This is a genomic window from Clostridium sp. TW13, from assembly GCF_024345225.1.
Classification (GTDB): domain Bacteria; phylum Bacillota; class Clostridia; order Clostridiales; family Clostridiaceae; genus Inconstantimicrobium; species Inconstantimicrobium mannanitabidum.
Genome location: NZ_BROD01000001.1, coordinates 2,595,214 through 2,652,884, shown reverse-complemented (window position 1 = coordinate 2,652,884; position 57,671 = coordinate 2,595,214). Strand labels below are relative to the sequence as shown.

The 57,671-nt window shown below is 30.5% G+C and carries 44 protein-coding genes and 3 other annotated features (2 of these 47 only partly in view); of the genes, 40 read left to right on the top strand and 4 right to left on the bottom strand.

Annotated elements, in window-relative coordinates; translation table 11 throughout:
* The 7 genes from OCU47_RS12740 to OCU47_RS12710 form a co-directional block, all read left to right on the top strand.
* Positions 1-141: the final stretch of a YhgE/Pip family protein gene (locus OCU47_RS12740; protein WP_261828979.1), read on the top strand. The gene continues 2,181 nt to the left of window position 1, outside the view; 141 of the gene's 2,322 nt are visible here — the last part of the coding sequence; its start codon lies off the left edge, out of view; the stop codon is at positions 139-141.
* 296 nt (positions 142-437) lie between these two features.
* Entirely contained in the window at positions 438-872 is a 435-nt protein-coding gene (locus OCU47_RS12735; protein ID WP_261828978.1) for a J domain-containing protein, read from the top strand.
* 447 nt (positions 873-1,319) lie between these two features.
* Positions 1,320-2,690 carry a sucrose-specific PTS transporter subunit IIBC gene (locus OCU47_RS12730; protein ID WP_261828977.1) on the top strand — a complete coding sequence of 457 codons (1,371 nt, stop codon included), beginning with the start codon at positions 1,320-1,322 and terminating at the stop codon, positions 2,688-2,690.
* Between the two features lie 215 nt (positions 2,691-2,905).
* A complete protein-coding gene (locus tag OCU47_RS12725) occupies positions 2,906-3,907 on the top strand; it encodes a LacI family DNA-binding transcriptional regulator (protein ID WP_261828976.1) in 1,002 nt (333 codons plus the stop codon).
* A 14-nt stretch (positions 3,908-3,921) separates the two neighbouring features.
* A complete protein-coding gene (locus tag OCU47_RS12720; protein WP_261828975.1) occupies positions 3,922-4,896 on the top strand; it encodes a PfkB family carbohydrate kinase in 975 nt (324 codons plus the stop codon).
* A gap of 1 nt (position 4,897) precedes the next feature.
* A complete protein-coding gene (locus OCU47_RS12715; protein ID WP_261828974.1) occupies positions 4,898-6,334 on the top strand; it encodes a glycoside hydrolase family 32 protein in 1,437 nt (478 codons plus the stop codon).
* 434 nt (positions 6,335-6,768) lie between these two features.
* Positions 6,769-8,607: an APC family permease gene (locus tag OCU47_RS12710; protein WP_261828973.1), complete on the top strand. Its 1,839-nt coding sequence runs from the start codon at positions 6,769-6,771 to the stop codon at positions 8,605-8,607.
* A 219-nt stretch (positions 8,608-8,826) separates the two neighbouring features.
* Here OCU47_RS12710 and OCU47_RS12705 read toward each other — a convergent pair whose 3' ends face one another.
* A complete protein-coding gene (locus OCU47_RS12705) occupies positions 8,827-10,182 on the bottom strand; it encodes a GH1 family beta-glucosidase (RefSeq protein ID WP_261828972.1) in 1,356 nt (451 codons plus the stop codon).
* 471 nt (positions 10,183-10,653) lie between these two features.
* Here OCU47_RS12705 and OCU47_RS12700 point away from each other — a divergent pair, with 471 nt between their 5' ends.
* From OCU47_RS12700 to OCU47_RS12680, 5 genes are all read left to right on the top strand, one after another.
* Entirely contained in the window at positions 10,654-11,700 is a 1,047-nt protein-coding gene (locus OCU47_RS12700) for an aldose epimerase family protein (protein WP_261828971.1), read from the top strand.
* Between the two features lie 309 nt (positions 11,701-12,009).
* Complete coding sequence (locus tag OCU47_RS12695; RefSeq protein ID WP_261828970.1) at positions 12,010-13,320, top strand: sensor histidine kinase; 1,311 nt, start codon at positions 12,010-12,012, stop codon at positions 13,318-13,320.
* A gap of 146 nt (positions 13,321-13,466) precedes the next feature.
* Positions 13,467-14,264: a rhomboid family intramembrane serine protease gene (locus OCU47_RS12690; RefSeq protein WP_261828969.1), complete on the top strand. Its 798-nt coding sequence runs from the start codon at positions 13,467-13,469 to the stop codon at positions 14,262-14,264.
* A gap of 104 nt (positions 14,265-14,368) precedes the next feature.
* Positions 14,369-14,558: a binding site (T-box leader), on the top strand.
* 77 nt (positions 14,559-14,635) lie between these two features.
* The gene (gene leuA, locus OCU47_RS12685; protein WP_261828968.1) at positions 14,636-16,303 is read left to right on the top strand and encodes a 2-isopropylmalate synthase; all 1,668 of its coding nucleotides are present in this window, start codon (positions 14,636-14,638) and stop codon (positions 16,301-16,303) included.
* Between the two features lie 90 nt (positions 16,304-16,393).
* The gene (locus OCU47_RS12680; protein ID WP_261828967.1) at positions 16,394-18,058 is read left to right on the top strand and encodes a ribonuclease J; all 1,665 of its coding nucleotides are present in this window, start codon (positions 16,394-16,396) and stop codon (positions 18,056-18,058) included.
* Positions 18,059-18,165: 107 nt separating this feature from the next.
* Here OCU47_RS12680 and OCU47_RS12675 read toward each other — a convergent pair whose 3' ends face one another.
* Complete coding sequence (locus OCU47_RS12675; RefSeq protein WP_261828966.1) at positions 18,166-19,047, bottom strand: LysR family transcriptional regulator; 882 nt, start codon at positions 19,045-19,047, stop codon at positions 18,166-18,168.
* A gap of 478 nt (positions 19,048-19,525) precedes the next feature.
* Here OCU47_RS12675 and OCU47_RS12670 point away from each other — a divergent pair, with 478 nt between their 5' ends.
* From OCU47_RS12670 to OCU47_RS12650, 5 genes are all read left to right on the top strand, one after another.
* Entirely contained in the window at positions 19,526-21,265 is a 1,740-nt protein-coding gene (locus OCU47_RS12670; protein ID WP_261828965.1) for an ABC transporter ATP-binding protein, read from the top strand.
* Positions 21,265-23,007: an ABC transporter ATP-binding protein gene (locus OCU47_RS12665; RefSeq protein ID WP_261828964.1), complete on the top strand. Its 1,743-nt coding sequence runs from the start codon at positions 21,265-21,267 to the stop codon at positions 23,005-23,007. The genes OCU47_RS12670 and OCU47_RS12665 overlap by 1 nt, the downstream gene beginning before the upstream one ends.
* A 102-nt stretch (positions 23,008-23,109) precedes the next feature.
* On the top strand, positions 23,110-23,265 hold the full coding sequence (locus OCU47_RS12660; RefSeq protein WP_261828963.1) for a zinc-ribbon domain-containing protein: 156 nt from the start codon (positions 23,110-23,112) through the stop codon (positions 23,263-23,265).
* A gap of 122 nt (positions 23,266-23,387) precedes the next feature.
* Positions 23,388-23,631: a binding site (T-box leader), on the top strand.
* Between the two features lie 56 nt (positions 23,632-23,687).
* The gene (locus OCU47_RS12655) at positions 23,688-24,167 is read left to right on the top strand and encodes an Lrp/AsnC family transcriptional regulator (protein WP_261828962.1); all 480 of its coding nucleotides are present in this window, start codon (positions 23,688-23,690) and stop codon (positions 24,165-24,167) included.
* Positions 24,164-25,342, top strand: coding sequence for an aminotransferase class I/II-fold pyridoxal phosphate-dependent enzyme (locus OCU47_RS12650; protein WP_261828961.1), 1,179 nt, complete (start codon positions 24,164-24,166; stop codon positions 25,340-25,342). The genes OCU47_RS12655 and OCU47_RS12650 overlap by 4 nt, the downstream gene beginning before the upstream one ends.
* A 168-nt stretch (positions 25,343-25,510) precedes the next feature.
* On the opposite strand, the gene OCU47_RS12645 is transcribed toward OCU47_RS12650, so the two are convergent.
* The gene (locus OCU47_RS12645) at positions 25,511-26,230 is read right to left on the bottom strand and encodes an HAD family hydrolase (RefSeq protein ID WP_261828960.1); all 720 of its coding nucleotides are present in this window, start codon (positions 26,228-26,230) and stop codon (positions 25,511-25,513) included.
* A gap of 627 nt (positions 26,231-26,857) precedes the next feature.
* On the opposite strand from OCU47_RS12645, the gene OCU47_RS12640 reads away from it, so the two are divergent.
* The 15 genes from OCU47_RS12640 to OCU47_RS12570 all read left to right on the top strand — a co-directional run bounded on the left by OCU47_RS12640 (position 26,858) and on the right by OCU47_RS12570 (position 47,090).
* Positions 26,858-28,078: a sugar ABC transporter substrate-binding protein gene (locus OCU47_RS12640; RefSeq protein ID WP_261828959.1), complete on the top strand. Its 1,221-nt coding sequence runs from the start codon at positions 26,858-26,860 to the stop codon at positions 28,076-28,078.
* Between the two features lie 59 nt (positions 28,079-28,137).
* Positions 28,138-29,058 carry a carbohydrate ABC transporter permease gene (locus tag OCU47_RS12635; protein WP_261828958.1) on the top strand — a complete coding sequence of 307 codons (921 nt, stop codon included), beginning with the start codon at positions 28,138-28,140 and terminating at the stop codon, positions 29,056-29,058.
* A 1-nt stretch (position 29,059) separates the two neighbouring features.
* Positions 29,060-29,971 (top strand): sugar ABC transporter permease, encoded by a 912-nt coding sequence (locus OCU47_RS12630; protein ID WP_261828957.1) that lies wholly within the window; start codon positions 29,060-29,062, stop codon positions 29,969-29,971.
* Positions 29,972-30,175: 204 nt separating this feature from the next.
* A complete protein-coding gene (locus OCU47_RS12625; protein ID WP_261828956.1) occupies positions 30,176-31,189 on the top strand; it encodes a LacI family DNA-binding transcriptional regulator in 1,014 nt (337 codons plus the stop codon).
* 26 nt (positions 31,190-31,215) lie between these two features.
* Entirely contained in the window at positions 31,216-32,703 is a 1,488-nt protein-coding gene (gene malQ, locus OCU47_RS12620) for a 4-alpha-glucanotransferase (protein WP_261828955.1), read from the top strand.
* Positions 32,704-32,707: 4 nt separating this feature from the next.
* Positions 32,708-35,062, top strand: a complete 2,355-nt coding sequence (locus OCU47_RS12615; RefSeq protein WP_261828954.1) for a glycogen/starch/alpha-glucan phosphorylase — start codon at positions 32,708-32,710, stop codon at positions 35,060-35,062.
* Positions 35,063-35,146: 84 nt separating this feature from the next.
* Complete coding sequence (locus tag OCU47_RS12610; protein WP_261828953.1) at positions 35,147-37,156, top strand: amylo-alpha-1,6-glucosidase; 2,010 nt, start codon at positions 35,147-35,149, stop codon at positions 37,154-37,156.
* A gap of 45 nt (positions 37,157-37,201) precedes the next feature.
* Complete coding sequence (gene pulA / locus OCU47_RS12605) at positions 37,202-39,178, top strand: type I pullulanase (RefSeq protein ID WP_261828952.1); 1,977 nt, start codon at positions 37,202-37,204, stop codon at positions 39,176-39,178.
* A 133-nt stretch (positions 39,179-39,311) separates the two neighbouring features.
* Positions 39,312-40,307 (top strand): ABC transporter ATP-binding protein, encoded by a 996-nt coding sequence (locus tag OCU47_RS12600; protein ID WP_261828951.1) that lies wholly within the window; start codon positions 39,312-39,314, stop codon positions 40,305-40,307.
* 3 nt (positions 40,308-40,310) lie between these two features.
* Entirely contained in the window at positions 40,311-41,132 is an 822-nt protein-coding gene (locus tag OCU47_RS12595) for an ABC transporter permease (protein WP_261828950.1), read from the top strand.
* Between the two features lie 5 nt (positions 41,133-41,137).
* On the top strand, positions 41,138-41,929 hold the full coding sequence (locus OCU47_RS12590; protein ID WP_261828949.1) for an ABC transporter permease: 792 nt from the start codon (positions 41,138-41,140) through the stop codon (positions 41,927-41,929).
* A gap of 11 nt (positions 41,930-41,940) precedes the next feature.
* Positions 41,941-43,734 (top strand): alpha-amylase family glycosyl hydrolase, encoded by a 1,794-nt coding sequence (locus OCU47_RS12585; protein ID WP_261828948.1) that lies wholly within the window; start codon positions 41,941-41,943, stop codon positions 43,732-43,734.
* Positions 43,735-43,961: 227 nt separating this feature from the next.
* Positions 43,962-44,208 (top strand) — a binding site (T-box leader).
* A gap of 154 nt (positions 44,209-44,362) precedes the next feature.
* Positions 44,363-44,992, top strand: a complete 630-nt coding sequence (locus tag OCU47_RS12580) for a class I SAM-dependent methyltransferase (protein ID WP_261828947.1) — start codon at positions 44,363-44,365, stop codon at positions 44,990-44,992.
* 29 nt (positions 44,993-45,021) lie between these two features.
* Positions 45,022-46,182: a trans-sulfuration enzyme family protein gene (locus tag OCU47_RS12575; protein ID WP_261828946.1), complete on the top strand. Its 1,161-nt coding sequence runs from the start codon at positions 45,022-45,024 to the stop codon at positions 46,180-46,182.
* Entirely contained in the window at positions 46,179-47,090 is a 912-nt protein-coding gene (locus OCU47_RS12570) for a PLP-dependent cysteine synthase family protein (RefSeq protein WP_261828945.1), read from the top strand. The genes OCU47_RS12575 and OCU47_RS12570 overlap by 4 nt, the downstream gene beginning before the upstream one ends.
* A 138-nt stretch (positions 47,091-47,228) precedes the next feature.
* Here the strand turns inward: OCU47_RS12570 and alr are convergent, their stop codons facing one another.
* Positions 47,229-48,392: an alanine racemase gene (gene alr / locus OCU47_RS12565; protein ID WP_261828944.1), complete on the bottom strand. Its 1,164-nt coding sequence runs from the start codon at positions 48,390-48,392 to the stop codon at positions 47,229-47,231.
* 220 nt (positions 48,393-48,612) lie between these two features.
* Between alr and OCU47_RS12560 the strand changes: the two genes are divergently transcribed.
* The 8 genes from OCU47_RS12560 to OCU47_RS12525 all read left to right on the top strand — a co-directional run.
* Positions 48,613-49,923: an ABC transporter substrate-binding protein gene (locus tag OCU47_RS12560; protein ID WP_261828943.1), complete on the top strand. Its 1,311-nt coding sequence runs from the start codon at positions 48,613-48,615 to the stop codon at positions 49,921-49,923.
* The gene (locus OCU47_RS12555) at positions 49,920-51,713 is read left to right on the top strand and encodes a sensor histidine kinase (RefSeq protein ID WP_261828942.1); all 1,794 of its coding nucleotides are present in this window, start codon (positions 49,920-49,922) and stop codon (positions 51,711-51,713) included. The genes OCU47_RS12560 and OCU47_RS12555 overlap by 4 nt, the downstream gene beginning before the upstream one ends.
* Before the next feature lie 2 nt (positions 51,714-51,715).
* The gene (locus OCU47_RS12550; RefSeq protein WP_261828941.1) at positions 51,716-52,984 is read left to right on the top strand and encodes a response regulator; all 1,269 of its coding nucleotides are present in this window, start codon (positions 51,716-51,718) and stop codon (positions 52,982-52,984) included.
* A gap of 142 nt (positions 52,985-53,126) precedes the next feature.
* Positions 53,127-54,464 carry an ABC transporter substrate-binding protein gene (locus OCU47_RS12545; RefSeq protein WP_261828940.1) on the top strand — a complete coding sequence of 446 codons (1,338 nt, stop codon included), beginning with the start codon at positions 53,127-53,129 and terminating at the stop codon, positions 54,462-54,464.
* Positions 54,465-54,560: 96 nt separating this feature from the next.
* On the top strand, positions 54,561-55,454 hold the full coding sequence (locus OCU47_RS12540) for a carbohydrate ABC transporter permease (protein ID WP_261828939.1): 894 nt from the start codon (positions 54,561-54,563) through the stop codon (positions 55,452-55,454).
* 12 nt (positions 55,455-55,466) lie between these two features.
* Positions 55,467-56,342, top strand: a complete 876-nt coding sequence (locus OCU47_RS12535) for a carbohydrate ABC transporter permease (RefSeq protein WP_261828938.1) — start codon at positions 55,467-55,469, stop codon at positions 56,340-56,342.
* A gap of 300 nt (positions 56,343-56,642) precedes the next feature.
* Positions 56,643-56,870, top strand: coding sequence for a TIGR04540 family protein (locus OCU47_RS12530; protein WP_261828937.1), 228 nt, complete (start codon positions 56,643-56,645; stop codon positions 56,868-56,870).
* Between the two features lie 111 nt (positions 56,871-56,981).
* Positions 56,982-57,671 carry the 5' end (the start) of a GTP-binding protein gene (locus tag OCU47_RS12525; protein ID WP_261828936.1) on the top strand. 1,266 nt of this gene lie beyond the right edge of the window, so the window shows 690 of its 1,956 coding nt (coding positions 1-690); its start codon is at positions 56,982-56,984; its stop codon lies beyond the right edge, outside the window.

The window sequence follows — 57,671 nt, the reverse complement described above, 5'->3', positions numbered from 1 at the left end:
AATCAGTCAGTATTAAATCATAACATGTTTGTAATGTTGATTTTTATTGTAGTATTTTTACTAGGGGGATTTTTGATAAGAGAGTTAATTAATTTAAGTAAAAACGGTAGACAGGCTATTATAAATTCTAAGGTTGCATAAATTAGAACTTTCATAGTTTAAAATGGTAATAAGCAGTAGCTTTTAATTATAGCAACTGCTTATTTTTTTGCTAATCTGCTAAACAAGTCTAACCTAAATAGTTTTATTCGATCCATTGTTCATGTTAATGCTATTTAACTTATTTGATGTTTAGCTGAAGTAGAGTGTAGAAATCAAAAATAGATTGTGAATTTTAATTCTTAATATATGTTAAGCAAAGTTATATATTGACTACATAAAAAACAATAGTAAGTGCATAAGATTAAATGAAGTTAATGTAGGGGGATTATTAAATTATGGGTGAATTGAAACACAAATTAAGACAGTTAAAGAAGCTTGAAGCACATATTAGATTTCAAAATATACATTTTAATCAATGTCAAAAATATATATGGAATGAATACTTTTCAACAAAGGACAACAATGATAGTTCAGTAAAATATAATATGAACAGTTTAAGGAAAATGAATCATGAAAAGTTAAAAGAAGTGTTTGAAGAATATTTTTATCAGGTTTATTTTCAATATTATAAAGAGAATGGGATGATATCAGAGGGAATGTATGATATTTCACTTCTATCAAGTTTGGGTCTTCCTGCCAACTCTTCTATTGATACTATAAGAAGCAAGTTTAGAGAATTAGCAAAGAAGTATCATCCAGACATTGGTGGAGATAGTAGTCAATTTATACAACTTGTAGAGAATTATAAAAAATTAATAGGTGAAGATTGAATATATGATTATACTAACTTACTAAATAATATGGTTGCAGATTTATGGTGTGTGAAAATTTAAATTAAGGTTATAGAAAACTTTGAAAAGGCAGATAAGAATTTTTCTAAAGATTTATGAAAGCATTAAGAATAGAATAATTAGGGTAATAAAATGGTGGTTATAATTGGCTACCATTTTATTACTACAAAATCCATAATTTATGAAATTATTTTGGAAAAAAATAAAATGAAAAAGTTTTAAAATATATATTGCAAAGAAAAATACCTCGTGATATAATCCAATCATAAGATATGTGAAATCGATTTTTTGAGTATCACATATCAAATTTTTAAAAGGATGTGGAATCGATTTTCTATGCATCAAATTGTAGTGTAGGGGGAAAATATTTTTGTTTGATGTTTGTGTAAACGATTGGAACAGATAAAAAAAGAGGGAGGAATTTTTATGAATTACGAAAAATTAGGAACGGACATTGTGAAATTAATTGGTGGACAAGAAAACATCCAAAGTATAGCACATTGTGCTACAAGATTAAGACTAATTTTAAATGATGACACGAAAATTGATAAAGCTGGATTAGAAGCTTTAGACGGGGTTAAGGGAGCATTTTTCAACTCAGGACAATTTCAAATAATCATTGGCCAAGGAGCAGTAAATAAAGTTTATGATTCAATATTAAATAAGAACGAAATCAAAGCTACAAGCTTAAGTGAACAAAAGAAGGAAGCAGAAAAGAATCTAAATTGGTTCCAAAAGTTTGCTAGAGTTCTTTCAAATATTTTCGTACCAATTATACCTGTTATAGTTGCAAGTGGATTGTTAATGGGAACAATGGGGATGTTAAGTAACTTCCATGTTGTAGATTCAAAAAGCGGAATATATATATTATTAGATATGTTCTCTAATGCAGCCTTTGTATTCTTACCAGTTATAGTAGCATTTAGTGCAGCTAAAGAATTTGGAGCGAATCCATATCTAGCAGCAGCATTAGGAGCAATAATGATTCATCCTAACTTACAAAATGCGTGGACAATGGGTGAAGGAATAAAGAATACTATAGATGTATTCGGATTGAAGGTAGCAATGGTTGGATACCAAGGAACAGTTTTACCAATATTATTAGCAGTATTGGTTATGGGATTCCTTGAAAAGAGAATAAGAAAGATCGTACCAGATGCTTTAGATATATTATTAACACCATTTTTAACATTAATAATTTCAGCAATATTTACATTCTTTGTAATAGGACCAGTAGGAAGATTAATAGGTGATGGAATTTCTTTTGGACTTCAACATTTATATAACTCTGTAGGAGTTTTTGCAGGTATCTTATTTGGTGGAACTTATTCAGCAATAGTTATAACAGGAATGCACCACAGTTTCCATGCAGTTGAAGCAGGACTTTTAGCAAATAAAGCGATAGGAATAAACTTCTTATTACCAATTTGGTCTATGTGTAATGTAGCACAAGGTGGAGCATCATTAGCAGTATACTTCAAGACAAAGAACGCTAAGTTAAAATCAGTAGCAGCACCAGCATCATTCTCATGCTTACTTGGTATTACAGAAGCAGCTATTTTCGGAGTTAACTTAAAGTTAGTTAAACCATTTATAGCAGCAGCTATTGGTGGAGCTGTAGGTGGAGGATTTGTAGTATTTATGAAGGTTGGTATGACTGGAATAGGTGTTACAGGAATTCCAGGATTAGCATTAATACCAGCTCATTCAATGGTAGCGTATATAGCAGGATTACTACTAGCCTTTGGAGTAGCTTTTGCAACAACTTTAGTTTTAGGATTTAAAGATGAAGAATAATTTATTATAAATATAAATAAATTCCTTGAGGAGACAAAGCGACAGAAATGATGGATTATACTTATATTTTTCATACATTTTATTTAGCTAAAAATCTCAAGGAATTTATTTTGATATAAAAATAAAGATATTTATCTGAATTTTTATAGTTGATTGTACATAGGCGCTAGGACAGATATAATATATAAGTATAATAATGAAATAGGTGATTAACTATGAAAATAAAAGATATTGCAGATTTAGCAGGCGTAGCGCCATCAACAGTGTCAAGAGTAATTAATAATTCAGGATATGTAAGTGAAGATTTAAGAAAAAAAATAGAGTTAGTAATAGAGCAGACAGGATATATTCCTAATAATATAGCTAAATCTCTAAAAACTAAGAGAACAAATACCATAGGTGTGATAATTCCTCAAGTTAGGTCTGAGACTGTAAGTAAAGTGGTAGATGGAATAACTCAGGAATGTAATAATAGAGATTATGATTTAATTCTAGCAAATACTAACCTATCTATTGAAGAAGAATTAAGTTATTTAAAAATATTACAGACTAAACAATTAGATGGCATTATATTCATGTGTACTGAGATTACAGAGAGACATAAAGATATTTTAGAAAAGGTAAATATTCCTATAGTAATAATAGGACAAGAAATTCAAGGATTTCAATGCATAATTCATGATGATTTTTCAGCAGCTAAAAAGTTAACAAATTTACTAATTGATAATAATCATAAAGATATAGCATTTATAAATGTAGATAAAGAAGATATAGCTGTAAAGTATGAAAGATATTATGGATTTATGGAGGCTATGAAAGAACATAACTTAAAAATAAGTGAGAAATGGATAGAATACGGAGATTTTTCCATAGAATCTGGAGTAAATGCTATGGAGAAGATTTGGAATAAATCACAAACTAGAAAACCTACAGCAGTTTTTTCAGTAAATGATAATATGGCCTTGGGAGCAATAAGTTATCTAAAGAACATAGGTGTAAATGTACCAGAGCAATGTTCTATAGTAGGTATAGGAAATAATAAACTATCTAGATTTATAGAACCAGCCCTTACTACTGTAGAGTACTATCAAGAAGAAGTGGGAAAAGTTGCAGCAATATGTTTGCTTAATAAAATAGAAGAAACAGATGATATAAACACAAATCAATACATATCTTATGATATTGTAGAAAGAAATAGTGTGAAAAAATTAATTTGAGGTGAATTGTAAGGATGAAAAATGTTGTATATTCAATAGGAGAAGCATTAATAGATTTTATACCATCAGAGAAAGGAAAAGCATTAAAGGAAGTTGTTTCTTTTGAAAGAGTGGCAGGAGGAGCACCAGCAAATGTAGCAGCAGCAGTTTCAAAATTAGGAGGAAAATCAGCATTTATATCTCAACTGGGAAAAGATGCTTTTGGAGATTATATAGTAGAGCAATTGACAACAGCAGGAGTTGATTGTACAAACGTACTGAGAACTTCAAAAGCTAATACAGGGTTAGCTTTCGTTTCATTAAAAGAAGATGGAAATAGAGATTTTTCATTTTATAGAAATCCAAGTGCTGATATGCTTTTATCAGAAGAGGACCTAACAGAACAATCTTTTAAGGATTGTCATACTCTTCATTTTTGTTCCGTTGATTTAATTGAAGCACCAGTTAAATATGCTCATAAGAAAGCAATTGAGCTTGCAAAACAAAAGGGTGCTATTATTAGTTTTGATCCAAATGTGAGACTTCCATTATGGGATAGTGAGGATTCTTGTAGAAAGGCTATAAGAGAATTTTTACCTCTAGCAAACATAGCTAAAATATCGGATGAAGAGTTAGAATTTATTACTGGGTATTCTGATATTGAAAAAGCTAAAAAAGTTATATTTTCAGGTGAATGTAAAATCTTTATATATACTAAAGGTGGAAATGGAGCAGAACTCCACACTAAAGATTTAAGTGTTTCTGTGGCAGGAGTAAAGGTAAATGCAATAGATACTACAGGTGCAGGAGATTCATTTATAGGGGCATTCCTATATAGTTTATTATCTGATAATGTAGTTTTAGATGATTTAGACAAGTTGTCTGAAGAAAAGTTAATAAGTTACTTACAATTCGCTAATTATTATGCTTGTAATACTACAACGAAAAAAGGAGCTATAGGCTCTATGGCAACTAAAGAAGAGATAGATAAATATATAGGGGGACTTTAATATGAACCCATTAGCTACTCATTTAAGCAGCTTAATTAAAGAGTTTGAAGAAGATAATATCTGCAAAGTAAATAAAGATCCTTTGAGGCTAAATTATCACATTATGGCTCCTGTAGGGTGGATTAATGATCCTAATGGATTATGTGAATTTAAAGGTAAGTATCATGTGTTTTATCAGTACTCACCTTCAGAACCACAAGGTGGTCTTAAGTATTGGGCACACTGCACTACAGCAGACTTTATAAATTGGACACAAGAAGAGATTGCTTTATATCCAGACAGCATATATGATTGCCATGGAGTGTACTCAGGATCTGCTTTAATTGATGAAGATAGGATGTATTTATATTATACAGGTAATGTAAAACATGATGGAGATTATGATTACATAAATTCAGGTAGAGAACAAAATACATTGGTTATATCTTCAGAGGATGGATATAATTTTTCAAGCAAGCAGATAATACTTAGAAATTCAGATTACCCTGAAAACATGAGCAATCATGTTAGAGATCCCAAGGTATGGCGTGAAGGCGATTCATACTATATGGTTTTAGGAGCAAGGGATAAGAATAGTGAAGGTGAAGTACTTCTTTATAATTCAAAGAATAAAATTAACTGGCAATATTTAAACTCTATAAAAACTAAAGAAAAGTTAGGATATATGTGGGAATGCCCAGATATAATTAAGTTTGAAGATAAAACAATAATAATGCTTTCGCCTCAAGGCTTAGAGGCTGAAGGAATCTTATATAATAATGTATATCAAACAGGATATATGTTTATTGAAGGCGATATAAAATCAGAATATAGTCTAAGTGAGTTTGTTGAAATTGATAGAGGCTTTGACTTTTATGCACCTCAAAGTTTTAAAGATTCAAAAGGCAGAAGAATAATGATAGGTTGGATGGGATTACCTGATATACCTTATAAAAATCCAACTACAGAAAATGGTTGGCAGCATGCCCTTACTATGCCTAGAGAACTAAAAGTTATAAATGGAAAGGTTCACCAAGTTCCGTTAGTTGAATTTGAGAAATTAAGATCATCAGTTTATCAATTCGATGTTAATAATGATGAAGCAATTCAGTGTAATACAAGAAGTTTTGAAGCAATAATAGAGTTTAGTGAAAAAATAGAACATTTAAAAATTTCATTAAGAAAAGATGTACATCTTAGCTATTCAGAAGGAACATTTACTATGTCATTAGGTGAAAGTGGTTTTGGAAGGGACAGTAGAAGTGTAAACATTGATTCTTTGCAAAGTGTAAGAATTTTTAGTGATGAATCTTGTTTAGAGGTATTTTTGAATAATGGTGAAGAAGTATTCACTACAAGAGTATATGATGACAAAGAGGATACTATATTGACAGTAAACCAATGTAATGCAAAAGCAACTGGAAAAGTATATTCATTAAATAAATTTTCAATAAAATAAGTTAAATATAAGGTTTAATTATGTCTTTTAAAATATATGGGCATAATTAAACTTTTTATTTTGTATAGGAATAAATATATTAAATTGATAAAGGCAGAAGAACTAATGAAAATTAAGATATTACATATAATTAGATTGTTAATTTTCTATCCGTAAGTTGAAAAAATAAGTTAATAAAATCCTTAAATTAATATAAAAATCATAATAAAAAAATATAATATTATCTTAGAAAAATGGAGAAATAAAGGGAAAAAAGTCTGTAAAAACATTTGTAAACGAATTTATAAGTGAAACGGAGAATTTACTTTAAATTTATAAAAATATATAATTTGTACATAATTTTTAAAATGAAAAATCCCAGCATAATTTAAAAAATGTATACTAGGTAGAATGACTAAGGGGTTAGTTACTTAGATATAAAGTGGAGGAGTAAAATGTTTAGAAAAATTCAATCATTATTGCTAGGAAAAACTCTTAAAACAACAGATCTACATGGGGAAAAATTTAGTGTATTGTGGGGGTTACCTGTATTATCAAGTGATGCTATATCTTCAGTAGCTTATGCCAGTGAAGAAATTCTTTTAGTTTTGATACCAATACTAGGTCTTGCAGCATATAAACCAATGCTATATGTAGCAATAGCTATTACAGTGTTGTTGTTAATCCTTGTATTCTCATATAGACAGACCATAGACAATTATCCTCATGGTGGAGGATCGTATATAGTAGCCAGTGAAAATCTTGGAAAAGGTGCAGGATTGGTAGCAGCAGCTTCGCTAACAATAGATTATATGTTAACTGTTGCTGTAAGTACCTGTGCGGGAACAGCTGCGATAACATCTGCATTTCCAGCACTATTACAACATAGAACCATAATAACAGTAGCGGTTATAGGAATTCTGGCTATAGGTAACCTTAGAGGAATGAAGGATTCAGCAAAGTTATTTGGAATCCCAACATATTTATTTATGTTTTGTATAATAGCAATGATAGTAACAGGAATATTTAAAGTCGTAGTATTAGGGGAGACTCCAGCACAAGCTCCAACATTAAAGCAAACAGGTGAGAGTTTAGGATTAGTTTTGTTTTTAAAGGCTTTTGCAGCAGGATGTACAGCATTGACAGGAGTTGAAGCTGTTAGTGATGGTATACCAAACTTTAGAGATCCAGCACAAAAGAATGCAAAGAGAGTTTTAGGATTACTTGCAGTGATTGTTTTTATAATATTCGGTGGGGTATCATTCTTGGCTACAATGTATAAAGTTTCACCTAGACCTGACATTACTGTAACAGCTCAAATTGCTACACAAATATTTGGTAGTGGCAGTATAATGTTTTACGCAGTACAAGCAACAACAGCTATAATTTTGATAATGGCAGCTAATACTGCTTTTGCAGATTTACCTTTATTATTATCAATATTAGCTAAAGATGGATATGTTCCAAGACAATTTGCATCTAGAGGAAAGAGATTAGGGTTCTCTAATGGTATAGTTATGTTATTCCTTGTAGCATCAACCTTAGTAATAGCAGTTGGAGCAGATACTCACTTATTGTTACCGTTGTATGCAGTAGGTGTATTTATGTCATTTACTCTTTCACAGTTTGGTATGTTTATGAAATGGTATAAGAGTAAGGAAGGAAAGTGGAAACATAAAGCAGCTATTAATGGATTTGGAGCTTTAGTTACAGCAGTAACTTGTGTAATTATAGGATCCACTAAGTTTATTCATGGAGCTTGGATTATATTTCTTTTAATACCTTTCTTTGTTTTAGTAATGACCAGAGTAAGAAGACATTATAATAAGGTAAGAGATAATTTAAAGATAGATACTGATGTATCACAATTGATTAAAAAGTGTAAAGTTTCTAACCACATTATTGTTCCTATACAAACATTAAATAAGTCTTTTATAAAGAGTTTAAATTATGCTTTAGCTATAGGTGATACTATAGAAGTATATCATGTAAGTACTAATGATGAGGATACTGCTAAGCTACAGGAAAAATATAATAAGTTAGGCGTAGATATACCACTAGTAATTGATCATGCACCATATAGAAATGTGAATGAAACTTTATTAAAGTATATTGATAAGAAACAATCTGAGTTTGATAGTAATGAGACTATAACTATAGTAATGCCTCAATTCGTTATACGTAAGTGGTGGCATCAAACTTTACACAATCAAACATCATTATTCTTAAGAACTGCAATAATGAAGAGAAGAAATATAAACATAGTAACAATACCATATATAATAAATGAATAATATGATTAAATTTATGTTGTTTATCCGATAGCTAGCATCCGTAACACTCCAACTTCTTTAAGTTGGAGATAACGGCTGCACGCTCCTGGATAAGTTCAGCTAAGATTCAGATGGGGATCAAACCCCACCTGAATCAAGTTTCACTTGATACAATAATGCAAAAAGTCCTACAATTTGTTTAATAAAAATTGTAGGACTTTTTATCTTATATTAATAGTACTATTCTAATATTTTACCTTGGGTTTCTATAACTTGTTTGAACCAATATCCTGAATCCTTAATTGTTCTTTTTTCAGTTTCAAAATCTACATGAATAAGTCCAAATCTTTCATTGTAGCCTTCAGCCCATTCAAAGTTATCCATTAAAGACCAAGCAAAATATCCTCTGCCATCTACGCCATCCTTAATAGCTCTGTTGAATTCATTGATGTATCTGTGCATAAGGTCTATTCTTTGAGGATCATGAACTTTACCATCTAAGTTTACCCAGTCAACATTTGATAATCCATTTTCAGTTATTATAATTGGTTTCTTATATCTTTCATAGAAGAACTTTGGACCCCAGTATAATCCTCGTGGAGTAAGTTCCCATTTGTTTGCAGTTAAATCAGCTCCAACTTTTTGTGCAGTAAATTCTGGTTCACCATTTAGTCCAGAATTTACATAAGGTGAACTATATATATTACAGCCAAAGAAGTCTAAATCTTGATTAATTATTTTCATATCATTGGCACCTATTTTAGGTAAATACTTTTCAAATAATTTCAATCCATCCTCAGGATACTCTCCCAAGAACATAGGATCCATAAACCAAGCTGAATTCCAAATTCGAGTATCATTTACTGCAAAAGTAGCCTTTCTGGCAGCTTCTATATCTGCTGGGGTTTCTGTTTTTGGAATATAACATATACCAACAGGAGCAGCTCCAACGAAACTCTTTAATTTTGAAAACTCTCTTATAGTAGCAACTGATTTTCCATGAGCTAAAAGAGAATTATGAGTACATTGAAGAACATCTCTTACACCTAACTTTAAACCAGGTGCATGAGTACCATCGCAATGTCCAAGATTTATGTAACATTGAGGTTCATTTTGTGTAAACCAGTATTGAACTCTATCAGATAGTCTATCAACTACAACCTTTGTGTATTCTGCAAACCACTCAGGACTATCATTGTTTAACCAGCCACCTTTTTTATATAGTTCATAAGGGTAGTCCCAGTGAAAAAGAGTCACGTAAGGTGTTATTCCTTTTTCTAATAGCTCGTCCACAAGTCTGTCATAAAAGTCTAATCCTTTTTCGTTTACTTTACCAATACCATCTGGCATAACTCTTGGCCATGTTATAGAGAATCTGTAAGCTTGTAAGCCTAATTCTTTCATTAAGGCAACATCTTCTTTATATCTATGGTAATGTTCGCAAGCGATATTTCCGTTATGATTACCTTTTATAACACCTGGAACTTCGCAAAAAGTGTCCCAAACAGATAATCCTTTACCATCTTCAAAAGGAGCTCCTTCTATTTGATAAGATGATGTAGCTGAACCCCAAATAAAATCTTTGTTAAAGCTCATATTAATACCTCCTAAAGTATATGTAAAATTTTCTTGGTAAACCTATACAGTATAATTATACTATAATATAATAAAAAAGTTTGTGTAAAGAATTAATATTATTTTACAATATTTCAGATTTTATATAAAAACCAGTTAAGTTAAGGTAAATAGATTGGCATATAGAATAGAAAATATCCGTCCCATATTTGGACTTGTTATTTAGCCTCAGATGTCTTATTATAATTATGATGCCATGTAATCGTAAACTGTATAAAGTATAATATAGTAGATTTAAATAAGAAAATACTTATTATAAAAAGAATGATTTTATAATTTTTAATGTTTGCATTATATCATTAGTACAAGCTTAACTTTCTTAAAATCTTATTAAGAATGTATAATAAATGCAGTTGCATATGAATAAGAAATAAATGAATTATTATACGGTTAGTGTAAGAATTTTAAATAATATAACTAGGAGGAATTAAGATGAAGTGGAGTAAAGAATTTTTATATGAAGTCGAAGGCAAAGAAGTATTTGCATATAGGTTAATCAATTCAAATAATAGTTTTATAGAAGTATTAAATTGGGGTTGCACGATGACTAAAATTGTTGTCCCTGACAAAGATGGTAATTTAGAAAATGTAATTCTTGCATGTAAAGATATGAAAATGTATATTAAAAATCCTTCTTATATGGGAGCGTTACTAGGACGTACTGCAGGAAGAATTTGTGAAGGAAAAATAACAGTTGATGGTGTTGACTATCAGCTAAATTTAAATTATGGAGTACATCAAGGTCAAGGAGGAACTATAGGCTTTTATAAGAAAGTTTGGGATACTGAGGTTGTAGAGAAGGATAACGCGCTTTCACTTGTATGCAAGTATTTTAGTGTAGATGGAGAAGAAAATTACCCGGGAAATGTCCCAGTACAGGTTACTTTTACATTTAATGAAGAAAATGAATTAACTATTGATTATGAAGCAACCACAGATAAAACAACTTTAATAAATCTATCACAACATAATTATTTTAATTTAAGTGGAAATATAAAGAGACCAATAACTGATGAATTTTTAAAGATAGATGCAGATTCTATTATGGAACTAGATGAAACAGCAGCAACCACAGGAAATAAAATAGATGTGACAGGTACTCCATTTGATTTTAGAACAGGAAAAATAATTGAAAAAGATATAGCTTGTGAAAATGAACAAATAAGAATTGCTAATGGTTATGATCATACTTGGAATTTAAATAAGAAATCAAAACCAGACATATATTTAGAAGATATTATATCTGGAAGAACTATGGAAATAGTTACTAATCAAAAACATGTGGTAATTTATACAATGAATTATTCAAACGGTCCTGTATTATATAATGGAGAAGTTGAAAAAGTTAGACATGGAATTTGTTTTGAAACACAAAATCCTCCAATAGGAAGAAATCAGGCCTTTTTAGAAGAATCAATAGTAAAACCTGGAGAGAAGTATTCTCAAGTTACTATATATAAATTTGGATTAAAGAAATAGCTTAATATAAAAATAAATTAATAAACATCAATTTTTAATAGGAATGTTACGTATAAGATTTAATAATCTATATGTAGCATTTTTTTATATATGCATTTTATCAGAAAGTTTTAAAATAATTAAAAATAGAAAAGAGAACATGTATTTATTTTGATAAAATCATAAAACTTGAAAATAAAAATGTAATTTTATCTAAAAAGGTGTCAATAAACAAAAGCAGTTTGAATTTTATGTTGAAATATGGCATAATGTACAATGTGAGAGTAGTGTTATCATGAAAAACATGATTTTATACTAGGAGGTGAAGGTGTGAACATTCTTTTCCGTTTGGGCACTATACTAATAAGAACTTTATTATTTAGTGTTATATGTATTATTTTCAGTGAATCTGTAGATTGTTTTAAAAATAGCAAGTTAAAGATAATATCATTTTACCTTTTACTAGTATCATCTGACTTATTGACAACTTTATATTGTTCTAAAATTAATTATAATATGATAATGCTAATAGTATATTATGCATCAATTTTATTAATATTACGGTATGATAAGACTAAATCATTTATAATTTCACTATCATTTATGATTATATCTTTTGCCGTGAATAGATTGAATAGATGTATATTTATAGTGATTAAAGCTATAAATTATGATTCTTTTTTACTTCAAATAACAGCATATGATCAACATGTATTTAAAAAGTTAATATATTTGATTTTATTAGTTATAGTATTGAAGTATAATAAAGTACTAAAACGCATTAATTTTTATAATGATCAAGCAAATAATGCTAGTGCTATGATGCAAGGGGTTTTAGTAATATTATTTATAATCAGGGTACTGTTTGAAGTAGGAAATGTGGGCGACTTATTATGGGTTCATTTATTAGTATTACTTGCTTGTATGATACTCTTATACATTGTTTTCAAGGATATCAAAGCAAGAAAGGAAATGCAATTAATAGAGACCAGTTATAAAGTTCAAGCTCAACAGATTAAAAATATGCAGGAGATACTTAGTATTGTCAGAAAAGAAAAACATGACTTTGCAAATCATATTCAGGTGATTCAAGCATTAAGTTCCATGAATAGACCTGGAGATATGGATAAGATAAAAGAGTATGTTTCTAAAATATCCGGAGGGTTACATACATCATTTAAGTATCTAGACACAGGGGATGATTATGTAGATGCTCTAGTATCCATAAAATCATATAATGCAAAGGAACAAAACATCGAAATTAAACTTTCAATTGATGAGCCTCTTAGTTCCATAAATATTGAGGAAGATGAATTGATTAGTATAGTTGGAAACCTTATAGATAATGGGTTGCAAGCTTTTAAAGAAAGCAAAGACAAGCCTTATAAAGAAATAGAGATAAAGAGTTATAGGCAACAAGATAATGTTTATTTGTTGATAGGAAATAATGGAGATGTAATACCATCTAATATTAAGTGTAAAATTTTTAATAAGGGATTTTCTACTAAGAAAAAAGAAAGTTTAGATCATGGATATGGACTTTATATTACTAAGCAGTTGGTTGAAAAAAATAAAGGAAATATATGTGTAGAAAGTACTGAAGAAAAAACAGAATTTAAAATTGAATTTCAATCTAAATAAGCTATGTGTAGACTAAAGACACATAGCTTATTTTTATACAGCAAAAATAATTGTTACAATTAAGCAAAAAGTAAGTTGAAAGCTTGCTTTGTTTTAAGTTATTATTATAATGAGTATATGAATAATCGTATAAGGAGTGTTAATTTATGAAGATATTAGATAGATTCGAGAGAAAGTTTGGTAGGTTTTACATAAAGAACTTAATGGTTTACATTGTAATAATAAATGCTTTTGTATACTTATTGGAGTATTCAGGAATTAATAATTTAGGAATATTAAATTTTGTATTAATACCGCAGGAAGTGATGCAAGGTCAGGTGTGGAGGCTTATAACATTTATATTTATTCCACCTTCATCGCTTAATCCATTATTCTTATTTTTTGCTTTGTATTTTAATTATTTAGCTGGTGCTGGACTTGAGAATTACTGGGGCGGTTTTAAATTTAATGTTTATTATTTATGTGGAATGTTAGCAACTATAATTGTATCTTTCATTACAGGGATGCCTGCAGATAGTTCATATATTAATTTAGCCTTATTTTTAGCCTTTGCATGCGTATATCCTGATTATGAACTGTTATTATTTTTTATTTTACCAATTAAGGTTAAGTACCTTGCTATATTAGATTGCCTTGTTATTGGTTATGAGTTTATTACAGTTTATTCTCTAGGAGGAAAACTTTTAGTAATAACTCCACTTATTAGTTTCCTACTTTTCTTTGGTAAGGATTTATTTAACTTGGTTACTGGGCGTACTAAATCATATGTAAGAAAGCAGAAGTTTAGCGTTAAGGTTTCAACTGATAAGCCAATTCATAGATGTACGGTTTGTGGAATAACGGATAAGGATGATCCAGATATGCAGTTTAGATATTGCTCCAAGTGTAGTGGGACTCATTGCTATTGTATGAATCATATAAGAGATCATAAGCATATAGAATAATATTATCCTTAATTAACTGTTGACAGAAAATAATGAATATAGTATATTACTTTTAATAATAAGGCATATAAACCTATGTAAATTTCAGATGCATAAATAAGATAACATTTGTGAAGAATGAGAGTAGTAAAAAGCCATGTGTTTTATAGAGAGTGGATGAGAGGTGAAAATCCATAAACAATAACTTTTGAACTTGCTCAGGAGCAAAATAAGACTATAAAAAGTCTTATCGGTGTTTAACCGTTATTTAAATTAAGAGAAAGTTTGGATGGTACCGCGTAAAACGCTCCAATAGGAGTGCTTTACGCGGTTTTTAGCATCTTTTTAAGATGCTTTATTAAATTTAAAGTAAAAATTGGGGGTTATTTTAAATGTTAAATTACAAAAAGTATAAGAGATTTCAAACTATTAAACTTAAGGAAAGGACTTGGCCAAATAAAGAAATAGAAAAAGCACCTATTTGGTGCAGTGTGGATCTTAGAGATGGTAATCAATCTTTAGTTAATCCTATGACTGTAGAAGAAAAGTTGGATATGTTTAATTTACTTGTTAAATTGGGATTTAAAGAAATTGAGATAGGTTTTCCTTCAGCTTCACATATTGAATATGATTTCTTGCGAAAGCTAATAGAAGAAGAGCTTATACCAGAAGATGTTACTGTTCAAGTTTTAACTCAAGCAAGACCACACTTAATTGCAAGAACTTTTGAATGCTTACAGGGGCTAAATAAGGCGATTGTTCACATTTATAATTCTACATCTATACTACAAAGAGATGTTGTATTTAACATGAGTAAAGAAGACATAAAGCAAATAGCAATTGAAGGAACAAGATTAGTAAAACAATATGTCAAAGATTTTGAGGGAGAGATAATATTAGAATATTCACCAGAAAGTTTTACAGGAACAGAAGTAGAATATGCTTTAGAAGTGTGCAATGCAGTGGTAGATGAGTGGGATGCAACTCCAGAAAACAAAGTTATAATAAATTTACCATCTACAGTTGAAATGGACACTCCAAATGTTTATGCAGATCAAATTGAGTGGATGAGCAATAATTTTAAGAAAAGAGACAGCATTATTTTAAGTGTGCATCCACATAATGATAGAGGAACAGCTGTAGCTTCAGCTGAGCTTGCTATGTTAGCAGGTGCAGATAGAGTAGAAGGAACCTTATTTGGAAATGGTGAAAGAACAGGAAATGTAGATATTTTAAATATTGCATATAACATGTTTTCTCAAGGTGTAAATCCAGAACTTAACCTAGAAAACATAGTAGAAATTACAGATGTATATGAAAGATGTTGCAAGATTCCTGTGCATATTAGGCATCCTTATGCAGGCGAATTAGTTTTCACAGCTTTTTCGGGTTCACATCAAGATGCTATTAATAAGGGAATGAAAAAATATGAAGAAAGACAAACAGGTATATGGGAAGTTCCATATTTACCTGTAGATCCAAGAGATTTAGGAAGAGAATATGAAGCTTTAGTAAGAATAAACAGCCAATCAGGAAAAGGTGGAGTAGCTTTTGTAATGGAGCATTACTTTGGATTTAAGTTACCAAAAGCTATGCATAAGGAGTTTGCAGATATAATTCAAGGTATATCTGAAAAAACTGGAGAGATTGTTCCTCAGTTAATAATGGATAAATTTAAAGAAGAGTATCTTGATAGAAAGAAACCATTTGAACTAGTAAAATGCAGAGTTTCAGATATACAAGATTCTGATAATAACACAAGGATAGATTTACAATTAGAATATAATGGAGACACATTGACATTACAAGCAGAAGGTAACGGACCAATTGACTCATTAAAGAAGGCACTTATAGAAAGCAAGTTGGTTAGCACAACTATATTAGATTATACTGAACATGCGTTGGGTAAAGGTTCAGAAGCAAAGGCTGCATCATATGTGAAAATAAAAAGAACTGATAATCAGGTTGAGACCTTTGGTGTAGGCGTTGATAGCAATATTACGTTGGCATCAATTAAAGCAGTATTTAGTGCTATAAATAGATTATATTCAGTTGAATAAAATATCAAGCATATATTAGTTTATAATACAGGAATTAAATTTTATACTATAACACAAACTAAAGAAAAAATAATATAGGAGGATGAGTTTGTGGAAGACGAAAATAGTGTAAAAGTTATTCCTTTAGGTGGATTAGGCGAAATAGGTAAAAATATAACTGCCATAGAGTATGGAGATGAAATTATAGTAATAGACTGTGGTGTTGCCTTTCCTGATGAGGAAATGTATGGAGTAGATCTAATAATTCCAGATATATCTTATTTACTTGATAATTCTTCCAAGGTAAAGGGCATATTTTTAACTCATGGACACGAAGATCACATTGGAAGCTTACCATATATTTTAAAGCAATTAAATGTTCCAGTGTATGGCACAGCCTTAACTATAGGACTTGTTTCAACAAAATTAAGCAGACATTTAATGCTAAAAGATTGTGATATGAAAACAGTGGAAGTTGGAGATGTTATAGATGTAGGACAAATGAAGATAGAATTCATAAGAGCTACACACAGTATAGCAGATTCATGTTGTTTAGCTATTACAACTCCTGTGGGTGTAATTTTGCATACAGGAGACTTTAAAATTGATTATACTCCTATTGACGGCAAAAAAATGGATCTTAAGAGGATATCAGCTTTAGGAAGTGAAGGAATTCTCTTATTGATGGCAGATAGTACAAATGTAGAAAGAAGAGGACATTCTTTATCAGAAAAGTCTATAGGTGAGACTTTAAATAGAATATTTTCTAAGGCAAAAGGAAGAGTTATAGTTGCAACCTTTGCTTCTAACATACATAGGATGCAACAAATTATCAATGCTTCATTAATGTATGGAAGAAAAGTTGCTTTTAGTGGAACAAGTATGGAAAATATGTCAGAGGTAGCAACGGATTTAGGATATCTTCATATTCCGACCGAGGATAGTATAAGTGTAGATGATATAAATAAATATGATAATAGTAGAATAACCATAATTACTACTGGAAGCCAAGGAGAACCTATGGCAGCACTTTCAAGGATAGCTTTTTCTACCCATAGGAAGATAAAAGTTGAGACTGATGATTTATTTATTATATCTGCATCACCAATTCCAGGTAATGATAAGATGATTTCAAAAGTAATCAATCAATTATTTAAGATGGGTGTTGAAGTTATATATGAAGATCTTGAAGAAGTGCATGTTTCTGGGCATGCATATCAAGAGGAACTGAAGTTGATACACACTTTAGCAAACCCTAAATACTTTTTACCAGTACATGGCGAGTATAGACATTTGAAACATCATGGAGATTTAGCACAAAAGTTAGGTATGGATAAAGAAAATATATTCTTGATGGAAACAGGACAGGTGCTTAAATTGAAATCTGATGAAGCTAAAATTGAAGGCAGTGTAAAAACTGGTGGAGTATTTGTAGACGGCATTGGAGTTGGAGATGTTGGCAATATAGTTCTTAGAGACAGAAGAAATCTTGCAAAGGATGGTATGATAACTGTAGTTGTTGCTATAGAAACGGATTCATATAGTATTATTGCAGGTCCTGACATAATTACAAGAGGATTCATTTATGTAAGAGAATCAGAAAACTTCATCAATAACATAAAAGAGTTGGTAAGAGATGAAGTAGAAGAATGTCTTGATAAGGAAGTAATTCAATGGTACCTATTAAAGAGAAATATTAAAAAATCTATAGAAAGATATGTGTATGAGAAAACTCAAAGAAGACCTAGCATTTTTCCTATAATAATGGAAATCTAGCTTAAGTTGCTACAAAATATATTATAAATAAAACCATGCGAAATTGAGTAGGCGCCTCTATTATGCATGGTTTTAATTTTCGTTAAAATAAATTCTAAAGAACTTTATTAACAGTATTTTTTGCTATTTTCAAACACTTCTAAAAAATGCTGAGCACTTGTAGAAATATATTTGTCCTTTAAATAAATAGCTGCTATTTGAGTATTTAGTAAAGGATCATCTATTATTTTATATTTTAAATCACTGTTGTTCATTGAGTTGAAAGCTGATTTAGGCATTATGCCAATTCCTAAACCTGCATCTGCCCAAGATAGAGTAGTTCTAGCATCTTCATTTTTGCAAAAGAATAGTGGCTCAAAGCCATGGGCGTTACATCGCTCTTTTATTAGAGACTCAAACCGCTTGTATATTATAAGTGGTTTTTCTTTTAGGTCTTCAATAGAAATTGTATCAATATTCTTGAAAGCATCCAGTTCTTCTCTCATTACAGCAATCATAGGTTCTTCCTCTGCAGTAATATAATCAAAATTTGACATATTAAAAGGAGTTCTAACGATTCCAACTTCAATTAATCCACAATTTAAATATTCTATAATTTTATAAGTGTTTCCTTCATAAAGTTCGAAATTAATATGAGGATAAGTTTTATGAAAAACCTTTAAGCGAGTATCTAATAGAGTGTAGCCAGAAGATGAAACAGTACCTAAAGCTAATGTGCCTTGGAAACCATTCTTCAAATCCATAATCTCTCTGCTAGTGGCATCAGTAAGCTGAATAATTTGTTCAGCTCTATTTCTTAATATACGGCCAGCTGGAGTTAAGTGTATTTTACGACTACCACGTTCTAAGAGTTTTACTCCAAGTTCTTCTTCTAAGTTTTTTAATTGATAACTTAGTGGTGGCTGTGATATATGTAGCTTCTTCGCAGCAGAAGTTATTTGCTCCTCGTCAGCAATGGTTAAAAAATACTTTAGTTGTTTAATATCCATAAATTCATTCTCCTAAGTACAATCTATACATTTTTTATATGGATTATATATATATTAAATATTTTTAATATGGGACTATATATGTTAATATGATACAGTAGTTTAAGGCCATTTACAATATTAATAATAATTGAAAAACTAAATTAGCCATCTGAAAATAGATTAGCATATCAAGTGAAACTTGATTTAGGTGGGGTGTATCCCTATCTGAATCTTAGTTGAACTTACACCCTCAAGGGGTACCTCGTCCAGGAGCGTGCAGCCGTTATCTCCAACTTAAGCAGAAAACCTAAATCTATGATTTAGTGTGAATCGGTTAATCAGACATCTCAAATCTATGATTTGATGATGGTCGCTTACTCTGTGAGCACTCATCTGACTTTAGGAAGGGGAGTTTCATATAAAGTTGGAGTGTTACGGATGCTAGCTATCGGATAAGCCTATGTAATTTCAGATGAGTAAGAATGGGGGAATGATTTTGAAGGTTTTACTGAAGTATTTAAAGAATTATAGAAAGCAGGCTATTATAGGAGCGACTTTCAAGTTGGTAGAGGCAATATTTGAACTTCTAATACCATTTTTTATGGCTAAGCTTATAGATAATGGTATAAGACATAATAATATTCATTATATTTTTCAAATGGGATTAGTTATGTTATGCATTGTACTAGTTGGAGCAGCATCTGCATTTATGTGCCAAAATTGCGCTTCAATAGCATCGCAGGGATTTGGAACAGAGCTTAGACAAGCTACTATGGAAAAGATAGGTACTCTTTCTTTTGCTCAAATTGATGAATTGGGTACTTCATCATTGATAAATAGAATAATTAGTGACATTAATCAACTTCAAGTTGGGTTTGCAATGTTAATAAGACTTGCTGTTAGAGTTCCTTTTTTATGTATTGGTGGAGTTATAATGGCTATGACTATTAATCTAAAGCTAAGTTTAGTTCTTTTTATAATGGTGCCATTGTTTTCATTTGCTATATATAAAATAATGGCAACAAGTATTCCTAAATATAAAGAGGTACAAAGCAAATTAGATAAGATAGCCGTTGTAGTAAGAGAAAATCTTTCTGGAGTAAGAGTGATAAGAGCTTTTGCAAAAATGAATGATGAAAGGAAAAGATTTGAAAAGGCTAATAATGAATATTCTAAGATTTCAATAAGTGTAAGCAAGATATCTTCTTTATTAAATCCTGTAACAACAATAATAATAAATTTCGGAATTATTGCTATTATGTGGTTTGGTGGCATTGAAGTTAATGTAGGTAACATGACTCAAGGAGAGGTAATTGCATATATAAACTATGTGAATATGATTTTATCAGCGCTTATAGTTGTAGCAAATTTATTGATTACATTTACCAAAGCAGCAGTATCAGGTAAAAGAGTTAGTGAAGTATTAAATGTAGACAAGGATTTAGTTGATGGTAAAGGAATAGCCAGCATTAAGAATGGTCAACTAAAAAATGAAGCTAATATTATAGAATTTAAGAATGTAAGTTTTAGCTACAATAAAAATACTGATAGAGCATTAAACAATATTTCTTTTAGAATACACAAAGGTCAAACTATTGGTATTATTGGTTCTACAGGTTCTGGTAAAAGTACTTTGGTCAATTTGGTTCAAAGATTTTATGATGTAGATGAAGGAAGTATTTTTATTAGTGGTACAGATGTTAAAGATTATAGGAGAGAAGAAATTCAAAATAAAATAGGTATAGTCCCTCAAAAGGCAGTGTTATTCACTGGTACAATTGCAGAGAATATTAAATGGGGGCTTGAAAATGCTACTGATGAGCAAATTAGAAAGGCTGCTAAAATAGCCCAAGCTGAAGAGTACATAGAAAAAATGCCACATAAGTATGATACAAATATTTCTCAAGGAGGAGTTAATCTTTCAGGAGGGCAAAAGCAAAGACTTACTATTGCAAGAGCTTTAGTAAAGAATCCTGAAATATTAATTTTAGATGATAGTTCAAGTGCTTTAGATTATGCTACAGATTCAGCATTAAGAAGAGATATTAAAAAATACACTGAAGATATGACTGTTATAGTTATAGCGCAAAGAGTAGCTTCAATTAGAAATTCTGATTTAATTATTGTATTGGATGATGGAGAATTAGTTGGAATGGGTACTAATGAAGAGTTACTTCGAAATTGTGAAGTATACAAAGAAATCAATAATTCTCAAGATGAAAGAGGGGATGAATAATGACTAAAAATAAGGGTACATTAAAGCGCCTTGCTGGCTATGTTGGAAGATATAAACTGTATTTCTTTTTAGCATTAGTTTCAGCCATAGTAAGTAATATTCTTATGATAATAGGACCATTTATAATTGGTAAAGGAGTTGATTACATTGTAGATAAAAATAATGTTAAATTCCAACCTCTTTTAAAGATAGCTGCTATATTACTAATATTGTATTGTGTAAGTGCAGTTTTTCAATGGATATTTCAAGTACTTTCAAGTATTATTTCTAACAGAACAATAGAAGATTTAAGAAAAGAAGTGTTTGATAATTTATCAAACTTGCATTTAAGATATTATGATAGAAATCCACATGGTGAAATTTTAAATAAACTAACTAATGACATGGAATTTATTTCAGATGGAATTTATCAAGCTATAACACAATTCCTATCAGGAATTGTAGCTATCATAGGTTCACTTACTTTTATGTGTATATTAAGTGTTAAGATTACTTTGGTAGTTATCTTAATGACTCCTGTATGCTTTTTTATAGCATCATTTATAACTACAAGATCAAATAGTCTGTTTAAGGAACAATCAAAGACTATTGGAGAATTAAATGGTTATATTGAAGAAATAATGAGTAATGAAAAAGTAGTAAAGGCTTTTGGTTATGAAAAAAGGTCTGAAGAAAAATTTAGAGAAATAAACGGTAGATTATATAAGTGTGGTCGTTGGTCTCAATTCTATTCATCACTTGTAAATCCATCTACAAGACTAGTTAATAATATAACTTATATATTGTTGGGGATTACAGGGGGGATAGCTGCCTTGTCAGGAAGACTTAGTATAGGAAATATATCTAGTTTCTTAACTTATTCTAATCAGTTTTCTCAACCTATAAACAATATTACAAGTGTATCTACTCAGCTTCAAGGAGCATTAGCTTCAGCTGGAAGAGTCTTTGCTTTATTAGACGAGAAACCTGAAGAGCAGGAAAGAGAAGATATGCCTGTGTTATCAGATATCCAAGGAAATATTAAGTTTACTAATGTAGCATTTTCATATTCACCAGATAAGCCACTAATTGAAGATTTTAATCTTGAAGTTAAAAGAGGTGAAAAAGTAGCAATCGTAGGTCCTACAGGTGCAGGAAAAACTACAATTGTCAATTTATTAATGAGATTCTATGAAAATAGCAAAGGAAAAATGTTAGTTGATGGAGTAGATATTACAAGTGTGACTAAGGATAGTCTTCGTAAATCTTTTGGTATGGTATTGCAAGAAACTTGGTTATTCTCAGGTTCAATTAGAGATAATATATCATACGGAAAGAATGATGCAACAGATGAAGAAATAATAGCAGCAGCAAAGGCAGCCAATGCACACAGTTTTATTAAGCGTTTGCCAAATGGATATAATACCATAATCTCAGAAGGTGGAGAAAATCTTTCTCAAGGACAAAGACAATTGCTAACTATAGCTAGAGCAATGCTTGAGTTACCTCCAATGCTAATCTTAGATGAAGCTACCAGCAGTGTTGATACTAGAACTGAAGCAAAGATACAGCAAGGTTTCTTCAAGATGATGAAAGGGAGAACAAGTTTTGTAATTGCACATAGACTTTCTACCATAAGGGATGCTGATTTAATTTTAGTGTTAAATAATGGACATATTGAAGAACAAGGAAATCACGAAGAGTTGCTAAAGAAAAAAGGCTTCTATTATAAATTATATAATAGTCAGTTTGATGCAGAATAGAAAAAATACTATAAATTTATTAATTATTATAATGAATAAATTTAAGAAAAGTAGAGATAATACTATAATGTTAGAATTGTTTTATAACAGGAGGAATATAAAATGGCAGATAAAACTTTAGTATGCAAGGATTGTGGAGAGGAATTTGTTTTCACAGAAGGAGAACAAGAATTTTATAAAGAAAAAGGCTTTGAGAATGATCCTGTAAGATGCAATACTTGTAGAAAAGCTAGAAAGCAACAAAGTAATAGAAGATAGTTTTGTTACTTCAATTGGATTATAGGATAATTTTCTTATAATCCTTTTGTTTATGAAAAATAAATTAAAAAACTTGAATTAAATATATTTTACTATTATAATAATAAGAAAATATATTGAAGTTAAAGATAATGATAAGGAAGAGTACTTTAAATTGAATTCTTAGAGAGCTGAAGATTGGTGTGAATTCAGTAAGGAAATTTATAGGAAGCAGCCTTTGAATCTCTTATTGAAAATAATGATTTTAGTAGATAACGACGTGGTCCTCACGTTACAGAGGAAAGAATATATACATATTCTAACTGAGTGGATAATTTTATATTATCTATTAGGGTGGTACCGCGAATTTTAACCTTCGTCCCTTTTGGGGATGAGGGTTTTTTTATATTTATTTTTAATTAATTTTTAGGAGGAATTTATTTATGGAAGAAATTCTTGAGATCTTAGAAAAGAATGGCAGATGTAGTGATGAGCAAATAGCAGTAATGATAGGGAAAACTGTAGAAGAGGTAAGGGATGCTATTAGGGATTATGAAGAAAAAAATATAATAGCAGGCTATACTACATTAATTAATTGGGAAAACACAGGAACAGAAACTGTTACCGCTTTAATTGAAGTAAATGTTACTCCTCAAAGAGGTGTTGGTTTTGATAAGGTTGCAGAAAGAATATATAACTTTTCACAGGTAAAAGCTTGCTATCTTATGTCAGGTGGATTTGATTTAACAGTTATAGTTGAAGGAAAAACTATGAAGGAAGTTGCACTTTTTGTTTCTGAAAAATTAGCAGTGCAAGAATATGTACTTAGCACAGCAACACATTTTGTATTAAAAAAGTATAAGGATCACGGAACCATATTTAAAGAAAAACAAATAGATGATAGGGAGGCAATATTTATATGATACTAGAAGACATGATACTGGATAATGTAAAGAATATGCCTCCATCAGGTATCAGAAAGTATTTTGATATGATAAATGAGATGGAAGATGTTATCTCTCTTGGCGTTGGAGAGCCAGACTTTGTAACACCTTGGAATGTTAGGGAAGCAGGAATATATTCTTTAGAAAAAGGTCATACACATTATTCATCAAATGCAGGATTTATGGAATTACGTTATGAAATCTCAAAGTATTTAAAAAGAAGATTCAATCTTTCTTATAAGCCAGAAAATGAGATTTTAGTTACTGTTGGAGGAAGTGAGGGGATTGATATAGCGCTTAGAGCTTTAGTTGGCCCAGGTGATGAGGTTGTTGTTCCAGAACCAAGCTTCGTAGCTTATAAAGGATGTACTGCATTTACTGGAGCGACTTCTAGGGTAATTAATTTAAAAGAAGAAAATCAATTTAAATTGACTGCAGAGGAGCTAGAGGAAGCAATAACAGAAAAAACTAAGGTTGTGATAATTCCATTTCCTAATAACCCTACAGGGGCAATAATGACAAGAGAAGAGTTAGAACCTATAGTTAAAGTTTTAAAAGATAAGAATGTAATAGTAATATCAGACGAGATTTATGCAGAATTATCTTATGGCAGTGACCATGTTTCTATAGCAAGTTTTCCAGAGATAAAGGATAAGACTTTAGTCATAAATGGATTTTCAAAAGCTTATGCTATGACTGGCTGGAGATTAGGATACGTATGTGGTAATCCAGTTTTAATTGAAGCAATGAAAAAGATACATCAATATGCAATAATGTGTTCTCCTACTACAGCTCAATATGCAGCTATTGAAGCATTAAAGCATTCTGAATCAGATGTAAATACTATGGTTAAAGAATACAATAGAAGAAGAAGAGTATTAGTAGATGGTTTCAGAAGGATTGGATTAAGCTGCTTTGAACCACTAGGAGCTTTTTATGTATTTCCTTGCATTACTTCTACAGGACTTACTTCAGATGAGTTTTGTGAAAAGTTATTAATGGAAGAAAAGGTTCTAGTTGTGCCTGGTAATGCTTTTGGTGAATGTGGAGAAGGGTTTATAAGAGCATGCTATGCATCTTCTATGGATAATATTGTAGAAGCATTAAAGAGAATGGAAAGGTTTGTTTCAAAACATAAAAATATTGATAAATAATTCCTTTATAAAAAGGTGAATGTCATAACTATTTTATGATTTTATAAGTGAATGTAGCTAAAACCAGCATTTCGTCTATAAATGTTTATATATTTTTATATGTATATAGTTAAAAAGGTAAATATTTAACTATATACATATTTTTATGTTTATCTCTATATTAAAAAATTAAGAATTTACAATCAATGGAGCAACTTCTCGTACATTACCAGACATAATAGAAAAATTACTTTGTAATGGAGTTGTTATCTCTGGAGAAAGATTAGAATCAATATACAATGAATCTAAACCAATAGCAGCAGCACCTTGTATATCAGCAATAAAATCATTACCAATCATAATTGACTCTTCTTTTTTTAGATTAAACTTTCCAATTATAGTATTATAAAACTTCATATCTGGCTTGCAAACATAGTAATCACTAGAAAAGCAAATACCATCAAAATATTTTTCAATATCTAATAATCTCATTTCATATAAGGTAAAGATTCTTTGAGCATTTGATAAAAGATAAATTTTTTTGCTATTTTTCTTTAGTAACTCTAATAATTCAATTACCCCATCATATAGTTTTATGTATTCAATTGATAGAATTCTAAAAAGTTGTGCAGCATCATTTACTGTATCTTTAGATACTTTTATATGCTTATCTTCAAATAATGAATTAAAAATTTCTTCTATAGGAAAATCAGGATATTTGGTATTAGTTATAGAAGTTTGCTTTAACTTTACATTTTGTAGATAAGAAGTTTTCAATTCTTCTGCTGAGTAAATTGCACCTTTAAAAGAATAGAATAAAGATAATTTTTCCCATAGAAGAGTAGATGATTCATCTGTATGAATGTCAACTAAAGTTCCGTATAAATCAAAAATATAATTTTTGTACATATAATACCTCTTTTCATAATAGTTATATTTATATCTTATTCTACAATATTAACTTAAATCCTTTTGTAAGATTCTATAACATTTGAGATAATATCTTTGTTTAAACTTTTAAAATAGGAGAGTTGCTGATAATGATTCAATGGAGAATATATAGTAAATTCTAATTAATACAATTTATAAATTAATCTTTGATGGACAACATTTATTACATTTTATATAAAATAATATCTTGTTATAAAAAAATTCAAATCTAATTCAAAAAAAGTTAATATATGAAAAACTAGTAAAACAGCGGGGTCAAAGAAATAAGTTAGAGGAATGAATAAAATTTACAAAAAAAATTTTAAGAAATTCTAAAAAATGTATTGAAAGTAAAAAAGAATAGTATTATAATAAGCTTGTAAAGGTTACCAGGGGTTTTTACAACATCGGTACCGATACCAAATGGTTTTTTAGTCCAAGCTCTAGCAAATATAAACATATTTATTAAGCTTAAGTGAGGAATAAATAATTATTTTTATCTAAACTTGGTACCGATACCAAAGAATTTTTGGAACCGATACCGAAAATAAAATAATAAAAAAATTTAATCCAAGGGATTAAAGAAAAAATGAGGGGGATTTCATTATGTTAAAAAGAACAAAGGTTATAGCTTGCTTAATGGCAACTATGATGATTGGTGGAGCTTTCGCAGGTTGCGGTAAGAGTGATTCTGGAAAAACTACTACAGGTGGAAAGGAAATTAAGATCTGGTCTCAATATACTGGAGAAAATTTAAAATGTGTAAAAGATTTAGCTGAAGCATGGGCTAAAGAAACTGGTAATAAAGTTAAGGTTACTGAAGATACAAAGGGATTTGATTCTTTGGTTCAAGCATCTAAAGGAAAGAATTCTCCAGATGCAGTAGTTGGTATAGCAAATGACCACTTAGGAACATTCCAAAAGGCAGATTTAATTGACGAAGTTCCAACCGGAACTATGGATGATAGTGATTATATTGAACCAGCATTAAAGGCTAGTTCAATTGCTGGAAAGAGATATGCAGTTCCACTAACACTAGAAACATACGTTTTATTCTATAATAAAGATAAGGTAAAGGAAGCTCCAAAGACTTGGGATGACCTTGTTGCTCAAGCAAAGACTCTTGGATTTAACTATGTATTAAATGATTTCTATTATAGCTTAGCTTTCATTCAAGCTAATGGAGGATATGTATTAAAGACATCTGATGATGGTACAGTAGATCCTAAGGATATAGGATTAAACAATGAAGGAGCTGTAAAAGGTCTTACAATGATTAATGATCTTGCTAATACTAGCAAATTAGTAAGCCCAAGTGTTACTGCAGAAGTAGCTAGAGGTAACTTCCAAAATGGAAAAGTTGCATTCTATCTAAGTGGACCATGGGATGTTGCAGCATTTAAGAAAGCAAATCTTAACTTTGGTGTAGCTACTTTCCCAGAAATAGTACCTGGAAAAGCTGTTCCAACAACTGCTGGAATTAAGTTCGCAGTAGTTCCAAAGAGCTCTCAAAATAAGACTGAAGCTTGGAGCTTTATGAAGTATTTAGCAAAGAATGGACCATACAAGCTATTCAAACAAACAGCAGCAATTCCTGTTCTTAAATCAGAACAAGCAAAGGATGAAATTAAAAATGATCCTATAACAAGTGTATTTGCAAAACAATCTGAATCAGCAATTCCAATGTCTTCTGCTCCTGAATTTGGAACTGTTTGGGATCCTGCTAAAAACAATATTACATTAATGATTACTAATAAACAAACTCCTAAACAAGCAGCAGATAATATAGTAAAACAAATGCAACAAAAAATTGCAACAATGAAATAATTTAAATGGGACGGGGAGAATTTTCTCCTCATCCCAATTTATAATAAGGAGGGAGAAAAATGAAGACTTCAAAGATGGACAAAGCTAGACCCTATTTATATGTATCACCATTAATGATATCAATATTTATATTAAGCTTTCTTCCAATAGTATATACAATCTATATTAGTTTTACTAATTATAATATTAATCATGTTAATGATTACTCATTTATTGGATTTGAAAATTATAAATCTATTTTAACAGGTGATTTACAACCTATATTTTTACCAGTATTTATATGGACTGTAATATTTGCCATTGGTTCAGCAGTTGGTACTTATCTAATTGGACTTATTTTTGCAATGATATTAAGCAATGAAAATATGAAAGAAAGAGGAGTGTACAAAGCTCTTTTAATTTTACCTTGGGCAGTTCCAGGATTAATATCTATGATGATATGGCAAGGTATGTTTAATGCAGAATATGGTGCAATTAATATGATTTTAATGAAGTTCCATATTATTAATACCAAAATACCTTGGTTACTAGATCCAACTTGGGCCAAAGTAGCTGTGTTTGTATTGAATTTCTGGTTAGGATTTCCATGGATGATGAATATATGCCTAGGGGCTCTTTCAGCAGTAGATAAGAGTTATTATGAAGCAGCAGAAATTGATGGAGCAACAAGATGGCAAAAATTTAGAAACATAACCTTACCTTCAATTACAGCTTCATCATTACCTCTTGTAATATCTTCTTTTGCAATGAATTTTAATAACTTCATGGTTCCATATATGCTTAATGAAGGTGGACCAGCTAAAATAGGTGTACAATATGCAGGAGCTACTGATTTACTTGGTGGAGCAGCATATAAGTTGACTGTAAGTACAAATAGATATGATTGGTCAGCAACACTAAGTGTTTTGATTTTCCTTGTGGTAGGAACATTAAGTATCATTCAAATGAAAAAGACTGGTGCTTTTGAGGAGGTAGAGTAAGATGGCAATGAATAATTTACAAACTAACATCAATACAAATCAATCTTCACCACAGTTGGATTTGAAATATAAAAAGAGATTATCAGGCAGAGAAAAAAGAGAATTATGGCTTCAGAGAGTATTTATTTGGTTATCAATTATAATAGTTGTGTTTCCAGTTGTATATATTATAGGAATATCATTTTCAAAAGGAAACGCAATAACTATGGATACTGTTTTCCCAAAAGAACTTACCTTAGACAACTATAAAACAATTCTTTCAGGTGAAAAACTCGATTTTAAGGGTGCATTTTTAAGAACTTGTATTGTTTGTGCAGGAGTTGGTCTTTTACAAATTGTTATGACAGCAACATCTGCCTATGCAGTATCAAAGATGAAATTCAAAGGAAGAAAATATGGACTATTTTCTTTATTAATTCTACAAATGTTCCCAGCAACTATGACTGTATCAGCAATTTTTGCTATAGTTAATGGTCATGATTTGCAAGGACAGTTGTGGGTTTTAATTCTAGTATTAGCGGGTGGTAGTGCATTTAATGTATGGCTATTGAAAAACTTTATGGATGGTATTCCAAAGGAATTGGATGAAGCCGCTAAAGTTGATGGTGCTTCAGAGTGGCAGATATTCACAAAGATAATCCTTCCATTGGCAAGACCGATGATAGCAGTAATGTTCTTCTTTTCCGTTCAAGGAACTTACAATGAGTTCATTATGTCTAATATGATATTAAATGATCCAGATTCACAGACAATAATGCCTCTACTAAGATCATATATAAATGGTCAATATGATACAAACTGGACAGTGTTTGCAGCAGGTTCAGTATTAGCATCAATTCCATTAGTAATACTATTTGCATTTTTACAAAAATATATTGAATCAGGTTTAGTAGCAGGAGCAGTAAAGGGTTAACGAATATAATTATCTATTTTAGATATTTTAATATACATTATTCACTAATTGATAAAGAAGTTGTAAAATAATAATAATTCATAGTTTTATGCATATAGAAATCTTGAAGGATGACTATGTCATCCTTGAGGTTTCTTCTAATATAATATAGAATTAATATTTACAAGTAATGAAATAAACTAGATGTAAGCATGGAGGATGAAAATGAATATAAAGGACATAGCACAATTATCAGGAGTGGGAGTAAGCACAGTTTCTAGGGTACTTAACAATCATTCTGATGTAAAGTTAAGTACAAGAGAAAAAGTACTGCAAATAATTGAAGAATATAATTATATACCAAACAATAGTGCTAGAGTTTTAAAACAAAATAATACTAAAAATATAGGTTTGTTAGTAAAGGGAGTTTTTAATCCATTTTTTTCTGAAATGATTAACATAATAGGAAGCAAAGTAGATTCTGCTGGATATACAATGATTCTTGAGCAGAATGATTATAATATATATCAAGATGTGGATAATGTAATTTCTTTTGCAAAAGAAAAGAAATTGCAGGGAGTTATATGTCTAGGTGGAAACTTTATTGATATTAAAGATGATAGTTTTGCCAGCTTAAATATACCTATTGTCTTAACCTCTGTAAATACATTATCAAAAAAAGGGAAGAAAACATATTCGTCAGTTGGAATTGATGACGTAAAAGCTACTTATGAAGTAACAAAATATTTAATTAGTTTAGGACATAGAGATATTGCACTTATTTTAGGTAAAGATGATGATATAGGGATAAGTTGGTGGAGACTCAACGGTTACAAAAATGCATTAAATGATAGTAATATACCACTAAAAGATGAATATATTCTAATTGGTGAGTATGAAAGTAGACGATCCTATGAAGTTACGAAAAAGTTGTTATTAAAGAATAAAAATATAACTGCTATATTCTGTTTATCAGATATTATGGCAATCGGAGCAGCAAAAGGAATTATAGATAGTGGATTAAAAATTGGAAAAGATATTTCACTAATAGGATTCGATGGTATGGATTATAGTGAATTTTACAATCCAGCTATCACTACAGTTAAGCAGCCTAAAACATTAATGGCAGAGACAAGTATAAAACTATTATTAGATTTAATAAAAAATAGCATTGAAAATCAACACATACTATTAAATACTGAATTAATCGAACGTGAGTCATGTAGAAGAATAAAGTAATAATTTAATTAATGAGGTGATAAACGATGGAAAGAGGTAGCGGAATATTAATGCACATTGCTTCTTTACCAGGAAAGTACGGCATCGGTACCTTTGGTAAAGAAGCTTATAACTTTGCGGATTTCTTGAAAAAATCTGGTCAAAAGTATTGGCAGATACTGCCTTTAGGACAGACCAGTTATGGAGACTCTCCTTATCAATCTTTTTCTGCATTTGCAGGCAATCCATACTTTATAGATTTTGATATCTTAGAGCAAGAAGGATTATTGAATAAAGCAGATTATGAAAATATTAATTGGGGAGATAATACAGAAAAAATTAATTACAGTTTGTTGTTTGTAGAAAAATACAAAGTGTTAAGAAAAGCATTTAAGAATTTTAAGGGTAAAGAAGATAGTGAAATAGAAAAGTTTAAAGAAGAACAATCTTTATGGTTGGAAGATTATAGCTTGTATATGGCTATAAAAAATCATTTTGGTATGAAAAGTTGGCAGCAATGGGACGAAGATATAAAGTTTAGGCATTCAGATTCTGTTAAACGTTACACTAAAGAACTAAATGAAGAAATAGAATTTTGGATTTTCCTTCAATACCACTTCTTTAAGCAATGGCAAGCATTAAAAGCTTATGTAAATAAGCAAGGCATTGAAATAATTGGAGATATTCCAATTTATGTTGCTGAAGATAGTGCAGATTGTTGGGCAAATCCAAAAGCATTTATGTTTGATCCGGATACGTTAAAACCAACAAAGGTTTCTGGATGTCCACCGGATAGCTTTGCTATTACTGGTCAACTTTGGGGAAATCCAATTTATAATTGGGAATACCACGAAGAAACTGAGTATTCATGGTGGATAGACAGAATGAGAGAAAGTTTGAAAATATATGATGTGCTTAGAATAGATCATTTTAGAGGTTTTGAGTCATACTGGTCAGTGCCAGCTGAGGATAAAACAGCAGAAAATGGCGAATGGGTAAAGGGACCGGGAATAAAACTATTTGATGCTATTAAAGAGGAATTAGGAGAACTTAATATAATAGCTGAAGATTTAGGGTTCATGACAGATGAAGTTATAGCTTTTAGAAAGGCTACTGGATTCCCAGGAATGAAGGTACTTCAATTTGGATTTGGAGGACCAGACAGTTCATATTTACCACATAACTTTGAAGATAGAAAATGGGTTGTGTACACAGGAACCCATGATAATGATACCTTTAGAGGTTGGTATGAGAAAACAGGATCTAAGCAAGAAACTAACTTTGCAAGAAAATATTTATATTTAAATAAAAAAGAAGGATACAACTGGGGTTTTATAAGGGGAGTGTGGAGCAGTATAGGTGATACTGCAATAGCATTGATGCAAGACTTTTTAAATCTTGGCAATGAGGCAAGAATTAATGTTCCATCAACCTTAGGAAACAATTGGACTTGGAGATTAAAAGAAGGATTATTAACAGATAAGCTAGCAGAAAAAATTTATTATATAACTAAAACTTATGGAAGGTGTGAATAGGAATATGAAGAGACAAGAAATAATAAAAGGAATGGAAAAATATCTTAAAGTAAAATACGGAGTAAAAATTGAAGAAGCAAAAGAATATGAAATATTTAATGCCTTATCATTAACTCTTCTTGAAGGGATTGTAGATGATTGGAATAAGACTACAGACGAATACAGTAAACACAAAAAAGCTTATTATTTTTCAGCAGAATATTTAATGGGAAGAGCCTTAGGAAATAACTTGATAAGTTTAGGTTTATATGATGAAGTTAAGGATATTCTAGAACAATATAATATTAATATTAACAAGATAGAAGAAATAGAAGAAGATGCTGGTTTAGGTAATGGTGGTCTTGGAAGACTTGCTGCATGTTTCATGGATTCAGCAGCTACATTAGATATGCCTTTAACAGGATATGGAATCAGATATAGTAATGGATTATTCAATCAAAAATTTGTAGATGGTTTCCAAATGGAAGAAGCTGATAATTGGTTAAAATATGGAGATCCATGGAGTGTAAGAAAAGATAGAGATACACAAATCGTTGAGTTCTCAGATATGAAAGTTAAAGCTGTACCTTATGATACTCCTATCATCGGATATGGCACTAAAAATATAAATACTTTAAGACTTTGGAAATGTGAAGCAATCAATGAATTTGATTTTAATGAATTTAATGATCAAAAATATGATAAAGCAGTTAAGTTAAAGAATAGAGCAGATGATATATCAAGAGTTTTATATCCTAATGATTCAAATCAAGAAGGAAAGTTATTAAGATTAAGACAACAATACTTTTTAGTTAGTGCTTCATTAAAAGACATTCTTAAGAAGCATAAAGAAAAGAATGGTGAGATCACTAAAGAATTCTCAAGTTTGCATGCAGTTCAATTAAATGATACTCATCCAACTCTTGCAATACCTGAATTTATAAGAATTTTAGTTGATGAAGAAAACGTAAAGTTTGAAGATGCATTAGAAATAGCTAAGAAGGTTTTTGCTTATACAAACCATACAATTTTAGCAGAAGCATTAGAAAAATGGGATGTAAAATTAATAAAGAAATTATTCCCAAGAATACATGCTATTATTGTTGAGATTGATAAGAGTTTAGCTAAAGAATTAAAGTCTAAGGGATATACTGATATATCAGATTTTAAGATAATTGCAAACAGACAAGTTAGAATGGCTAATTTAGCAATTTACGTGTCAAGCGCAGTTAATGGAGTTGCTCAACTTCATACTGATATATTAAAGGATACTGAACTTAATAATTGGTACAAGTTATATCCTACTAAGTTCCAAAACAAGACAAATGGTATAACTCCAAGAAGATGGTTAAGATTATGTAATCAAGAATTATCAGCATTAATAACAGAGCTACTTGGCAGTGAGGCTTGGGTTAAGGATTTATCTTTATTAGAAGGTTTGAAGAAATTTGAGAATGATGAAAAAGTATTGAAGAGATTCATGGATATTAAGCATAAAAAGAAAGAACAATTAGCAGATTATATCAAAGAAAACCATGGAATCGAACTTAATCCAGATTCATTATTTGATATTCAAATCAAGAGATTACATGAATATAAGAGACAATTATTAAATGCATTCTACATTTTAGATTTATATTATAGAGTAAAAGAAAATCCATCAATGGATATTCCTCCTGTAACATTTATATTTGGAGCTAAGGCATTCCCAGGATATAGAAGAGCTAAAGCTATAGTCAAATTTATAAATGAAATAGGAAGAATGGTTAACAATGATGCATCAATCAATGGAAAGATAAAGGTTGTATTTGTTGAGAATTACAGAGTATCATATGGAGAAAAATTATTCCCAGCAGCAGATTTATCTAAACAAATTTCTACTGCAGGAAAAGAAGCTTCAGGTACTGGTAACATGAAGTTTATGTTAAATGGAACACCTACATTCGGAACTTTAGATGGTGCCAATGTTGAAATAGCTCAAGCTAGTGGAGAAGATAATAACTTCATATTTGGATTAAAAGTTGAAGAAATCGAAGCTCTTAAGGGTAAATATTCAACTGAAGAATTCTATAGCAAGAACAAGGATTTAAAGAAAGTTATAGATTCATTAATTGATGGAACTTTTGATGATGGTGGTTCTGGAGACTTCCAAGACTTATATAATTCATTAATGAAAGAAGGAGATCAATACTTCTTATTAGCAGATTTTGAATCTTTCAAAGCAACTGAAGATCAAGTGTTTGCTGCATACAAAGATGAGAAGAAGTGGGCTCAAAAGTGTTTCGCTAATGTATGTAATTCAGGGGTATTCTCAAGTGATAGAACCATACTTCAATACTGTGAAGAAATATGGAATATCAAAAAGACTCCTATTAAATAAGCCTTATAATAATAATATAAATAAAAGGTTCTTTAGAAGTAATATTTTCTAAAGGACCTTTTTAAATAAAATTGGAGGATGATTATGGAAGAGGTATATAAATTAGGCCGTGGACAATGGAAAACAATAGAACAAGGCAATGAACTTTTATGGATGATAGGTAATGGAATAGGAGGATATGCAAATCAAACAGTAAGTGGAGGAGGAGCCATGTCCTTTAACGGGTATTTAATAGCTTCTTTAAATCCTCCTGTAAGCAGATATTTGGTATTTACAAGAACTCAAGAAGAACTTCTTATTGGGAAAAGAAAATATGATTTAACTTCTCAACAGTATATTAATTTTTCTAAAAATGGTCAACAATATCTTCAAAGATTTTTATTTGATAGCGTACCTGAATATAGTTATAAAGTTGAAGATGTTAGTATTAAGAAAAGTATTGCCATGGAGTATGGTCATAATACAGTAGTAGTTTGTTATGAAGTTGACAACGGAAGTGAAGATATTAAGTTAAATATAGTTCCACTATTTAATTATAGGGCAGCTGGAGAAACTACAGAAAAAGCACAATTGGATTTTATGGTTACAAAGCATGATAATTATTTAAATCTTATACCAAAAGAAAATAATCAAATGAGTATTGATTTTCAAATTTCAGAAGGAAGTTTTTATGATAGAAACCAGATACCAGTAAGTATGGCTACACCTAATTATCTAATTGAAGAAAACCATTACTATATGATAGATAATAGAACTGGATATTTAGGCTTAGACAATCATTATACTCCTTACGAAGTGCATATAGATGTTAAAGCCTTTGAGCATAAAAAATTCTATGTTAAGTGTACTACAGAAGGGCTAAACAATCGAGATGGTTTTGAAATTTTAAATGAATATAGAGAAAGAGCTGACAGATTAGTAAGAAATGCAGGGTATGATAATGGCTTTATAAATAACTTGGTAAAGGCTGCAGATCATTTTATTGTTAAAAGAAATAGCACAGAACTTAAAACAATTTTGGCTGGATTCCCATGGTTCACGGATTGGGGCAGAGATACAATGATTGCTTTTGAAGGCTTGCTGCTTGTAACAAAAAGATTTGAAGATGCAAAAGAAATTTTGGAATCCTTTGCAAAGTATATAAAGAATGGATTGGTTCCAAATCTATTTCCTGATGAGAATACAGAACCTGGTTATAACACTGTAGATGCGTCACTTTGGTATTTTCAAGCTGTGTATAAGTATTTAATGTATACAAGAACAGAGGAAGCTTATAGTTTTATTAAGGAAAAAATATATCCTAAGTTGATAGAAATTTTCAAAGCGTACTCTACCAAAACAGATTTTTCTATAGGTATGGATGAGGATGGATTGATTTATGCTGGAGGCGGCTTAGATCAAGTAACTTGGATGGATGTTAGAGTTGGAGATTATGTAGTAACACCAAGACACGGTAAACCAGTAGAAATAAATGCTCTTTGGTATAACGCTCTATGCATTATGGAAGAGTTGAGTTTTAAATTTGGTGAAAGTACGGATACTTATTCTAAGCTTAAGCAACAAGTTAAAGTATCATTTAATGATAAGTTCTGGAATGAAGAAAAACATTGCTTATATGATGTGGTTGATGACAATGATTCATCAATAAGGCCAAATCAAATTTGGGCTGTATCCTTACCATTTTCAGTGCTAGAAAGAGAAAAGGAAAAGAGTGTTGTTGAAATTGTATATAAGCATTTATATTCAACTTATGGTTTGAGATCATTATCATTTATGGATGAAAGATTTAAACCTAAATATATAGGTAAGTTATTAAATAGAGATTGTGCTTATCACATGGGAACAACTTGGGGATTTTTAATCGGACCTTTTATCACAGCCTACTGCAAGGTAAATGATGATTCAAAAGAAGCTCTTGAAAAAGCTAAAGAAATGTGTGAAGTTTTTGAAGATCACATGAAGGATGGTTGTATAAATGGTATAGCAGAAATTTTTGATGGTGAATTCTCATCAACAAGTAGAGGCTGTTACACACAAGCATGGAGTGTTGGAGAAGTTTTAAGGGCTTATGCTTATGTAATTGAAAAGTATTAAATTAATTAGAATTTATATATTGAAATTTACGATGAGGTGATAACAATGATTTTAGAAGAGGTTATGAATGAAAAATACAATTATGATGGGGAGCTAGGTGCCATATACTCTAAGGAAAGAACTAAGTTTATTTTATGGACACCAGCAGCTGAAGAAGTAAGATTAATTATTTATAGTAAAGATGGAAGAGAGTATAATAGCACTCCAGGAAATATTGTAGCAATGGAAAGTAAGGATAACGGAACTTGGCAGACTGAGCTTATTGGTGATTTAGATGGAGTATTTTATAACTATATAGTTACTAATAATGGAATATCTAATGAAGTTATAGATCCTTATGCAAAGGCTGTAGGAGTTAATGGAGATAGAGGGATGGTAGTGGATTTAAGTTCTGCTAATCCTGAAGGCTTTGATAATGATATTAAGCCAGAATTTAAGGATGCCACTGACTCTATTTTATATGAAATGCACATTAGAGACTTTTCTATAAATCAGAACTCAGGAGTAGAAGAAAAATATAGAGGCAAATATAGTGGTGTATGGCAAAAGCATACTAAAATCCCTGGTACTGAAGAGAGTACTTGTCTGCAGCATGTCAAAGAACTTGGAGTAACACATGTGCATTTGTTGCCAACTTTTGATTATGCTTCTGTAGATGAATCAAAATTAGATGAACCTCAATTTAATTGGGGGTATGATCCTAAAAACTATAACGTACCAGAGGGATCTTATTCAATAAATCCATATGAAGGAAAGTTAAGAATAAATGAATTTAAGACTATGGTAAAAGAACTGCATAAGGAAGGAATCAGAGTTGTAATGGATATGGTTTATAATCATACCTTCAAATCTATAGATTCAAACTTCAATTTTATAGCTCCTGGCTACTATTACAGACAAGATTCTAATGGAAATTTATCAAATGGTTCTGCCTGTGGAAATGAATTGGCTTCTGAAAGATATATGGTAAGAAGATATATTGTAGATTCTGTAGTTTATTGGGCAAAAGAGTATCATGTTGATGGTTTTAGATTTGATTTAATGGCCTTGCATGATATTGAAACTATGAAGGAAATAAGAAGAAGGTTAGACGAAATTGATAAATCAATAATAATGTATGGGGAAGGATGGAATGGAGGAGAATCACCATTAAAATTTGAAGAAGCAGCTTTTAAGAAGAATACAGTTAAGTACGGTGATATGCAAATTGCGGCCTTTAGTGATGATGCAAGAGATGGAATAAAGGGAAATGTATTTTTTGCTGATGATAAGGGCTTTGTTAATGGGAAGAAAGGACTTGAGGAAGTAATAAAGTTTACTGTAACTGCTTCTACTAAACATGATGGTGTAGATTATAGTAAGTTAAATTATTCAGAGTTTCCTTGGGCCAATGAACCTTATCAAACAGTTAATTATGTTTCAGCTCATGATAATTTTACTTTATGGGATAAGCTACAAAATACAAATCCTGAAGCCTCAAAGGATGAGTTGATAAGGATGAACAAATTAGCTGCTGCAATAGTGCTCACTTCTCAAGGATTAGTATTTTTCCAAGCTGGAGAAGAATTTGCAAGGACAAAGGTTAATGCTGATGGAACATTAAATGAAAATAGTTATTGCTCACCAGATAGTGTGAATTATCTTGATTGGGATAGATGTCTTGAATATAAATCTCTTGTTGAGTATTATAAAGGCTTAATACGATTAAGAAAGAGTCATAAAGTATTTAGAATGAATAGCAGCAGTGAAATAAGGGAAAAGTTGATGTTTTTAAATAAAGGAGTACATTTTAATGAAGATGGAGTAGTGGGATTTGTTCTAAATGAAATTAACTGTAACAATAACTGCAATCAAATAGTTGTAATATATAATGCAAATGATGAATCTGTTGATGTGGATTTAAAAAGTAATGGATGGTCTTTATTAGTTAATGAAGATAAAGCAGGTAATGAAGAAATTCAATATATAGAACAAGATGTGATTAATGTAAAAAGGAAGAGTTGTTATGTATTAATCAAGTGAAAATTCATTCGGGTTGGGGTTGATCCCTATCTGAATCTTAGTTGAATTTACATACTCAAGGGGTGCCTAGGGCAGGAGTGAGCAGCTAAACATGAATGACTAGGATTGTTCTATCATTTAAGGGGGAATGAAATTGATAGAGGTTAAGAATCTTAAAAAAGAATTTAAGATGAGCAAGAAGTATCCAGGTTTCAAGGGGGCAATTAAATCATTTTTCTCAAGAGAATATACAGTAAAAGCTGCAGTAAATGATATAAGCTTTAATATTGCAGACGGAGAGGTGGTTGGTTATATAGGTGCTAATGGTGCTGGCAAATCAACCACAATTAAAATGATGACAGGTATATTAACGCCAACTAGCGGAACTGTGTTGGTAAATGGGGTAGTTCCTTATGAGCAAAGAGAAAAGAATGCTAAGGATATAGGGGTAGTATTTGGACAGAAAACTCAGTTGTGGTGGGACTTACCTATATCTGAGACCTTCTCTTTGCTAAAGGATATTTATGATGTAGGTGATAAAGAGTATAAGGAGAGAATGGAGTTTTTAAATGAAGTACTTGAATTAGATGAGTTCATGCTAAGGCCAGTTAGAACTTTATCTTTAGGCCAAAGAATGAGGGCGGATTTGGCAGCGGCTTTTATTCATAATCCTAAAATAATATATTTAGATGAACCTACTATAGGTTTAGATGTAGTGGTTAAAGAAAATGTAAGAAAAGCTATAAAATTAATCAATGAGCAATTTGGAACTACAATAATATTAACTACTCATGATTTGAATGATATTGAAGAGTTATGTAGCAGAATAATAATTATTGATTCAGGTAGCATTCTTTATGATGGAAGTCTTACTCAGATTAAAGAAAAGTATGGATACATGACCAATATTGAGGTTCAAATCAATAGAGTTGTAAAGTATGAAGAATTATGTTTTATTAAAGAACTTGATGAAAAAGATACAAGTATTACTATTTTAAATAATAAGATTTCTATTAATTTTAACAAAAACAACATAAGTATTGCAGATATATTGGGAAAACTTATGGCCAAATTTAATATAGTTGATTTCACTGTGCGTGAGACAAGCATCGAGGATATAGTAAAGAAGATTTACAGAAGTGAGGTGTAGATAATGAAAAAAATTATCAAGCAAGTAAAGACTTATCTACCTTTTGCAACTAATGTATTTCAAAAGAATTTATCCTATAAAGCAAATGTAATTATTTTTTTAATTGGAGAAGCTATGATGCTTGCAGTTAGTTATTATTTATGGAGAGCTATATATAGCAGTTCTCCAGATAAAATAATTAAGGGGTTCTCTTTAAATGAAATGATTATATATGTACTTGTTTCATTTCTTACAGCTTTAATTATAAGTGTTGATATAACTTATGATATATCAAATGAAGTTAAAGATGGCTCTATTGCAATAAACTTAATTAGACCTATAAGCTATGAGAAGAGAATGTTATTCCAAGCTTTTGGAAATGTAATGTATAATTTTTTGATCATATTTATACTCGCTTTTATAGCAATTAATATTTTGTTTTATAGCTACAACGGGAATATAAATATTGTAAATATACTTTTGTATTTTGTAAGCATAATATTGGGGTTACTAATAAATTTTTATTTTAGTTATTCTTTTGCTTTATTATCTTTCAAAATTACGAATATGTGGGGATTATCACAGATTGTAAAAGCTCTTATAGAACTTTTATCAGGAGCATTGATTCCAATAGTGTTTTTCCCAAAATCTGTGCAGATATTATTTAACTTTTTACCGTTTAGCTCGTCTATATATACTCCTACAATGATTTATTTAGGTAAGCTTACTGGAGTATCTCTCGTAAAAGCTATAGCGTTGCAATTAGCGTGGGTGCTTCTCTTAATGTTTATAGCAAGAACTATGTGGAATGCATTAATTAAGAAGCTTACCATCTTAGGAGGTTAGGAGCTATGAAGAAATATTTAAGAATATATGTAAAGTTTGTAGGACAATATGTGAAGTCATTAATTGAATATAAAGCAGATTTTATACTAGGATTAATAGGATTTGTTTTGGTGCAATTTACAGGAGTATTATTTATTCAATTGATATTCAATGCAATTCCTAACTTAAAAGGATGGAGCTTCTATGAGATTTTATTTATATACGGTTTTGCTCAGATACCAAGAGGGATAGATCATATATTTACAGATAATTTATGGATTTTGAGTGGAAGAATAGTGGTACAAGGACAATTTGACAGATATTTATTGAGACCTTTAAATCCACTATTTCAGTTATTAGCTGAAAGGTTTCAACCAGATGGATTTGGTGAATTAATAATAGGAATTATATTATTAGTAACTTCAGCTACAAAGTTGCATATTAGCTTTAGCTTCATTTCAGTATTATTACTGATATTTGCTGTGATTTGTGGGGCATTTATATATTCAGCCTTAAAGTTAGCAGTTTCAAGCATAGCATTTTGGATTAAGTTTGCTCAATCATATTTATTTATGACTTATCAACTAAGTGCGTTTGCTAAGTATCCTATAGGAATTTATCCCAAAGGAATAAGGTCATTATTGACCTTCGTTATTCCATTTGCTTTTACAGGATATTTTCCAGCAGCGTATTTTTTAGGAAAGGAAAACTTATTCAATGGTGTTATACTAACATTTTTAATAGCTATCATTGGAAGTATTATATCTTATATTATCTGGTTAAAGGGTATGAGTAGATATGAGAGTAGTGGAAGTTAGAGGGGGATATTATGAGGAAGATTAAAAAGAGATTAAGTATTTTATTATGTATACTTTTATGCGTGGTTTTTACAGCAGGTTGTTCTTCAGAAGAATATAAGAATGATACAAGCACTAAGGTGCCATTTTCATGGAGAAATGCAACAGTGTATTTTGCATTAACTGATAGATTTTTAGATGGAGATTCTAGCAATAATCATTCATATGGAAGAGAGCTTGATGCTAATGGCAAAGAGTATGCAAATTATAAACAACAGCCTGCTACTTTTCATGGTGGAGATATAAAAGGTTTAACTCAAAAGATAAAAGATGGATATTTTACAGACTTAGGTGTAAATGCAATTTGGATTACATCTCCTTTTGAACAGATTCATGGATGGATTGGAGGGGTTGGGTTTAGACATTATCCTTACCATGGCTATTATGCCTTAGACTATACTTCATTGGATGCTAACGTAGGAACCAAGGAACAGTTTAAAGAGTTTGTAGAAACAGCTCATAAAAATGGAATTAGAGTTGTACTAGATGTAGTACTTAATCATGCAGGATATGCAACTTTAAAAGATATGGACGAGTATGGTTTTGGAAAACTAAATGATGGATGGAAGGATTACTATTATGGAGATCCTAAAAGCGCTAAAGGTGAAAATGATGAGACATTTATTGATAAGAGCAGCAAAGAAGCTTGGGCAAAATGGTGGGGACCTCAATGGGTAAGATCATCTAAAGGTTATGCTGGATACACAGGAGAAGAAAGTGGGCCTGATCAAGAGATTTGCCTTTCAGGTTTGCCTGATTTTAAAACTGAAACAGAAAATGATCCAGGAATACCTGCACTATGGAAGACCAAATGGACAAAGGAAGGTAGATATGATCAAGAGGTAAACAAGCTAAAGAATTATTTTAGTACTTCAGGAAAGAAACCTACAGTTTCTAATTACTTAGTTAAGGAAGTGTCAGATTGGGTAAGAGAGTACGGTATTGATGGATTTAGATGTGATACAGCAAAACATGTAAATTTAGAGACATGGAAAGCTTTAAAAGAAGCGTCAACTGAAGCCTTAAGAGATTGGAAAAAAGCAAATCCAGATAAAAAGGTTGATGATTCGGAATTTTGGATGACTGGAGAGGTTTGGGACCATGGAGTTCAGAAGGATGCATACTTTGATAATGGATTTGATTCTTTGATTAATTTCCAATTCCAAAAGGCGTTAGTGGATATTAAGGATATTGATGGTATTTATAGTGACTATGCTGATAAGATAAATTCAGACACAAGTTTTGATATGCTTAGTTATATATCTTCACATGATACTACATTATATAACAGAGAAGATTTGATTAATGGTGGAACAGGTTTATTATTGGTACCAGGAGCAGCTCAAATTTTTTACGGTGATGAAACTGCAAGGCCTTTAGCGTTTGAGGATTGTGCTTATGAAGATCAAAAGCTTAGAGGGGATATGAACTGGAACTCTATAAATAAAACAGTATTATCACATTGGCAGAAACTTGGCAGATTTAGAAGAGCTCATTTAGCTGTTGGAGCAGGTGAGCATGCAAAGATTAGTGATTCACCATATACTTTCAGTAGAATTTATAAACAGGGTAATATTGAAGATAAGGTGGTATGTGTAATAGGAGCTAATTCGAAAGAAAAAACTGAGATTAATGTTTCAACTGTGTTTAAAGATGGAACTAAGGTAAGAGATGCATATACAGGTAAAACAGCTAAAGTTAAGAATGGAAAGGTTAAATTTACGTCAGATAAAAATGGAGTAATACTTGTAGAAGAAGAAAAATAAGGTGTCTAAAAATAAGTAACGAGTAGATGAGCCTATTTATTTTTGTAAGATGCTCAAATATATAAAAGTCAAGCTTATATAGAATGCTTTAGATTTATATTTAAATCTAAGGTATTCTATTTTTTCTAAAAGTTACCTCATATAATTTTTGAAAAAACCTTTGACAAATTTCAAGAGAATGAATACAATATAAATATATCATAGTAAACATATAGGAATTACAGTGATTAAATGCAATGATAAGAAATAGTAACATGATGGATACTATAAGAGAGGAATCCTCTAGGCTGAAAAGGATTCTTAGTGAAAGTTATGCGAATGCCTCTTTGAGCTCTGCTTCGAAACTATAGTAGATGGCAGCGGGAACTCCCGTTAAAGAGTTAAGGTATGGAAGTACTGAATAAATGAGATATTGCTTAATTATGTTGGGCAATAAATTAGAGTGGAACCGCAGAATATACCCCTGCCTCTATAGTTATATAGAGGCAGGGGTTTTTTATTCTTTAGGAAATTATAAGTTTTGGGTTTGAAAAGTTTTTAAGGAATCTAAAAATGGAATAGTATATAAAGCTATGTGTTTTCAGATCCTTAAACAGAAAAAGAAAAATAAAATTAGGAGATGGTAAAAATGAGTTCAAAACAATACTTTGATAATATTGCTACTAGTTGGAATGGAATGAGAAGTGAATACTTTCAAGATGAATTAAGTGAAAAACTTATTGAAAATATAAATCCTGAAAGTAGGATTTTAGCTGATCTAGGTTGTGGCACAGGATTTATTTCCTTAAAACTGGCTCAAAAAAATCCAGATATAGTTTTTGCTGTTGATCAATCTTCAAATATGTTAAAGGAACTAAGAAAGGCAAGTACAAAATTAGAATTAAATAATTTGTATCCAATAAGATCAACTCTTACAGATTTAGCTTTATTTGATGAATCTGTAGATGCAATAACTATTAACATGGCACTCCATCATGTGATTGAGGCAAACAAAGCAATTAAGGAAATGTATAGAGTTCTTAAGAGTTCTGGAAAAGTTATAATATCAGATGTGTATAAACATGATGGGCAATGGGCAAAGGAAGAAATGTTTGATGAATGGTTAGGATTTAAAGAAGAGCAAATTGAATTTTGGTTAGAAGATGCTGGATTTCAAGACATTAATATTATAGATACAGGATTAAAAGCAAAAGGTCATTCTAGTAAGGGTGAATATACTGAAACGGGAATTTTTATAGCTACAGCAGTAAAAATATAATAAATATAGGTAAAAATGGAGGAAGGAAAATGAAAATAGAATCGTTATTAATTCACGGTGGAGTAGATGGAGATGAAAGAACAGGAGCAGTCAATATACCAATATATCAAACGTCTACCTATAAGCAACCAGAGTTTGGAGTAAATAAAGGTTATGAATATTCAAGAACAGGAAATCCAACAAGAGAAGCTTTGGAAATACTTATAGCAGAGTTAGAAGGTGGAATTGGAGGTCTTGCATTTGCTAGTGGTATGGCAGCAACTACAGCAGTACTGTCATTATTTAAAAGTGGAGACACTATTATAATTCCAGATAATTTGTATGGTGGTAATTTTAGAGTATTGGATAAGGTGTTTAGTAACTTTAATATAGGATATAAAATTGTAAACACAACAAATATAGAGGAGATAGTAGAAGTATTAGAAAATTCAAAAGAGAAGGGTGATATAAAAGGTATTTTCATAGAGAGTCCAACCAATCCACTTATGGATATTACTGATATTGAGCTAGTTTCTAAAATAGCAAAGAAGTATGGAGTTTTAACCATAGTAGATAATACGTTTATGACGCCATATCTTCAAAAACCATTAGAGTTAGGGGTGGATATAGTTGTTCACAGTGCCACAAAATATCTAGGCGGTCACAGTGACTTGGTTGCAGGTTTAGTTGCGGTTAAAGAAAAATCACTTTGGGATAAACTTCATTTTATACAGAATTCCACAGGCGGAGTTTTAGCACCTTTTGATGCATTTTTATTAATCAGAGGAATTAAGACACTTGGAGTTAGAATGGATAGACATGAACAAAATGCAAATGAGGTAGTTAAGTATCTAAAGAATAATGAATATGTGGAAAAAATATATTATCCCGGGTTAGAAGATAGTAAGGGATATGAAATACAAAAGAAGCAGGCAAGAGGATTTGGTGGTGTTTTATCCTTTGTTTTAAATGAGAGAATAGATTATAAAAAATTCCTAGGAAGTTTAAGTATAATCACTTTTGGAGAAAGCTTAGGAGGAGTAGAATCATTGATCTGTCATCCAGCTTCAATGACTCACGGAGCAATTCCATATGAAATAAGACAAAAGGTAGGAATAGTGGACAACTTGGTACGATTATCTGTAGGACTTGAAAATATAGAAGATTTAATCAAAGATATTGAAAATGCTTTGGAGGAAAGTAAGAAATGAAATATATAAATGATATACGTGAGCTTATAGGAAATACTCCATTAATAAAATTGAATAATATAGGAGTGAAAGAAGGGGTCAACGTATTTGCTAAGCTTGAATGTTTTAACCCGGGAGGAAGTGTTAAAGATAGAATTGGAGTTTCAATGATTGAAGGCGCTGAAAAGAAAGGAAAATTGAAGAAAGCTTATACAATAATTGAAGCAACAGCAGGCAATACAGGATTAGGGATTGCCATGGCTGCTATAAATAAAGGTTATAATGTTATATTTGTAGTTCCTACTAAGTTTTCTATGGAGAAACAAAAGTTAATGAAGGCTTTAGGGGCAACAATAATAAACACACCTAGAGAAGAAGGAATGTTAGGGGCTGTAAAAGTCACTGAAGAATTGCTAAAGACTGTTGAGAATAGCATAAGCTTAGAGCAATTTCAGAACTTAGATAATCCAAGAGTTCATTATGAGCAGACAGGACCAGAAATATATGAAGCTTTGGAGGGGCAAATTGATTATTTTGTAGCTGGTGCAGGTAGTGGGGGAACTTATACTGGAATAGCAAAATATTTAAAAGAAAGAAACAGTAATATAAGAGGAATTTTAGCTGATCCAGCTGGCTCTACCATGGGGGGAGGAGTAGCAGGCTGCTACAATATAGAAGGCATAGGCAATGATTTTATACCAACAACTATGGATATGAATTTAGTTGATGAGGTTATAAAGGTTGATGATGAGGGGGCTTTTAAAAATATAAGACTTTTGGCATCAAAAGAGGGGTTAATTGTAGGTTCATCTTCAGGAGCTGCATTACAAGCTGTATTAAAACTAGCTGAGAGAATAGATAATGGCAATATAGTAACTGTATTTCCAGACAGGGGAGATAGGTATATAAGTAAGGGAATATTTGATTAAAGTTAAAACCATCTAAATGGAAGTATTGATTTAGATGGTTTTCTTTTTTGTGTTCAGTATCTAGTTAAAAAAATAGAAACAGTAGACAGTTTTATGTAAAAACAAATCTGTCTACTGTATAGAAAAATCAAGATAACGTTATTTAACAATAGTGCTAATTTTGTTATTTTTTATATAAACTCTAGCAGTTCTTCTTCCTATAAGGCAAAGAGGTTCATAATTTATTGTGTTAGTTATCTTGGCAAAATCATCTGCGTCAAACTTTACATCTTTATCTCTACCTAAGATAATAACCTCATCATTTAAATTAACCCCATCTATATCAGTTACATCAACCATACATTGATCCATGCACACATTTCCTACTATTGGAGCAAGCTTACCGTGAATAATTACGTAACCCTTGTTTGATAAAGCTCTTGGATAACCATCTCCATAGCCTACTGGAATGGTAGCTATAATACTTTGTTTTTTTGTTTGAAAGTTTTTGCCGTAGCCTACGAAGTTATTTTCTTCAAGGGTTTTAAGATGTACAATTTTAGTTTTCCAAGTAAGAACAGGTTTAAGCTTTAAGTTTTCTTTCTCTACTTCCTCTGAAGGATAGTATCCATATTGAATTATTCCAGGTCTTACATTATCAAAGCAAGTCTTAGGTAAGTCTATAATTGCAGCACTGTTGGCAATGTTTTTTTCACCTAAAGAACAATTAAGTTCTTTTAGTCTATCTTGGAACCAATTATATATATCTAGTTGATATTCAGAATAAGTTTTATCTTTATAATCAGCTGTAGAAAAGTGAGAGAATGTACTGCAGATATTTAAATTACTCATAGAACATATTGAAGAAATTTCTTCTACACTTTCTTCACTTTTTCTAAATCCAATTCTTCCCATGCCAGTATCTAAAGCTATGTGTATGTTACAGATTTTATTTAATTCCTTAGCTCTATTATTTAGTTTAAAGGCAAAATCATATGAAGAAATTGTGGGCTCTATATTATATTTCAATAAAGAGTCTATAGTTGAATCTAAGCTAATTCCTAATAATAATATTTCACAATCTATGTTGCTTTCTCTAAGTTCTATAGCTTCAACAATATTGGCTACAGCTAATTTTGTTACTCCATTTTCTAAAAGAGTTTTGGAAATTTCAACAGCCCCATGACCATAAGCATTGGCCTTTACTACTCCAATAACTTGACTTGGAGCAACTCTGTCTTTTATTTCATTTATATTAAAAGCAAAATTATCTAAATTAATTTCAGCCCAAAGTGGGTGTAAAAGATCTAAATTTTTATTCATCTAAGTTTATCCTCTTTTCTATTTAAGTTTAGCTTGATTATAGCAAAATAGCTAAGGTTTTATAAGTACCACTAAAGTTATTTTTTCTATTAAGAGTGGATATGTATATATACATTGTTAAAAATTACAAAAAAGTTGTTTTATTTTGAAATAAATTATAGTATAATTAGGTAAAAGGAAATAAATTCAAATGTAAACGTTGTGTGCGAGAGGCGATTTCATGAGCAGAAAGGTAACATTAAGCAAAATTATATTAAGTGTAATATTAACTATTATTTTTCTTATTATTATATTGAAGTTAACAGTTGTAAATACGTCAAAGGAAAATGTAAATTCTGAAAAACCAATTACTGAAATAACTTTGGTTACTAGTTGGGGAGGCATGGATACACACTCTTTCCAACTAGAAAAAATAATTTCTGACTTTGAAAGTAAATACAAAGATATAAAGATAATAAATAAATCAAGGGAAAATGATAACTTTTTGTTTGCGCTAAAAACAGATTTTGCACAAGGAAATGATCCAGATGTATTTGGTCTTTGGCCAGGCACTGATATTGTTAAATTGATAAATGCAGATAAAGTTGTAGATTTAACTGATGTATTAAGTAAAGATAAGACTTGGAAGAATAGCTTTGGAGAGAATGGTTTGAAATATAATATCTATGATAATAAAATATATGGACTTCCAGTGGAAGTAATATATGAAGGGCTATTTGTGAATAAGGATATTTTTGATAGTTACAAGATTAAAATTCCTGAAACATATGAGGAATTGAAAACTGCTGTGAAAAAATTAAAGGAAAATGGTATTATTCCTATAGCTTACAATAGTAGCCCTGAAGGAAGCTACTTATACCAAAACATTATTATGAAGCTTGGGGGGGAAGAATCAGTAAAGAATCCTTTTAAAGGGGATAAAATTGATTCTGTATATATTGATGCAATGAAATATATGAAGGAATTATATGATTTAGGAGCATTCCCAACTAATGCATTTTTGTTAGATGATAAAGGGAGAAATAATTTATTTCTTAATAAAAAAGCAGCAATGATAGTTCAGGGATCTTGGTTTATAGGTGAAGGAGCAGTTTCAGCAAACGATAGGAGTGTAGATTTGGTGCCTTTTCCTAATTTTAAAGATGGAAAGGCAGCAAAGAAATCAATAATCTATGGTATAGGTAATGGAAATTTTCATATAAGCAAAAAAGCTTTTGACGATTCTCAAAAAAGAGAGGCTTCAATTAAATTTTTAAAATATTTAACCTCAATAGATGTAGTCAAGCAATTAAGAGATTCTTCAGGCAGTATATGTAATATAAAAGGGCTTGAAAGAGGTGAAAATGGTACATTAATAATGAAGGGATATTCTTTAGTGGATAATGCAGAACAGTTAATAGGTCCTCCAGATAGTTATTTTGAGAGAACACCTTGGGAAAATGTAGTTGTAAATAAGTTTCCTAATGTGTTAGAAGGAAAAATAACCCCTGAGGAAGTATTTGACAAGAAGAATATGGAATTGTGTAAATGATGAAAAATATTTTATTTAAAAAAGCTATTAATAATTATAGGAATTTATCTATAAAAAGAAAGTTATTATTACTTTTTTATATTCAAATTATTATCCCAATAGCTTTTATTGGGTATATATTTTATGGACAAACTTCTGTAGTAATAAAAAATAAATCCTTTAATTATTCACAAGATATTTTGAAGATGATAGACATGAGAGTGGAAAATTTTGTTGATGACATGGATTCAGTAACTTTACAGCTGCTTTATGACAATAACATATATAATTTCTTAGATAAAGATAATCCTAAAGACCCATTAGAGCAATACAATAATTCTACGTATATTAGGTCTCGTTTTAGGGATACAGTTTTGTCTAGGGAGGGGATAGAAGGAATTTATATTTTAAATACTAAACAAGATTCAGTCTATTTTGATAACAACAGAAAAGGATATTTTAATCCTAGAGACAGCTTACCATATGACTATTTAAATTCTAGAGCAGAAACAGCAAATGGTGGAATTAAGTGGATTACATATAAGATAAAGGATAATCCACAGCAACTGTATGCTGCTAGAGTTATATATAGTAGAGAGGATTTTAGACCTATAGGTCTTATGGTGATTTTGTTTAAAAATGACTATATAGAATCAATATATAAAGGCCTATCCTCAGAAACTCAAAATAACATTATTATATTATCTGAAGATAATGAAGTAATAGTTGATAGCAAAAATCATAATAAAAAAATTATTGGAACATTAGAAAATGTAGGTCAACAGAAAGAAAACTACTTTATAGATAAGGATACAAATTCCTTAGTATCGTATGTATTTGTAGAAAAGCCTAAATGGAAGATAGTATATTCAATTGGCCTAAATGTGTTGTATAAGGATATAGATGAATTACGAATCAGCACAATATTTATGGTTTTGATTTCTATAGTTATATTATCAACTATAAGTCGATATACTGCTAGTGACATTACAAAGCCTATAGATAAATTAGTAGAAGGAATGAAGAATTTAGAAAGTAATGGTACTCATTCGGAAATTGAAGTTAAAAGAAATGACGAGATTGGTTATTTAACTAAAACTTTTAATAATATGTCTTATAACATTGATTATTTACTTAATGTAAATTATAAAGAAAAGTTAACAAGAAAAGAAGCCCAATTGAAAGCACTTCAAGCACAGATAAATCCACATTTCATTTTTAATACATTGGAAAATATTAATTGGGTAGCACAACTAAATGGAGTAGATGAAATAAGTACCACAGTAACGGCATTGGCTAATATAATGGAGGCTAGCATAGGAAGAGGACATAAGCTTATACCGTTAAAGGAAGAATTAACGTATGTGGACAGTTATATAGATATATTTAAAGCAAGGTTTGTAGATAAAGTAAGTATTGAGGAGAATATAGATGCGGAAACATTAGAGGTATATATTCCAAGACTGTTAATAGAACCAATAGTTGAGAATGCGTTGAACCATGGAATTGAAAGGGTAATAAGAAAAGGAAAATTGATAATTACTGCGTATATTGATAAAGAGGATTTAGTGGTTGAGGTATATGATAATGGAGTTGGGATGACTGAACAAGAATTAGAGGAGCTAAATGAAAAAATACATTGCAATGAAGATACTGGAAGATATGGAGATAGTATAGGACTTACTAATGTAGATAAAAGAATAAAACTTTTCTATGGTGAAAGATACGGCTTAGAAATAGAAAGTAAATATGATGTTTTTACTAAAGTAAAAGTTAGAATAGCGAAGGAAAGCCATAGTTTGGAGGTATGAGAATGTATAAAATATTAATTGTTGATGATGAAGCAATTATAAGAAAAGGACTCAAAACCATAGTAGACTGGGACAAGTTACAATGCAATGTTTGTGGAGAAGCTTGTGATGGAATTGAAGCTATAGAAATGGTTAAAACTTATATGCCAGATATGATTATTATTGATATAAGGATGCCAGGAATGAATGGGATTGATGCAATAAAATACATTAAAGATATAGATAAGAAATGCAAAATAATCATATTGTCAGGCTATAGAGATTTTGAATATATGCAAAGTGCCATTAAGCTTGGAGCATTTGATTATATTTTAAAGCCATCAAAAGTTGTGGATATTGTAAATGTGGTGCAAAGAGCTATTAATCAAATTGAAGAAGAAAAGAAAAAAGAAAATGAAGTGGATACATTGAGGAAAAATGCCGAAGATTCAACAGTAGCGTTAAGACAAAAATTATTGTATGATTTATTGCTTAATGCTACTTCACAAACAGGCAGTATTGCAGACGAACTCAAACTTTGTAATTTAAATATAGAGAATTATAGAGTTGTGGCAATTGAAATTAGCAATCTTGATAATGAATGTACCAGCTTTAGATTGCAAGGAATAAGTGATTTGTTTTATGACACATTTAAAAAACATTGCGATGTGTTTTCAGTTAAAATATCATATAACAAATTTGTCTACATTATAAGTAGCAGTGATAAAGATATATTGATGCAGGAAACAGAAGGAAAGTTGAATGAATTGATCAAAAGTATAAATGAATATTATAACTTTAAGATATCAGCTGGAATCAGTGATCATGGACAAGACTTATTTAGGTTGAGTGTATATTTTAAGCAAGCTGTAAAATATTTAGGACCTAAATCTGAATATAATCAGTGTTTAGACATTAATAAAGATGAAATATCAGAAAAAAGAGAAACACCAGACAAAGCTATATTTATGCCTTTGGTAATAAAGAATACAGTAGATTATTTGAACAAGAATTATAAAAATAATATTACACTTAATGAAATGGCTGAATATAATAACATTAGTTCTTTTTATCTAAGTAGATTGTTTGCTAAAGAGACTGGAAAAAATTTTGTGGATTACTTAAATGAAATTAGAATTGAAAAGGCGAAAGCTTTATTGAAAGAAAATAACTACAAATATTATGAGATAGCAGATATGGTGGGAATTAAGGATGCTCATTACTTTTCTAAGATATTCAAGAAATATACAGGGTTAACCCCTTCTGATTATAAGAATACTTATGTCCAATAAGTGAAAAATTTTGCTCTGCAAAGTTTTTCACTTTTTTTGTTCAATATAATACCCTAAAAAGCAAATCTATCCATTTAAAACCAGAAAACGTTTTAATATAATAAGGTCATAAAGAAAAAACAATTATACAAGGAGGATTTTTATGAAGGGGTTAAAAAAGGTTATTTGTTTAATTGCTACTCTAGCAGTAGTAACAGGAGCATTTGCTGGATGTGGATCCGCAGATGAAAAGAAAAATGATGGACAGGCAACAAATTTCACTGAAAAGAAGCCTGAGGATTATAAGGGAGAGATTACTTTCTGGCATTTTAATAAGGATGAAAGTCCTGCAATAGTAGCAGCGTTCACAAAAAAATATCCTAATGTAAAAGTAAATTTACAAGTAATACCTGATAAGGATCAAGCATATCAAAATAAAATTACACAAACATTAGCAAATGGTGGAGATATGCCAGATGTATTCTGTGGAGAGTCCGCTGTAGTTAAGAGATTTGTAAACTTAGAAGGTGCATTTGCAGATTTATCTCAAGCACCATTTAATGCAGATGAAATCGCTAAGAAAATGGTTCCTGCAACTGTAGATATTGGACGTGATGATAGTGGAAAGATAAGAGCATTAACTTATCAAGTAACACCAGGTGGTATAGGATACAAGAGAGAAATTGCAAAACAATATTTTGGAACTGATGATCCAGATAAGATTTCAGAAATGATGTCTACACCTGAAAAACTTTTAGAAATGGCAAAAACTCTTAAAGACAAGAGTGCTGGTAAAGTTAAGTTCTTTGCAAGTAGACAAGAACTTGAAAAAATATACTTTGGAGCAAGAACAGATGGATGGGTTAAGGATGGAAAATTAACTGTTGATCCAATGATAGACAAGTATGTTGATATGGCAAAGACTTATAGATCAGAAGGATTAGAAACAGGTCAAGAACAATGGGCTCAACCATGGTCAGCAGGAATAGCAGGAAATGACGCTTTTGCTTATGCAATTCCAACTTGGGGAATCGCTAATATAGTTGAATGTAATGATGCTAAGAGAAAAGATAAGGGTCTATGGGGAATTGCTAAATCTCCTATATCATATTGCTGGGGTGGAACTTGGTTAGGTGTATACAGCAAGAGTAAAAACAAAGAATTAGCATGGTTATTTGTAAAGTTCATGACAGCTGATAAAGATCAAATGAAACAATGGAGTAAAGACAGAGGCGACTTCATGAACAATGTTGATCTTATTAATGAGTTAGCAACTAGTGGTGATGTTAATAAGACATTCAATCAAAATCCATATGCAGTATTCAAACCATCTCTAGATACAATCAATGGTAAGTTATTCACTCAATATGATGATAGAATTACAGCTGCTTTTGATGATAATATGGCAAGTTTCTTAGCTGGTAAGATATCTAAAGATGATATGTATAAGAAATTCAAGGAAAAAGTTAAATCAGATTTCCCAGATCTTAAGGTAGAGTAGAAAAAATGAGAAGTTTATGGGGCATAGGCCCCATACCTTCTCAAATTTTTTAAAAGCGACTTCAAGGGAAAATAAGGATGTTAGGGGGAAAGATGTGTGAAAAAGAGTAAAATTAATAAAGGAAAATGGGGATATCTATTTATAGCACCTTATTTTATTACTTTCTTTATTTTTGGAGTGTTCCCAATATTATATACTTTTTATTTAAGTTTTACTAAATATAAAGGTACAGGAACTCCGAAGTTTGTAGGACTTCAAAATTACACAAGATTATTTGAAGATAAGTTCTTCTTTGCAAGTATTGGTAACACACTTTATATGTGGTTACTATGTATAATACCACAAATGCTTTGTGCACTAATTTTAGCGGTTGTGTTAATACAATCAAAATTGAAAGGAAAAGGCTTCTTTAGAGCTATTTTCTATTTACCTAACTTGGTAACAATGTCTTCAGTAGCAGTGCTTTTCACATTTATTATGGACTGGCAATGCGGAGCTTTAAATAAGATATTAGTAGGTCTTCATTTAATTAGTTCAAATGTCAACTGGCTTCAAAGTACAACTGCAACACCTGTGATAGTAGCATTCATAAATTGGTGGATGTGGTTTGGATATAGTATGATTATATTTATGGCAGGTATACAAGCTATATCTCAAGATGTTATAGAAGCAGCAGTAGTTGATGGAGCAAATAGTAGGCAAATGCTTACTAATATAACTTTACCATTAATTAGGCCAACGGTTTTATATAATATAATTACTTCACTTATTGGTGGTATGATTATGTTTGATGTACCATTCGTATTAACCAATGGTGACGGATCACCACAAGGTTCTATATTGACAATGGTTATGTACTTATATAATACAGCATTTAGAAATTACAATTATGGATATGGTGCAACTATAGGAACAGGATTATTTGTTATTATTACAATTATGGTTGTTATCGTCTATAAGTTTATTAATAGAAAACAGGAAAGTGAGTAGGAGGTACGAAATATGGGAGAAAAGAATACAGCTTTAAACATTAATACTACTAGAGCTACTACTCATAAGAAATTCAGTATAAAGACTCTAATTGCATACATTGTTTTAATATTATTAGCAATTGTTTGTTTTACACCTTTCTATATTATGATAATAAATTGTACTAGGAGTAATCAGGATGTAGCATCTACTTTATCATTCCTTCCAGGAACAGAGTTTTTTAATAACTATAATAGGTTAGGTGGCAGAGTTAATATCTGGGTAGGATTTAAGAATAGTTTATTTATTTCAACTGCAACTACAATTGTAGCAGCATATTTTGGAGCTTTAACTGCATATGGTTTTTCAAAATATAGATTTAAAGGTGACAAGGTATTATTTGCATTAGTATTAGGTGCATTAATGATTCCACCACAATTAGGTATGCTTGGATTTGTCAAGGTTTGCAAAACTTTACATTTAATGAATTCACAATGGGCACTTATTATTCCAGCAATAGCAACTGCTAATATAGTGTTCTTTATTAAACAGTATATAGCATCTACCGTTCCTGATGCCTTAATTGAAGCAGCAAGAATAGATGGATGTGGAGAATTTAAAATATTTAATAAAATAGTGTTGCCAATTATAACACCAGCAGTAGCAACTATGTCTATATTTACGTTTATAGGAAGTTGGAACACTTATTTGATACCATTAATTGTTTTAAATGATGAAAGTAAATTTACAGTACCAATAATGACAGCTTTGGCAAAGGGAACATATCAAACTGACTTTGGAGCAATAAATGTTTGCGTTGCTCTATCAATGGTACCAATAATGATAGTGTTCTTATTCTGTTCAAAGTATATCATTGGAGGATTAACAATAGGTTCAGTAAAAGAATAATAGTTAACTAAAACAAGTATAAGATCTTTTTTGAGATCATCCCCTCTATACTTAGTTTTTATAAAAATGCTGCTTTAAATTAAGGTGGCATTTTTTTTTATTCTATACAAAAGGTGAGAGTTTGTGAATTTTTTTATAGGATATATTAATAAGATATAGTATACAAGTTATAATAGGTTTTTGAATTTATATTAATAACTGAAAATTTTGTTGAAATATATTTGCAAAAACATATAAAAATATTATATTATAGTAGTAAATAAATTATTTATAAATTATTTGTATATTAAGGAGTATATGATGAGAAAAGTTTACAAAAACCCAAAAGAATTAGCAACATGTTTAAAGGATTTAGTAGATTTATATCTGGAGGATGTTATGACTTATGACAAGGTTAAGGGAAAGATAGTTGCCATAGTCGATGCTAACAAAGATAGGTTTTATAAGAATGGTAATGTAGAGGCTAAGGTTGCAACAATGATTGGAGACAGAAACCTAAAGGTTATTTGTGAAATTGTAGCTGAATAATAAAAAAATAAATATTAACTGTAAGTGGGTTATTTCCACTTACAGTTTTTTAATTTATTATTATATATAGGGTGAGTTGAAGGGCAATTTTTATAGAAACAAGGTGAAGAGATGAAAAAGACTATAGGTATATTAGCACATGTAGATTCGGGAAAAACTACCTTCGCAGAGCAAATTCTTTATAGAACTAATAGTATTAGGAATAGAGGCAGGGTAGATCATAAAAATACATTTTTAGATTTGCATGATATTGAAAAAAGCAGAGGAATAACAGTTTTTTCTGAAGGTGCAATTTTTCAATATAAGGATTCTACCTATTATTTAATTGATACTCCTGGACATGTGGATTTTTCTTCTGAGATGGAGAGGGCCATGGCTGTAATGGATGTTGCTGTAGTAATAGTGAGTGCTGTTGATGGTGTGCAAGCCCATACTGAAACTGTTTGGCAATTATTAAGACACTATAAGGTGCCTACATTTATTTTTATTAATAAAGTTGATATGATAAATGCTAATGTAGAAATGGTATTAAATGATATAAAAACTAAACTAACAAAGGATATATGTACTATTGATAATGAATTTGGTGAGAAAAAGATTTCAGAAGAACTGAAAGAATTTATTGCTGAAAATGATGAAGAACTGCTAGAAAAATATCTAGAAGGGTTTTATGATTATAATCTATGGATTTTTTCTATGAAAAAGGCGATTAAGGAAAATAAAATTTTTCCTTGTTTAAGTGGTTCTGCACTTCAAGATGTAGGCATAGATAGTTTCTTGGAGAGGCTAGATATGCTTACA

Excerpts from the sequence above, each read along its gene's own strand:
- alr (WP_261828944.1), bottom strand. The coding sequence starts at position 48,392 with ATGAATAAAAATTTAGATCTTTTACACCCACTTTGGGCTGAAATTAAT.
- OCU47_RS12700 (WP_261828971.1), top strand. The coding sequence starts at position 10,654 with ATGAAGTGGAGTAAAGAATTTTTATATGAAGTCGAAGGCAAAGAAGTA.
- OCU47_RS12730 (WP_261828977.1), top strand. The coding sequence starts at position 1,320 with ATGAATTACGAAAAATTAGGAACGGACATTGTGAAATTAATTGGTGGA.
- pulA (WP_261828952.1), top strand. The coding sequence starts at position 37,202 with ATGATTTTAGAAGAGGTTATGAATGAAAAATACAATTATGATGGGGAG.
- OCU47_RS12590 (WP_261828949.1), top strand. The coding sequence starts at position 41,138 with ATGAAGAAATATTTAAGAATATATGTAAAGTTTGTAGGACAATATGTG.
- OCU47_RS12640 (WP_261828959.1), top strand. The coding sequence starts at position 26,858 with ATGTTAAAAAGAACAAAGGTTATAGCTTGCTTAATGGCAACTATGATG.
- OCU47_RS12555 (WP_261828942.1), top strand. The coding sequence starts at position 49,920 with ATGATGAAAAATATTTTATTTAAAAAAGCTATTAATAATTATAGGAAT.
- OCU47_RS12690 (WP_261828969.1), top strand. The coding sequence starts at position 13,467 with ATGAAGATATTAGATAGATTCGAGAGAAAGTTTGGTAGGTTTTACATA.
- OCU47_RS12645 (WP_261828960.1), bottom strand. The coding sequence starts at position 26,230 with ATGTACAAAAATTATATTTTTGATTTATACGGAACTTTAGTTGACATT.
- OCU47_RS12575 (WP_261828946.1), top strand. The coding sequence starts at position 45,022 with ATGAAAATAGAATCGTTATTAATTCACGGTGGAGTAGATGGAGATGAA.
- OCU47_RS12635 (WP_261828958.1), top strand. The coding sequence starts at position 28,138 with ATGAAGACTTCAAAGATGGACAAAGCTAGACCCTATTTATATGTATCA.
- OCU47_RS12665 (WP_261828964.1), top strand. The coding sequence starts at position 21,265 with ATGACTAAAAATAAGGGTACATTAAAGCGCCTTGCTGGCTATGTTGGA.
- OCU47_RS12675 (WP_261828966.1), bottom strand. The coding sequence starts at position 19,047 with ATGGATATTAAACAACTAAAGTATTTTTTAACCATTGCTGACGAGGAG.
- OCU47_RS12705 (WP_261828972.1), bottom strand. The coding sequence starts at position 10,182 with ATGAGCTTTAACAAAGATTTTATTTGGGGTTCAGCTACATCATCTTAT.
- malQ (WP_261828955.1), top strand. The coding sequence starts at position 31,216 with ATGGAAAGAGGTAGCGGAATATTAATGCACATTGCTTCTTTACCAGGA.
- OCU47_RS12710 (WP_261828973.1), top strand. The coding sequence starts at position 6,769 with ATGTTTAGAAAAATTCAATCATTATTGCTAGGAAAAACTCTTAAAACA.
- OCU47_RS12545 (WP_261828940.1), top strand. The coding sequence starts at position 53,127 with ATGAAGGGGTTAAAAAAGGTTATTTGTTTAATTGCTACTCTAGCAGTA.
- OCU47_RS12550 (WP_261828941.1), top strand. The coding sequence starts at position 51,716 with ATGTATAAAATATTAATTGTTGATGATGAAGCAATTATAAGAAAAGGA.
- OCU47_RS12660 (WP_261828963.1), top strand. The coding sequence starts at position 23,110 with ATGGCAGATAAAACTTTAGTATGCAAGGATTGTGGAGAGGAATTTGTT.
- OCU47_RS12570 (WP_261828945.1), top strand. The coding sequence starts at position 46,179 with ATGAAATATATAAATGATATACGTGAGCTTATAGGAAATACTCCATTA.
- OCU47_RS12535 (WP_261828938.1), top strand. The coding sequence starts at position 55,467 with ATGGGAGAAAAGAATACAGCTTTAAACATTAATACTACTAGAGCTACT.
- OCU47_RS12720 (WP_261828975.1), top strand. The coding sequence starts at position 3,922 with ATGAAAAATGTTGTATATTCAATAGGAGAAGCATTAATAGATTTTATA.
- leuA (WP_261828968.1), top strand. The coding sequence starts at position 14,636 with ATGTTAAATTACAAAAAGTATAAGAGATTTCAAACTATTAAACTTAAG.
- OCU47_RS12650 (WP_261828961.1), top strand. The coding sequence starts at position 24,164 with ATGATACTAGAAGACATGATACTGGATAATGTAAAGAATATGCCTCCA.
- OCU47_RS12585 (WP_261828948.1), top strand. The coding sequence starts at position 41,941 with ATGAGGAAGATTAAAAAGAGATTAAGTATTTTATTATGTATACTTTTA.
- OCU47_RS12735 (WP_261828978.1), top strand. The coding sequence starts at position 438 with ATGGGTGAATTGAAACACAAATTAAGACAGTTAAAGAAGCTTGAAGCA.
- OCU47_RS12610 (WP_261828953.1), top strand. The coding sequence starts at position 35,147 with ATGGAAGAGGTATATAAATTAGGCCGTGGACAATGGAAAACAATAGAA.
- OCU47_RS12715 (WP_261828974.1), top strand. The coding sequence starts at position 4,898 with ATGAACCCATTAGCTACTCATTTAAGCAGCTTAATTAAAGAGTTTGAA.
- OCU47_RS12530 (WP_261828937.1), top strand. The coding sequence starts at position 56,643 with ATGAGAAAAGTTTACAAAAACCCAAAAGAATTAGCAACATGTTTAAAG.
- OCU47_RS12655 (WP_261828962.1), top strand. The coding sequence starts at position 23,688 with ATGGAAGAAATTCTTGAGATCTTAGAAAAGAATGGCAGATGTAGTGAT.
- OCU47_RS12580 (WP_261828947.1), top strand. The coding sequence starts at position 44,363 with ATGAGTTCAAAACAATACTTTGATAATATTGCTACTAGTTGGAATGGA.
- OCU47_RS12615 (WP_261828954.1), top strand. The coding sequence starts at position 32,708 with ATGAAGAGACAAGAAATAATAAAAGGAATGGAAAAATATCTTAAAGTA.
- OCU47_RS12725 (WP_261828976.1), top strand. The coding sequence starts at position 2,906 with ATGAAAATAAAAGATATTGCAGATTTAGCAGGCGTAGCGCCATCAACA.
- OCU47_RS12595 (WP_261828950.1), top strand. The coding sequence starts at position 40,311 with ATGAAAAAAATTATCAAGCAAGTAAAGACTTATCTACCTTTTGCAACT.
- OCU47_RS12560 (WP_261828943.1), top strand. The coding sequence starts at position 48,613 with ATGAGCAGAAAGGTAACATTAAGCAAAATTATATTAAGTGTAATATTA.
- OCU47_RS12630 (WP_261828957.1), top strand. The coding sequence starts at position 29,060 with ATGGCAATGAATAATTTACAAACTAACATCAATACAAATCAATCTTCA.
- OCU47_RS12625 (WP_261828956.1), top strand. The coding sequence starts at position 30,176 with ATGAATATAAAGGACATAGCACAATTATCAGGAGTGGGAGTAAGCACA.